Annotated in this window: 59 protein-coding genes and 1 riboswitch (1 of these 60 cut by a window edge); of the genes, 19 read left to right on the forward strand and 40 right to left on the reverse strand. The window is 55.6% G+C overall.

Annotation, left to right across the window (positions count from 1 at the left end):
• Positions 1-205: 205 nt before the first annotated feature.
• From R0J87_RS02315 to R0J87_RS02355, 9 genes are all read right to left on the reverse strand, one after another.
• Positions 206-1327 (reverse strand): hypothetical protein, encoded by a 1122-nt coding sequence (locus tag R0J87_RS02315; RefSeq protein ID WP_498884118.1) that lies wholly within the window; start codon positions 1325-1327, stop codon positions 206-208.
• Positions 1328-1449: 122 nt separating this feature from the next.
• On the reverse strand, positions 1450-1818 hold the full coding sequence (locus R0J87_RS02320; RefSeq protein ID WP_498884120.1) for a DUF2513 domain-containing protein: 369 nt from the start codon (positions 1816-1818) through the stop codon (positions 1450-1452).
• A gap of 116 nt (positions 1819-1934) precedes the next feature.
• The gene (locus R0J87_RS02325) at positions 1935-2609 is read right to left on the reverse strand and encodes a Cthe_2314 family HEPN domain-containing protein (protein WP_498884122.1); all 675 of its coding nucleotides are present in this window, start codon (positions 2607-2609) and stop codon (positions 1935-1937) included.
• 198 nt (positions 2610-2807) lie between these two features.
• Positions 2808-3128, reverse strand: a complete 321-nt coding sequence (locus R0J87_RS02330; RefSeq protein ID WP_498884123.1) for a DUF427 domain-containing protein — start codon at positions 3126-3128, stop codon at positions 2808-2810.
• A 102-nt stretch (positions 3129-3230) separates the two neighbouring features.
• Positions 3231-4007: a carbon-nitrogen hydrolase family protein gene (locus R0J87_RS02335; RefSeq protein ID WP_498884124.1), complete on the reverse strand. Its 777-nt coding sequence runs from the start codon at positions 4005-4007 to the stop codon at positions 3231-3233.
• A 93-nt stretch (positions 4008-4100) separates the two neighbouring features.
• Positions 4101-4367 carry a Txe/YoeB family addiction module toxin gene (locus R0J87_RS02340; protein ID WP_498884125.1) on the reverse strand — a complete coding sequence of 89 codons (267 nt, stop codon included), beginning with the start codon at positions 4365-4367 and terminating at the stop codon, positions 4101-4103.
• Entirely contained in the window at positions 4360-4614 is a 255-nt protein-coding gene (locus R0J87_RS02345) for a type II toxin-antitoxin system Phd/YefM family antitoxin (protein ID WP_498884126.1), read from the reverse strand. Before R0J87_RS02345 ends, R0J87_RS02340 begins: the two co-directional genes overlap by 8 nt.
• A gap of 82 nt (positions 4615-4696) precedes the next feature.
• Positions 4697-5032: a zinc ribbon domain-containing protein YjdM gene (locus R0J87_RS02350; protein ID WP_009100498.1), complete on the reverse strand. Its 336-nt coding sequence runs from the start codon at positions 5030-5032 to the stop codon at positions 4697-4699.
• 98 nt (positions 5033-5130) lie between these two features.
• Complete coding sequence (locus R0J87_RS02355; RefSeq protein ID WP_498884127.1) at positions 5131-5697, reverse strand: pyridoxamine 5'-phosphate oxidase family protein; 567 nt, start codon at positions 5695-5697, stop codon at positions 5131-5133.
• 174 nt (positions 5698-5871) lie between these two features.
• Between R0J87_RS02355 and R0J87_RS02360 the strand changes: the two genes are divergently transcribed.
• On the forward strand, positions 5872-6840 hold the full coding sequence (locus R0J87_RS02360; RefSeq protein WP_404463496.1) for a zinc-binding metallopeptidase family protein: 969 nt from the start codon (positions 5872-5874) through the stop codon (positions 6838-6840).
• 25 nt (positions 6841-6865) lie between these two features.
• Here the strand turns inward: R0J87_RS02360 and R0J87_RS02365 are convergent, their stop codons facing one another.
• Both R0J87_RS02365 and R0J87_RS02370 read right to left on the reverse strand, forming a co-directional pair.
• Entirely contained in the window at positions 6866-7759 is an 894-nt protein-coding gene (locus R0J87_RS02365; protein ID WP_498884130.1) for a dihydrodipicolinate synthase family protein, read from the reverse strand.
• Between the two features lie 46 nt (positions 7760-7805).
• Complete coding sequence (locus R0J87_RS02370; RefSeq protein WP_404342786.1) at positions 7806-8126, reverse strand: hypothetical protein; 321 nt, start codon at positions 8124-8126, stop codon at positions 7806-7808.
• A gap of 192 nt (positions 8127-8318) precedes the next feature.
• Here R0J87_RS02370 and R0J87_RS02375 point away from each other — a divergent pair, with 192 nt between their 5' ends.
• A complete protein-coding gene (locus tag R0J87_RS02375; protein ID WP_404463500.1) occupies positions 8319-8663 on the forward strand; it encodes a type II toxin-antitoxin system RelE/ParE family toxin in 345 nt (114 codons plus the stop codon).
• A gap of 10 nt (positions 8664-8673) precedes the next feature.
• Entirely contained in the window at positions 8674-8976 is a 303-nt protein-coding gene (locus tag R0J87_RS02380) for a helix-turn-helix domain-containing protein (protein ID WP_188639313.1), read from the forward strand.
• 78 nt (positions 8977-9054) lie between these two features.
• Here R0J87_RS02380 and trpA read toward each other — a convergent pair whose 3' ends face one another.
• Complete coding sequence (gene trpA / locus R0J87_RS02385) at positions 9055-9903, reverse strand: tryptophan synthase subunit alpha (RefSeq protein WP_498884133.1); 849 nt, start codon at positions 9901-9903, stop codon at positions 9055-9057.
• A 20-nt stretch (positions 9904-9923) separates the two neighbouring features.
• Positions 9924-11141 carry a tryptophan synthase subunit beta gene (gene trpB / locus R0J87_RS02390; RefSeq protein WP_498884135.1) on the reverse strand — a complete coding sequence of 406 codons (1218 nt, stop codon included), beginning with the start codon at positions 11139-11141 and terminating at the stop codon, positions 9924-9926.
• A gap of 123 nt (positions 11142-11264) precedes the next feature.
• Here trpB and R0J87_RS02395 point away from each other — a divergent pair, with 123 nt between their 5' ends.
• Complete coding sequence (locus R0J87_RS02395) at positions 11265-12155, forward strand: LysR family transcriptional regulator (RefSeq protein ID WP_498884136.1); 891 nt, start codon at positions 11265-11267, stop codon at positions 12153-12155.
• On the opposite strand, the gene R0J87_RS02400 is transcribed toward R0J87_RS02395, so the two are convergent.
• Genes R0J87_RS02400 through R0J87_RS02410 form a run of 3 tightly spaced genes read right to left on the reverse strand, consistent with a single transcriptional unit; the run spans position 12152 to position 14905 of the window.
• Positions 12152-12550, reverse strand: coding sequence for a VOC family protein (locus R0J87_RS02400; protein ID WP_498884138.1), 399 nt, complete (start codon positions 12548-12550; stop codon positions 12152-12154). The two genes, R0J87_RS02395 and R0J87_RS02400, sit on opposite strands and share 4 nt — an antisense overlap.
• A gap of 35 nt (positions 12551-12585) precedes the next feature.
• Positions 12586-13275: a VIT1/CCC1 transporter family protein gene (locus tag R0J87_RS02405; RefSeq protein WP_404342800.1), complete on the reverse strand. Its 690-nt coding sequence runs from the start codon at positions 13273-13275 to the stop codon at positions 12586-12588.
• Positions 13276-13324: 49 nt separating this feature from the next.
• Positions 13325-14905, reverse strand: a complete 1581-nt coding sequence (locus tag R0J87_RS02410; RefSeq protein ID WP_498884140.1) for a PQQ-dependent sugar dehydrogenase — start codon at positions 14903-14905, stop codon at positions 13325-13327.
• Positions 14906-15150: 245 nt separating this feature from the next.
• On the opposite strand from R0J87_RS02410, the gene R0J87_RS02415 reads away from it, so the two are divergent.
• From R0J87_RS02415 to R0J87_RS02435, 5 genes are all read left to right on the forward strand, one after another.
• The gene (locus R0J87_RS02415; RefSeq protein WP_498884141.1) at positions 15151-16107 is read left to right on the forward strand and encodes a glycerophosphodiester phosphodiesterase family protein; all 957 of its coding nucleotides are present in this window, start codon (positions 15151-15153) and stop codon (positions 16105-16107) included.
• 319 nt (positions 16108-16426) lie between these two features.
• Positions 16427-16840, forward strand: a complete 414-nt coding sequence (locus tag R0J87_RS02420; RefSeq protein WP_404463511.1) for a hypothetical protein — start codon at positions 16427-16429, stop codon at positions 16838-16840.
• Positions 16809-18017 (forward strand): putative porin, encoded by a 1209-nt coding sequence (locus tag R0J87_RS02425; RefSeq protein ID WP_498884144.1) that lies wholly within the window; start codon positions 16809-16811, stop codon positions 18015-18017. Before R0J87_RS02420 ends, R0J87_RS02425 begins: the two co-directional genes overlap by 32 nt.
• Before the next feature lie 27 nt (positions 18018-18044).
• Positions 18045-20909 (forward strand): bifunctional diguanylate cyclase/phosphodiesterase, encoded by a 2865-nt coding sequence (locus tag R0J87_RS02430; RefSeq protein WP_498884146.1) that lies wholly within the window; start codon positions 18045-18047, stop codon positions 20907-20909.
• A 3-nt stretch (positions 20910-20912) separates the two neighbouring features.
• Complete coding sequence (locus R0J87_RS02435) at positions 20913-21767, forward strand: PEP-CTERM/exosortase system-associated acyltransferase (protein WP_498884148.1); 855 nt, start codon at positions 20913-20915, stop codon at positions 21765-21767.
• Positions 21768-21770: 3 nt separating this feature from the next.
• On the opposite strand, the gene R0J87_RS02440 is transcribed toward R0J87_RS02435, so the two are convergent.
• Genes R0J87_RS02440 through R0J87_RS02450 form a run of 3 tightly spaced genes read right to left on the reverse strand, consistent with a single transcriptional unit; the run spans position 21771 to position 24122 of the window.
• Complete coding sequence (locus tag R0J87_RS02440) at positions 21771-22412, reverse strand: hypothetical protein (protein ID WP_404463519.1); 642 nt, start codon at positions 22410-22412, stop codon at positions 21771-21773.
• Positions 22413-22422: 10 nt separating this feature from the next.
• Positions 22423-23154, reverse strand: a complete 732-nt coding sequence (gene nfsA, locus R0J87_RS02445) for an oxygen-insensitive NADPH nitroreductase (protein ID WP_498884150.1) — start codon at positions 23152-23154, stop codon at positions 22423-22425.
• A 38-nt stretch (positions 23155-23192) separates the two neighbouring features.
• Entirely contained in the window at positions 23193-24122 is a 930-nt protein-coding gene (locus R0J87_RS02450; protein ID WP_498884152.1) for a formate/nitrite transporter family protein, read from the reverse strand.
• A 179-nt stretch (positions 24123-24301) separates the two neighbouring features.
• Between R0J87_RS02450 and R0J87_RS02455 the strand changes: the two genes are divergently transcribed.
• Positions 24302-25069 (forward strand): class I SAM-dependent methyltransferase, encoded by a 768-nt coding sequence (locus R0J87_RS02455; protein WP_404342820.1) that lies wholly within the window; start codon positions 24302-24304, stop codon positions 25067-25069.
• A 97-nt stretch (positions 25070-25166) separates the two neighbouring features.
• Here R0J87_RS02455 and R0J87_RS02460 read toward each other — a convergent pair whose 3' ends face one another.
• Both R0J87_RS02460 and R0J87_RS02465 read right to left on the reverse strand, forming a co-directional pair.
• The gene (locus R0J87_RS02460) at positions 25167-26825 is read right to left on the reverse strand and encodes a methyl-accepting chemotaxis protein (protein ID WP_498884154.1); all 1659 of its coding nucleotides are present in this window, start codon (positions 26823-26825) and stop codon (positions 25167-25169) included.
• Between the two features lie 171 nt (positions 26826-26996).
• Positions 26997-28058, reverse strand: a complete 1062-nt coding sequence (locus R0J87_RS02465; RefSeq protein WP_498884156.1) for an NAD(P)-dependent alcohol dehydrogenase — start codon at positions 28056-28058, stop codon at positions 26997-26999.
• 197 nt (positions 28059-28255) lie between these two features.
• On the opposite strand from R0J87_RS02465, the gene R0J87_RS02470 reads away from it, so the two are divergent.
• The gene (locus R0J87_RS02470) at positions 28256-29149 is read left to right on the forward strand and encodes an AraC family transcriptional regulator (protein ID WP_498884158.1); all 894 of its coding nucleotides are present in this window, start codon (positions 28256-28258) and stop codon (positions 29147-29149) included.
• A 20-nt stretch (positions 29150-29169) separates the two neighbouring features.
• On the opposite strand, the gene R0J87_RS02475 is transcribed toward R0J87_RS02470, so the two are convergent.
• A complete protein-coding gene (locus R0J87_RS02475; RefSeq protein WP_062360191.1) occupies positions 29170-29595 on the reverse strand; it encodes a VOC family protein in 426 nt (141 codons plus the stop codon).
• Positions 29596-29794: 199 nt separating this feature from the next.
• On the opposite strand from R0J87_RS02475, the gene R0J87_RS02480 reads away from it, so the two are divergent.
• Positions 29795-30673, forward strand: coding sequence for a LysR family transcriptional regulator (locus R0J87_RS02480; protein ID WP_498884160.1), 879 nt, complete (start codon positions 29795-29797; stop codon positions 30671-30673).
• A 47-nt stretch (positions 30674-30720) separates the two neighbouring features.
• Here R0J87_RS02480 and mqo read toward each other — a convergent pair whose 3' ends face one another.
• Positions 30721-32409: a malate dehydrogenase (quinone) gene (gene mqo, locus R0J87_RS02485; protein WP_498884161.1), complete on the reverse strand. Its 1689-nt coding sequence runs from the start codon at positions 32407-32409 to the stop codon at positions 30721-30723.
• 147 nt (positions 32410-32556) lie between these two features.
• Here mqo and R0J87_RS02490 point away from each other — a divergent pair, with 147 nt between their 5' ends.
• Complete coding sequence (locus tag R0J87_RS02490) at positions 32557-32769, forward strand: DUF3820 family protein (protein ID WP_404342832.1); 213 nt, start codon at positions 32557-32559, stop codon at positions 32767-32769.
• A gap of 21 nt (positions 32770-32790) precedes the next feature.
• Here R0J87_RS02490 and R0J87_RS02495 read toward each other — a convergent pair whose 3' ends face one another.
• Positions 32791-33141 carry a hypothetical protein gene (locus R0J87_RS02495; protein WP_498884164.1) on the reverse strand — a complete coding sequence of 117 codons (351 nt, stop codon included), beginning with the start codon at positions 33139-33141 and terminating at the stop codon, positions 32791-32793.
• Between the two features lie 124 nt (positions 33142-33265).
• Between R0J87_RS02495 and R0J87_RS02500 the strand changes: the two genes are divergently transcribed.
• Complete coding sequence (locus R0J87_RS02500; RefSeq protein ID WP_498884165.1) at positions 33266-34030, forward strand: DUF1499 domain-containing protein; 765 nt, start codon at positions 33266-33268, stop codon at positions 34028-34030.
• A gap of 13 nt (positions 34031-34043) precedes the next feature.
• Here R0J87_RS02500 and R0J87_RS02505 read toward each other — a convergent pair whose 3' ends face one another.
• The 6 genes from R0J87_RS02505 to R0J87_RS02530 form a co-directional block, all read right to left on the reverse strand.
• Positions 34044-34451: a ribbon-helix-helix domain-containing protein gene (locus tag R0J87_RS02505; RefSeq protein ID WP_498884361.1), complete on the reverse strand. Its 408-nt coding sequence runs from the start codon at positions 34449-34451 to the stop codon at positions 34044-34046.
• Positions 34452-34542: 91 nt separating this feature from the next.
• A complete protein-coding gene (locus R0J87_RS02510) occupies positions 34543-35112 on the reverse strand; it encodes a DJ-1/PfpI family protein (RefSeq protein WP_498884167.1) in 570 nt (189 codons plus the stop codon).
• 169 nt (positions 35113-35281) lie between these two features.
• Positions 35282-35908, reverse strand: coding sequence for an SDR family oxidoreductase (locus R0J87_RS02515; RefSeq protein ID WP_498884169.1), 627 nt, complete (start codon positions 35906-35908; stop codon positions 35282-35284).
• 126 nt (positions 35909-36034) lie between these two features.
• Entirely contained in the window at positions 36035-38146 is a 2112-nt protein-coding gene (locus tag R0J87_RS02520) for a methyl-accepting chemotaxis protein (protein ID WP_404342842.1), read from the reverse strand.
• A gap of 51 nt (positions 38147-38197) precedes the next feature.
• Entirely contained in the window at positions 38198-39355 is a 1158-nt protein-coding gene (locus tag R0J87_RS02525; protein WP_498884171.1) for an ABC transporter substrate-binding protein, read from the reverse strand.
• A gap of 103 nt (positions 39356-39458) precedes the next feature.
• Positions 39459-40070 (reverse strand): flavin reductase family protein, encoded by a 612-nt coding sequence (locus R0J87_RS02530; protein WP_498884173.1) that lies wholly within the window; start codon positions 40068-40070, stop codon positions 39459-39461.
• Positions 40071-40178: 108 nt separating this feature from the next.
• Here R0J87_RS02530 and arfB point away from each other — a divergent pair, with 108 nt between their 5' ends.
• Complete coding sequence (gene arfB / locus R0J87_RS02535; RefSeq protein WP_404463543.1) at positions 40179-40595, forward strand: alternative ribosome rescue aminoacyl-tRNA hydrolase ArfB; 417 nt, start codon at positions 40179-40181, stop codon at positions 40593-40595.
• A 48-nt stretch (positions 40596-40643) separates the two neighbouring features.
• Positions 40644-40841, forward strand: coding sequence for a DUF1289 domain-containing protein (locus R0J87_RS02540; RefSeq protein WP_498884174.1), 198 nt, complete (start codon positions 40644-40646; stop codon positions 40839-40841).
• An 11-nt stretch (positions 40842-40852) separates the two neighbouring features.
• On the opposite strand, the gene R0J87_RS02545 is transcribed toward R0J87_RS02540, so the two are convergent.
• The 3 genes from R0J87_RS02545 to R0J87_RS02555 form a co-directional block, all read right to left on the reverse strand.
• A complete protein-coding gene (locus R0J87_RS02545; RefSeq protein ID WP_498884175.1) occupies positions 40853-41896 on the reverse strand; it encodes a proline racemase family protein in 1044 nt (347 codons plus the stop codon).
• Positions 41897-41907: 11 nt separating this feature from the next.
• Positions 41908-43104 (reverse strand): alcohol dehydrogenase catalytic domain-containing protein, encoded by a 1197-nt coding sequence (locus tag R0J87_RS02550; protein ID WP_498884177.1) that lies wholly within the window; start codon positions 43102-43104, stop codon positions 41908-41910.
• A gap of 63 nt (positions 43105-43167) precedes the next feature.
• The gene (locus R0J87_RS02555; RefSeq protein ID WP_498884363.1) at positions 43168-43746 is read right to left on the reverse strand and encodes an NnrU family protein; all 579 of its coding nucleotides are present in this window, start codon (positions 43744-43746) and stop codon (positions 43168-43170) included.
• A 228-nt stretch (positions 43747-43974) separates the two neighbouring features.
• On the opposite strand from R0J87_RS02555, the gene R0J87_RS02560 reads away from it, so the two are divergent.
• Entirely contained in the window at positions 43975-45144 is a 1170-nt protein-coding gene (locus tag R0J87_RS02560) for an MFS transporter (RefSeq protein WP_498884179.1), read from the forward strand.
• A gap of 8 nt (positions 45145-45152) precedes the next feature.
• On the opposite strand, the gene corA is transcribed toward R0J87_RS02560, so the two are convergent.
• From corA to R0J87_RS02580, 4 genes are all read right to left on the reverse strand, one after another.
• Positions 45153-46121 (reverse strand): magnesium/cobalt transporter CorA, encoded by a 969-nt coding sequence (gene corA / locus R0J87_RS02565; RefSeq protein WP_404342860.1) that lies wholly within the window; start codon positions 46119-46121, stop codon positions 45153-45155.
• 17 nt (positions 46122-46138) lie between these two features.
• Positions 46139-47569 (reverse strand): sensor domain-containing diguanylate cyclase, encoded by a 1431-nt coding sequence (locus tag R0J87_RS02570; RefSeq protein WP_498884181.1) that lies wholly within the window; start codon positions 47567-47569, stop codon positions 46139-46141.
• Positions 47570-47632: 63 nt separating this feature from the next.
• Positions 47633-49024, reverse strand: a complete 1392-nt coding sequence (locus tag R0J87_RS02575; protein WP_498884182.1) for an SLC5/6 family protein — start codon at positions 49022-49024, stop codon at positions 47633-47635.
• A riboswitch (TPP riboswitch) is annotated at positions 49014-49117 on the reverse strand. (Overlaps the previous gene by 11 nt.)
• 44 nt (positions 49118-49161) lie before the next feature.
• Complete coding sequence (locus R0J87_RS02580; RefSeq protein WP_498884184.1) at positions 49162-49773, reverse strand: peroxidase-related enzyme; 612 nt, start codon at positions 49771-49773, stop codon at positions 49162-49164.
• 187 nt (positions 49774-49960) lie between these two features.
• Between R0J87_RS02580 and R0J87_RS02585 the strand changes: the two genes are divergently transcribed.
• Complete coding sequence (locus tag R0J87_RS02585) at positions 49961-50650, forward strand: hypothetical protein (RefSeq protein WP_498884185.1); 690 nt, start codon at positions 49961-49963, stop codon at positions 50648-50650.
• Between the two features lie 55 nt (positions 50651-50705).
• Here R0J87_RS02585 and R0J87_RS02590 read toward each other — a convergent pair whose 3' ends face one another.
• Positions 50706-52202, reverse strand: a complete 1497-nt coding sequence (locus R0J87_RS02590; RefSeq protein ID WP_404342870.1) for a CoA-acylating methylmalonate-semialdehyde dehydrogenase — start codon at positions 52200-52202, stop codon at positions 50706-50708.
• Positions 52203-52443: 241 nt separating this feature from the next.
• Here R0J87_RS02590 and R0J87_RS02595 point away from each other — a divergent pair, with 241 nt between their 5' ends.
• Positions 52444-53505 carry a zinc-binding metallopeptidase family protein gene (locus tag R0J87_RS02595; protein ID WP_498884186.1) on the forward strand — a complete coding sequence of 354 codons (1062 nt, stop codon included), beginning with the start codon at positions 52444-52446 and terminating at the stop codon, positions 53503-53505.
• On the opposite strand, the gene R0J87_RS02600 is transcribed toward R0J87_RS02595, so the two are convergent.
• Positions 53502-54500, reverse strand: coding sequence for an alpha-E domain-containing protein (locus R0J87_RS02600; protein ID WP_188639274.1), 999 nt, complete (start codon positions 54498-54500; stop codon positions 53502-53504). The two genes, R0J87_RS02595 and R0J87_RS02600, sit on opposite strands and share 4 nt — an antisense overlap.
• 4 nt (positions 54501-54504) lie before the next feature.
• A protein-coding gene (locus tag R0J87_RS02605) for a circularly permuted type 2 ATP-grasp protein (RefSeq protein WP_404342874.1) crosses the window boundary here: on the reverse strand, positions 54505-55237 show its 3' end. It continues 752 nt past the right edge of the window; the window shows 733 of its 1485 coding nt (coding positions 753-1485); the start codon falls outside the window, past its right edge; its stop codon occupies positions 54505-54507.

The following is a 55237-nucleotide window of genomic DNA, read 5'->3' on the forward strand; positions in this document are numbered from 1 at the left end:
GTCGAGAGGGTACCGGCGCTGGCCCTCCTTCCTCTACTGTGTGATCCAAAGTGCTGCGGTTATTCTATGAATCCAGGGCCAAAATCAATCTTTAAGGTAATTCTGATTAACGCCTTGCTAAGAGGCGAGTAATTGTTGGCTAAAATGTGAAGCGAAGCGGAACCGAGCCAACTGTTACGAGTACTGCTTGAGCAATTTGTTAGAGCTAAAAATTACCGACCCTCACTTTATTAATAACGTCCTCATTTGATTTTTTATATTTAGATTCGTTGTTGTACACAGTTGAGCCAAAATAAGTGCCACCTGCAAATTTTATTGACCAGCCTTTATATACCTCCTTATTACCTTTTATTTCTAATTCGCCAACTCTAGCGTGGTTGGCTACATGGATCATACCGCGCCATTCAAGTTGATCATTCTCCATTTCATGGCCGTAATTTTTAATTAACATGCATTCTTTCGAGAATGATAAATTTGAAAAGATTAAACTATACTTTAATTTTATCTCTTTGTTATCCAGATGAAATCTAGAGTCGTTGTAACTTATCGCTTGCCATAGTCCACGACTTGTTTTATGAGTAAAGCCATTTTCTTGATTAAAGTATTTTACTTCAACACCAAAATAAGATGGTTCAAAACCCTCTTCTATTAAGTGATCTTTAGGAAATAAGACGTAGTCAATTCTAACATTTACATTTTCAGATAAATGAACACCATTAACTTCTGGGTAAACATAAAAGTCTGTAGCTAACTTTTCATTGAACCAATTTTTTAACTCAGGTTCGCTTGTAAACCTTTCTGTTGCTTCACGTAACTCATTGTATTTTTCTTTTTTTAAAAGAACTGTTTGATTAATCAAAGCTCGAATCGCCATTACTGAACCAAACTCGTCTTTAATATTTTCTATAAGTTGAGCCAATTTATCATTCAACTCTCCAAACTTTTTTTGTTCAGCTAAAAAAGTTGATTGACAATCTGGAAAGCCATTAATAGCGTTAGTGATTCTTAGTTCTTCATCCCATAAAGAAGAAATCTCTTCGTAGGCAATTCTATTTTTGATAGAACGTTCTTCTTCAATATTAGAATCAAATACTTTAGGCTTTTTACCATTAAGCATTTTAATAGCATCAATTTTTTTTAGTGATCCTCCGCGCTGTTCACCACATTTGTTACACTGGTAAACATAATGAGTACCACCACCAAATTCTCTTGTTTTTATTTCTTTGTGCATTTCACAATTGCAAGGCCCTGTAGCTCTCGCATTTTCCAAAGACTCTCTTTTCTTTTTAATTTCTACGAGTTTTTCAATGAGCAAGTTAGCGTCCATATTCATCCTTTAGCTCTAACGCCTTGCACAAGGGCGGTTTATCCGGAGCGAAGCGGCGGGTAAAGCGTCCCAACCCGGCGGCTTTTTGCCAGGCGATTGCTGCAACTTGTTAGATGCCATATTCACAAACCTAGCTGAGAGCGGCCTAACGATAACGCTAGCTCTTTAATCAGCGAAAACGGCACATCGGCAATAGCGCCACCCAACCTTTCTTTAACCTGAGAAGCTACAGTTTTGCTTTTCATTGAATCGTGAAACTCATGCCCAGCCCATGACAAACCGAAAGGAAGGACATTAATCAATCGTGACTCTGTTGTGGATGATACAACGGCTTCAGCATCTAGCAACCCGGCTTCGTACATTCGACGCAAATGATAAGCCACGACGCGGTCATCATAGCCATCTACCTCCATTCGCTGGATAACTGAGATATCTTCTCTTTCAGCGAGTATGTCGAGGATTTTAATGACTAACTCCATATCTCGTTTCACGGTTCAAACCCTCCTTGCATCTAACGCCCGGCTCACCGAGCAAATTTTTGTGGCGGCTTTTGTGCGGCCCTTTGCACAAAAGGTGACAGCGGAAATTTGTCCGGTGCAGCCGTTTGTTATGCTTTCCTGGCATGCGCTTCATATACAGGAAGCGCCAAGTCTAAAAAACTGTTGACGGATTCGAAAATTTTTCTTGTGTTTTCAGAAAAAATATCGAGGTGCTTAACTATTATAATAGCTGTGTTTTGTTCTATTACTTCGTCAGATAGCCCGATACTTTCAATTTCGCCGTTCAATATTAATTTGGCCTTCCGCGCTGTGTCCACCCACTCTAACTGCTGATCGGAATATTTATCATGATGGACTACTCCATTCCTTTCGATCCGATATACTGCACAGGCTTTATTGATTTTCTTCAATGCGTTATTAATGCCGAGCTTCTCAACTTTTCGATTGGTAGTGATCGCTACGTGACTAACAGACTCTTTAGCCATTTGAACATCACATAGATAGTTCGTAAAAATCAATGCGCGATCATAGACTGAACGACTTCTAATCAAATAGTTCTCAATGTGAAACTCTATATACTCTGCTATTTCATGCTCGTTTGGACTAAAACGATAAGATTGCTTTATGCATTCCTCTGCAACTTCTAACTTCTTCAATGCCGTTTTTATTGCCTTGCACGTAGCCCAGCAATCGACGTGATATTGCTCGACTTCCGTCTTTTCAGAGTCATTTCTATGAGTTCCCAGGTCGCTTAAAAAAGACTCAAATATTTGATGTGTCACACAACCCTCATGAAAAAATAACAGTGTATTAGACGGCGCGCTTTAAGAATGAGTGAACATGCTGGCACTTTGTTCCGAAAAATGCAGCCTGCCAGATTCTACCAAGGCTATGACCTTCTTAATTATAACTAGGCCACATATCCAGAACTCACGTGCCTGCTACATTTCCTCGAAATGTCCGCTCAGCGTCGAAAAGCGTCATTCGCTAACTTCCTCATAAAACGCCACCCTACCCGCAATAGCCTCCATCCCCTCAATCGGCTCCTCATAACTCCAAGCAATATCCCGCCGCTCACCCAGCGAAAAATACACTGCATGCCCTTTAAACGGGCAATAAGTGGTCGTTTCCGAAGTGCTAAGTAAGTCCATTCGCACATCTTCACGTGGGAAGTAGTGGCGCGGCGGGTAGCCGTGTTCGCGGAGTTCAAGCGTATTGGTGGCGTCGGCTAACAGAATGCCATCAACCTGCACTTGCATGCGCTGCTTGCTGGGGTGAAGCATTATGCGGGCATTCTGCATCGTGTTGTCCCTACGGCGTTGTTCGCTCTAATGCTTCGAGACTAGCAGTTAATTTAGGTTAAGCCTACCTTGCTGAATTGGTTTTTAGTCGGTAACTGATACTTAGCTATGTAAGTTAGTCATCACTTCCACGCTATCACTTATGTCTCTGTGGTGAATGCGGCACAGCACTAAGCTGGGCTGCGTGCCGTTAGCTGTCACGGTTAGCTCCCCTGCTGCGTTCCAGCCACCGCTATTGCCACAGGTTTGCCAGCCACCCGTGGCGGAAACGTGGTTGGCGAGCAGTACCGGCAGTTGATGGCGCTTTGCGATGGCGGCGAGCAGCTCGGCATCTTTTGTATAGCCGCCTGGGGAGATCAGCGCGCTGGCGAGATATACGTCCGCCTGTTGGGCGGCGGAGGTGGCAGCATGGTTTGGGTGGGTGAAGTCGGCGCAAATGGCCAGGGCGATTCGGGTGCCGTTTACGTTGATGAGGCCGCTTTCATGGCCTGGGGCACAGTAAACCTCCTCCCCTTCGTGAAGGTGCTGCTTTAGGTAGAAGGTATGTTCGCCATTGGGGAAGCAGATCACCGCGGCGATGTAGGGTTTGCCGTGAGGGTTGTGCAGTGGGCAACCTGCTATTACCACCGTGTTATTGGCTACGGCAGCGGCGGTGAGGGCGGCAAAGGTGGCATCGTCGCGGGGCATAGCCAGTTGGCTGAGTAGCGCCAGCTCGTAACCGGTCAGCGAGAGTTCGGGAAAGGCCACCACGTTGGCCCCCAGCGCGGCGGCGCGTTCTATGTAAGCCAAGTGTGTTTCGAGGTTGTCGTCTACCGCTGCTTTGATAACTGGCAGTTGGGCGAGTGCAATGGTGATGGGGGCTGGTGTGGTAGCTGTCATTTTTGTCCACTTAGCTGGCTGGGTGCAGGCACAGTCGCGGGCTAAACCCACCTCCCACTGCTGGCTCAATCTCGGGGCCGATTCAGCTACGGGCTAATAGTGATAGCGGCAAGAAATGACAGTGATCGCGTGGTGATCGACTGCATAAACAAGCCGATGAGTATCGTCTATACGTCGAGACCAAAAGCCCGCTAGGTTTCCTTTTAAGGGCTCTGGCTTGCCGATTCCCTCAAAGGGAGAGCGCTTTACATCGTTTATCAGCTTATTAATGCGCTTAAGGGTTTTCTTATCCTGCGCTTGCCAATAGACGTAGTCGTTCCAAGATTCATCTGTCCAACACAACAGTCGCTGACTACTCATCCATTAACTCACGTGCGCTTGTTTGGCCAGCACGATATTGCGCTATTGAGCGGTTAAGGTGTTCAGCATTATTAGGTGAACTAAGCAGGTGCACTGTTTCCATTAGGCTATTGTAATAATCCAGTGACATCACAACGGCATCTTCCGCATCCCTGCGCGTGATCACGGTGGTATCCGCATCATTAACGACGCCATCCAGCACAGCTTTCAAGCCATTCCTCGCTTCTGTAAAAGACACGATTTTCATACACGCCTCACATGTACTATTTAGGGTACAAGTCTAGCCGTTGCCCGCAAACCTGTACAGCTAATAAGACAGAACGACTGCTTCAAGCCTTTTTCACGAACTGCGCAGTCACCATCATGTCGCCTGCGCCGTCTACTTTGCAGTCTAGCTGGTGGTCTTTGCCCTCTTTTAGCCGTTTGATGACGGCTTTGGTGCCGATCTTGAGCACTTGGGAGCTGCCTTTCACCTTGAGGTCTTTGATCAGCGTGACCTTGTCACCTTCGGCGAGCGGCGTGCCGTTGGCATCCGCCACGTTCACGGCCTCTTCGGCGGCGGCTTCTTCAGGGTTCCATTCGTGGGCGCATTCGGGGCAGATGAACAGGCGTTGATCCTGATAGACGAATTCCGACTGGCAGCGGGGGCATGGCGGGCAAGACATAAGCAGTGGCTTCTGTGGTGAATGAGCGGGTGATGATACTGAGCCAGGGCGGCCTTGGCGACTGGGGCGTGGCGGTGGCCGTTTGCGTTGCTAGTGCGTTAGGGAACCACCCACTGCCCTGCCCAGTCGTCTTCACGCGTAAACAGGGCGCGTCGGTGCTGCGGGCCTAGGTGCAGCGCATCGATGGTGTTGACCTGGAGTAACAGCACGGCGAAGGCCTGCTGATCTGGCGTTTTGGTGTACGCCAGCGCATCGGTAATAGGCTCGCCAGGGGCAGGGCCGCTGCTGTACGCACTTTGCGAGTGTCCAGGCACGCGCTGCCAGTGTTCGCGAGCAGCATTGCCCGTTAACACCGTCACGCTTGCCTCAATACGCGTTTGCAAATGGGCAGTGGCATCCCATACATGCAGCGCGGCAACGGGCGTGGTGTGTAGTGCCCTCACCTTATCTGAATGCACATCCGTATATAGCGTGAGTGTGGCGGCCTGTTTGTCTGCGCCGCGCAGCACCACCGTGCGTGCCTGAGGCATGCCGGCTGGGCTGACGGTTGCCAAGGTAGGATGCCGCGCGGGTGCGTGGCGGTCGTGTACGCCGCGAATCAAGCGTGCCCACAGGTGGTCGTGAAGCTGAGGCAGCGTTTCGGCCCAAGGGTGGCGAGGTTGCATAACATGTCACCTTTAGCTGTGCGTCGTTGTTAGGGAAGATCAATTTACCATTGCCTCACGGCGCGAGTGGCAGCGTGTGGGTTTATCGCAATAGAGCATGCCTGCAATCGCCGTTGGCGTCCCCTGGCTTCGGCTCCTAGACTGAAGCTTCGTTTCTCTTGAGATACCCGACCTATGCGCGTTTTTTCTAATCCGGTCGGTGCCGGTTCACTTTGGTTTGATAATTTGGTCACGGCGGATGGTGTGCCGGTGGCCTACGACCCCCAGGCGCGGGCGTTTATTCCCATGCCGCCCTTCTGTGCCAACCGCGACGTGATTGGCTGTAACTGGATTGCCCCGAAGCAGGGCGAGTTCTGCCGCGCCTGCGCGATGACCGCCCTAGCCCCAGACCCTTCCATTTCCGATGCGATACCTAACTGGGCGCAAACCGAGGCGGCCAAGCGCTGGGTGATTGATAACCTGGGCCGCTGGCACTGGTTTCGCCCGGAAGACCCCGGCGCGCCGCCGGTGTTTCATATGCTGGCGGAAGGCGACACCCCGGTGCCCATGGGGCACGTGGGCGGCGTGGTAACGATTAGCGTGGCGGAAGCCGATGCCGTGCTGCGCACCACCCGCAAAGAGGCGTTAGATGAGCCCTACCGCACCATGATTGGCCATATGCGCCATGAAATTGCTCATATGCTGTGGTGGCGGCTTAGCCTGCGGGAGGATTTTCTGGATGCCTTCCGCGAGATGTTTGGCGATGAGCGGGAAGATTACCCGGCGGCCTTGCAGCGCCACTACCAAAACGGCCCGCCTGCGGATTGGCACACGCGGTTTCTCTCCACCTATGCGTCTTCCCACCCCCACGAGGATTGGGCGGAAACCACCTCGCACCTGTTGCACTTAACCGATATCACCGATAGCTTTGTGTCGTCGGGCATGACCTCGCCCGTGCTACCGGATGACCATAACTGGGATGCCTACGCTGAACCAGATTCAGAGCGGCTGATTCATATTGCGGCATCCTTAGTGGCGGGCGTGAACCATGTAAACCGTTCGATGGGGCTGTCGGATCTTTACCCGTTTGTGCTTTCCGAAGTGGCGCTGCGCAAGCTGGCGTTTGTTCACAACTGGCTGCGGCGCGGTGCGCAAGGGCTGTAGCCACTTGCGCTTTGCTTGATGCGGGTTAGTGAAGGCCCAGCGTTTCAATCACTGTTGCCACCTGTTGGCGAGCTTCCCCTTGCAGGGTGTTCAGCGGTTGGGGCAAGCAGGGGGCGCTAGCGCGACCGGTGAGTTCAGCAATGGTCGCCGCCACCCGCAGGCTGCCGCCGTATTCGTGATACAGCGCCCATAGCGGTGCTAAGGCGTCTGAACGGGTTTGGGCCTGTTCGGCGTCGCCCGCTTGGGCGGCGCGGGTGAGCGCTAGCGCTAATTCTGGGTAGAGCCCGCCAATCACCGAATACCACGCCTCGCAGCCTGCCAGCAGGCCCGTCGCGGCGGCGGGGTCGCCGCTGATGCCGATGGTTACATCATCAGGAATCAGCGCCCGCAGCCGCGCCACGCGGGCTTTGGCGTCTTCTAGGTTATTGGGCACTGGCGGAATTTTAATCGAGCGCACCTGGGGCAACTCGGCAATGCGCCCGTGCAGCTCGTCGCTGAACGTAAAGTGCGTGGTGCCGGGGTTGTCGTACACGCACAGCGGCACGCTGATGGCGCGGCTGACGGTACTGAACAGGTTGAACACATCGTCATCGGTCAGTTTTTGGTACGACACAGGCGCTAACAGCAGCCCACTCGCCCCGGCCTGCTGGGCATGTTCGGCATTGGCCAGCACATCGCGAGTGCGCAGCGCACCAATGCCCACCACCACCGGCACCCCCGCCGCACTCTCCACGCTCAGCTTGGCCATCCACGCCCGCTCTTCCACGCTTAAATAAGCGTAGCTACCGGTAGAACCCAGCACGCCAATGGAATCCACCTGCGCTTGGGCCAAACGGGCCACTAGCTGGGTAAATTCCTTCTCGTTGATGCCCTGCTCATTCATGGGGGTTAGCGGAAACGCACTCAGGCCGGTAAACATGGGGTGTCCTTGTAGGTGGTTGTTTGCACGAGGCGGCTATTCAGCACTACTGCCCAAAGCTAAGGCCCAAGCGCAGCGCTTGCAGGCTATCGAGCTGTACCGTGACCTCATCGGACCACAGCGGGTGGCCTTGCACGCGCACGTTGACCGCTGCCTGGGAGCCACGATACCCCACGGTAACGGCGATATTGGTGCTGTCGCTCACCGGGGCCAGCCAGTCGTACTCGACGTTATCCACGCTTACCGATGAAAGCCCACGGGCTTCTAACTGCTCCTCGACTTCCTTCTCAACCACCACACCGTAGTAGACATAGAGTCCTGCGTAGCCCAGCCCCAGCAGTACCAGCAATGAAAAGAGCTTGCCCATTATTTGCCTCTGTTTGTGTCGTCGTGGCGCGTTGCCGCCACTATTAAACCTGGATGATGCCTGTTTTCTAGAAACAGCGGCAAGTGGAGCGTGGTGGTTTCGTATCCACAAATTCACACAATCTTTTCAGAAACACCACTTGAAAATAGGCGATAGCCTATATAGCTTATAAGCTATACCAGGGAGGGTGTTATGTGGTCGATTGAACAAACGCCAATTTTTGAAGAGTGGTTTTTCTCGCTTGACGATGCTGACCGTGAGAATGTGCTGGCTTCAGTGCTCTTATTACAAGAACGCGGCCCTATGCTATCTCGACCGCATGCCGATACAGTGAAAGGCTCGCAGTTTGCCAACATGAAAGAGTTGCGAATTCAAAGTTTTGGTCGACCGCTTAGAGCTTTTTTTGCGTTTGACCCGACTCGAACAGGCATCATTTTATGCGCTGGCGACAAGGGTGGGAACGACAAACGGTTTTACGATGAGATGATACCGGTAGCGGACCGTGAATACGCGGCGCATCTGGAAACGCTGAAGTGAGGTGAGCATCATGGCAAGAAAATTAGAAGACTTGCTGGCGCAGGAAAAGCCGGAGGTGGTAGCAGCGGCTAAGGCGAAAGCAGGCGATATGCTGCTTGACATTAGACTTGCCGAAATTCGGCTGCTGGCAGAAAAAACCCAAGCTGACATTGCCGATGCCATGGGCGTAAAACAACCAACGATTGCAGGACTTGAGAAGGTAGGCCAGGACATGCGCCTTAGCTCTCTAAAACGCTACGTCGAGGCACTGGGTGGCCGTGTTCGCGTTGATATTGAGCTACCCGACGGTAGCCATCACGGCTTCCCTGTCTGACTTTTGCCTAAATCTTTCATAACCTTATACAAACAGAGCGAGCCATTGCCCGCTCTGTTTTTTTGATACGGCTTCCCATCAGGCTGGCAAACTTGCGTGCTCCTCATGGGCTTCTCGACACCCTCTCACGCTTTCCGCCAGTTCTTTCACCAGCCCATGCACCCGCGTCACGGCGTCATCACCGCTGCTGGCGTGTTCGATGCAATCTACCAGCGCAGAACCTACTACCACGGCGTCGCTGAAGCGGCCAATGGTGGCGGCCTGTTCGGCAGTGCGAATGCCAAAGCCTACGGCGATGGGTAGCGGCGTGTGTTCACGCAGCTGATTAACGGCGCTTTCTAAACGCTCGGGCGTGGGGGCGCTGCCGCCCGTCACCCCCGCCACGGAAACGTAGTAGATAAACCCGGAGGCGTTGGCCAGCACTTTGGGCAGGCGCTTGGCATCGGTGGTGGGCGTGGCTAAGCGGATAAAATCGATGCCGTGCTGAGCGGCGGGCTGGCACAGCTCTTCGTCGTGTTCGGGCGGTAGATCCACCACGATCAGCCCGTCTACCCCGGCCTTGGCGGCATCGGTTAGAAAACGCTCGACGCCGTAGCAGTAAATCGGGTTGTAATAGCCCATCAGCACGATGGGGGTAGTGTTGTTTTGTGCACGGAACTGGCGCACCATTTCCAGCGTTTTGGCTTGGGTCTGGCCGTTTTCCAGCGCGCGCAGGGCGGCTTTTTGAATGGCGGGGCCATCGGCCATGGGGTCGCTGAAGGGCATGCCGAGTTCGATGATGTCCACGCCTGCTTCCGGTAACCCGTGCAGCAGGAGGCGGGAGGTCTCGGCGTCCGGGTCGCCTGCGGTGAGGTAGCTGACCAGCGCCGGGCGGTTTTGCTGTTTGAGCGTGGTAAAGCACGCTTCAAGACGAGAGATATTAGTCATGTCGTTCTCCTGTAGCGCGCTCATACGTTTTTTACTCCGAACTTATCCCCCAGATGATGGGCCACGCTCATCATGTCTTTATCACCACGGCCACTGAGGTTGACCACCATCAGGTGCTCGCGGGGCAGCGTCGGCGCGCGCTTAGCCACTTCAGCCAGGGCGTGGGCAGTTTCTAGTGCGGGGATGATGCCCTCTTGGCGGCAGCAGATTTGGAACGCTTCCAGCGCTTCGTCATCGGTGGCGGAAACGTACTCGACCCGCCCTTGCTCGTGCAGCCAGGCGTGTTCGGGGCCGATGCCGGGGTAGTCCAGCCCTGCGGAAATCGAGTGAGCGTCGATAATCTGACCATCTTCGTTTTGCAGCAGGTAAGTACGGTTGCCGTGCAGCACGCCGGGGGTGCCGCCGTTCAGGCTGGCGGCGTGCAGGCCGCTGTTAACGCCTTTGCCTCCTGCCTCCACGCCCACCATGTGGACACTTTCATCATCAATAAACGGGTAAAACAGGCCCATGGCATTAGAGCCGCCGCCCACGCAGGCAATCAACGAATCCGGCAGGCGGCCCTGCTTTTCAAGCATTTGGGTGCGAGTTTCGTGGCCAATCACCGCTTGGAAATCGCGCACCATGGCTGGGTACGGGTGCGGGCCTGCCACGGTGCCAATGATGTAGAAGGTGTCGTCGACGTTCGTTACCCAGTCGCGCAGCGCTTCGTTCATGGCGTCTTTGAGCGTGCCGGTGCCGGAGGTGACCGGCACGATCTCCGCGCCCAGCAGCTTCATGCGGAAAACGTTGGGCTGCTGGCGTTCGATGTCGGTGGCGCCCATGTAAATCACGCAGGGCAAACCAAAACGCGCAGCCACGGTAGCGGTGGCAACGCCGTGCATGCCTGCGCCGGTTTCCGCGATGATGCGCTTTTTGCCCATCTGCTTAGCCAGCAGCACCTGACCAATGCAGTTGTTAATCTTGTGCGCGCCGGTGTGGTTAAGCTCTTCACGCTTGAGATAAATGCTCGCGCCGCCGAAGTGCTCGGTAAGGCGCTCGGCAAAGTAGAGCGGGCTGGGGCGGCCGACGTAGTCGCCCTGAAAATAGGCGAGCTGGCGCTGAAAATCCGGGTCGTTTTTGGCGGTGGTGTACTCATCCTGCAGCTCAAGAATCAGCGGCATCAGGGTTTCAGCGACAAAGCGGCCACCGAAACTGCCAAACAGCCCGTTGGCATCAGGTAGGCTTAAAGGTTTGTTCATCACGACCTCTGCGTTTTGGGTGCGATTTAGGGTTGTGATGACGTTAGCGCAGGCAGGCGGGAAGAAAAATCGATAAGATGGCAATTACCTGTGAGTTTTACGCAACTATTTGAAGAGGCACCCATGCAACACAGCCTGCCGCCCTTAAGCGCTCTGCGCGCCTTTGAAGCCACCGCCCGGCTAGGCAGTGTGACCGCCGCCGCCGATGAGCTAAGCGTGACCCACGGCGCGGTAAGCCGCCAGTTAAGGACCCTGGATGAGCATTTTGGCGTGGCGCTGTTCACCAAAGCTGGGCGGGGTCTAGTGCTCACTCACCACGGTGAACGGTTGCAAAGCGGCGTGGGGGAAGCCTTCGCTAAACTCAGGGATAGTTGCACCCGGCTCAAGCATGAGGTGGAAGAAGCGCCGTTTACCCTGGCCTGCCCCGGCAGCCTGCTGGCCCGCTGGCTGATTCCCCGTTTAGACCGCTTAAACCAGGCGCTGCCGGAGCTAAAACTTCAGGTAGTAGTGAGCGATTCTGAGCAGCCCGGCCAGCCGGAGACCAGCGCAACACTGGCCTTTTTCGAGCCACCTTGGCCTGACGAGGGCGAGCTAATTGCACTGATGTCTGAGGAAATTTGCGCCGTGGCCAGCCCACATTTGGCGGATGCGTGCCATACCTCTCATCCCGCATCGCTGTTTACCAACAAACTGCTTTATACCGCCTCACGCCCCCAAGCGTGGCCCCAGTGGGCAGACGCCCAAAGGCTCGAAACCGCCGCATTGAAAACAGCCCTCCAACAGGGCCAAGGCTTTGCGCACCTGTACTACCTCATAGAGGCTGCCGTGGCGGGCCTGGGGGTCGCCATCGCCCCGAAGCTACTCGTAGAAGATGATCTCAAAAGCGGACGGCTTGTCGCCCCTTGGGGCAGCATCGAAACCCCGGCCAGGCTCTGCCTGTGGCTGCCCAAACACGCCAATGCCCGCCGCAGCGAAGCGCTAGCTGATTGGTTGCGAAAAGAGCTGGAGGGCTAGAGCCCTACCCGGTGTGGGTACACCACAAACGCCAGCTTGTTGCCATCCGGGTCGCGGACGTAGGCGGCATAAAAGCCTTCCCCGTACTGTGGCCGAAAGCCCGGCGCGCCTTCGTCGCTTCCGCCGCTTTCCAGGGAGAGGTGATGCAGCGTGTCGACTTCTTTGATGTCGGTGAACTGAAAGGCGGTCATGGTGCCGTTGCCCACGGTGGCCTCGTGGCCGTCGAAGGGGTGGCCCACGAAGTATTGGGGTACGTTGACATCGTCCGGGTCACCAAACGAGACGCAGCTGTCATCCTGCCAGCAAATATCCAACCCCATGGCATTGAACAGCGGCGTGTAAAATTGCAGGGCACGCGCGAGATCTTGTGTTCCCACCATTGTATAGGCCAGCATGCGCGCTCTCCTTATAAGCGTTGGACATATAACGGTTATGCCATAACGCCGAACAATCGGCCAATGAGCGATGTCAACGCCATGGCCAGCGCTCCCCAAAACAGTACGCGCAGTGCAGCGGTGCGTACCGGTGCGCCGCCCACTTTGGCGGCCAGCGCGCCTAACAGCGCCAGCAACGCTAGCGAGGCCACGGCGACCAGCGGAATCAGCAATACGGTGGGTGCCCACCACGCCACTAAAAGCGGCAGCAGCGCGCCAATGGTGAACATCGCCGCCGAGGAGAACGCGGCCTGCAGCGGCCGCGCTTGGCTCACCACGGTGATGCCGATTTCATCCCGGGCGTGGGCACCCAGGGCATCTTTTTGCATCAGCTGTTCAGCGACTTGGCTGGCAAGCTCGGGCGTTAACCCTCGCTCGACATAAATCTCAGCCAGCTCCTGTTGCTCCGCTTCAAAGTGGTCGCTGAGAGCATCACGCTCTTTGGCGATATCGGCACGCTCGGTGTCTGACTGTGAACTCACGGAGACATACTCCCCCGCGGCCATCGACATCGCACCCGCCACTAGCCCTGCTACCCCCGCCAGTAAAATATCGCTTTGCACAGTGGACGCCGCGGCCACCCCAAGAATCAGGCTGCTGGTGGAAACAATGCCATCGTTGGCCCCCAACACGGCAGCCCGTAACCAGCCAGAGCGATGAGATCGATGGTGTTCTTGATGGGTCATGGCAGCTCCTGAGCAGCGTTATATTAACGCCTTCTTGACTCAGCTTAGTTCATTGGCGGGGCACCACCTTCAGCAGTTGCCCTTCTGGGCTGTCGGTGAGCAAATAAACGGCTCCTTCAGGGCCTACGCGCACATCACGGATGCGCGCATCCAGCTCACTGAATAGACTCTCTACCTCTTCGGCACGGCCATCGTCATGCAAACGCACCCTGCGCACTTCACGATTCACCAGTGAACCTACCAGTAAATCGCCTTGCCACTCGGGAAACAGCGCGCCTTGATACAGCGCCAAACCGGAAGGCGCGATAGAGGGCGTCCATTCAAGCGCAGGGGGCAGCATGCCGGGATACTCTGTAAACGGCGATACCCGAGCACCGGTGTAATCCAATCCGCCGGTGGCGATGGGCCAGCCGTAATTGCCGCCTGGGGTGATAATGTTCAACTCATCGCCGCCCCGGGGGCCGTGTTCGTGGGCAATTAACCGCTGATTCGCTTTATCGAACACCAGCCCTTGCACATTACGGTGGCCGATGCTGTAAAGCTCCGGCAGTGCGTTAGCTTCTGCTACAAAGGGGTTATCACTCGGGGCGCTGCCATCCGGGTTCAGGCGCACAATACCGCCAATGTGGCTGGTCACCCGCTGGGCTTCCTCACGGTTATCAAAGCCATCGCCTAAGGTCATGATCAAGGTGTTATCCGCAAGCCACGCTAAGCGGCCACCAAAGTGGGCATTACCACTTTTTGCGGGGTGCACGCGAAAAATCTCCTCCACTTGCTCTAAGCGGTTATCCCCCAGCGTCGCCCTGGCTAAACAGGCGTGGTTAGCGCTGGCGGTGCCGCAGGCGTAGCTGAGGAAGAGCTGCTGGTTTTCCTCGAACTGAGGCGATAGCAGCACATCAAATAGCCCTGACTGCCCCGAGGCGAACACGCTAGGCACGCCGCCTAGAGATTCCACCAGGGTCTCGCCTTGCGGGCTTAGCAAACGAAGCCGCCCAGGGCGCTCGGTGACCAGCAGGCGGCCATCGGGCAACAGCGCCAGCGACCACGGATGCTCCAAGCCATCCGCTAAGGTGTCTATTTGGTAAGCACTTTGAGCCTGCTGGGCTTCCACCGATGGCGCAACGGGCAGCAGTAACGCCCCTGCCACCACCGCCATACTCACCGCCCCCCGCGCGTTACTCGCACTACGCGTCAGCACGGCAAACAGCCACCCCGCAAGCCCTGCCGTTGCTAGCATGGCCGCTAGCCCCACCGGGCCGCGAGTAGCTGCAATAAGGGTGGGCATAGGCGCAAAGGTATTCGCAAGCCAAAAGGTGACCCATAGCCCAGCCACTGCCGCTAACGCATGAATCAATGCGCGAGACTGCTTCGCCACTCGGCGCGTCAGCCATGCGGCGGCTGCCTGTGAGATGACCAACCCGGGTACCAAGACGGCTGTATAAATAGGCGCAAAGTGAACGAGATCTTGCGCGGTGGTGGACGCTCTTACGCTGAAAGAAATCGCCACGCCTAGCGCTTGCAGTGCCGCCAAGTTGACCTGTGTCTGCACCACGCTGCCTAGAATAACGCCGACTAGCAAAGCGATCATAAAACGCAGCACTCGCGCTCCAATGCTTAGCGGTTTGGCCATCACGCACCTCTTAATGGTTGTTTTAGATCACACGACCCAGCACCCTAAAACATTCGGCGATGTTTGGTCGCTTTTTCTTTTGATGCAACTTAATTAACGGGCAGGGGTGGGTACTATCTTTAACGGACCGGGGCACTATCGCCGCCACGACTCTTCGTGCGTTTATCATGTATGGCGCGTAAGGTCGATTAATAGCCGTTACTGTTGCTTTTGTCTGTTTTATACACCGCTTTCAAGGAGTGTTTATGTCGCGCTATACATTGCTCACGACCCTGTTCACGCCCCTGTTCATGCCCGCCGTGATGCTGGCGGGCACCTCAACCGCCGCACTGGCGGCGGGCGTTACGCCGTTGGCACAGCAGTTGGAGGATTTAAATAATTTTCAGGTAATTGCCCACCGAGGTGCCAGCGGGCATGCGCCGGAAAGTACCTTGCCCGCCTATGAGCTTGCCCACCAGTGGGGCGTGGATTACCTGGAGTTGGATGCGCAGCTCAGCGCCGATGGCGAAGTGGTACTTTTCCACGACAGTACCATTGAGCGCACTAGCAATGGCGAAGGGCATATTAATGACTACACCCTGGCGGAGTTAAAAGCGCTAGATACCGGCACTTGGTTTCACGAGGCTCATCCAGAGATAGATGAGGCGGATTACTCTGGCACACCGATTTTAACGCTCAATGAGCTGTTTGATCACTTTGGCCACACCACGCGTTATTACATCGAAACAAAATCGCCTGACCTTAATCCTGGCTTAGAAGAGGCCTTGGTGGAGCGCCTGGAAGCCTACGACATGATTGAACAAGGCCGTGTGCTGGTGCAGTCGTTTGATCAGGAAAGCCTACGTAAAGTGCACGCTTTGAACCCTAACGTGCCGCTCATTCAACTGCTGTGGTACTCACCCAGCGAGCAGAACAGCGGTAGCCTAACAGAGTGGAATAACACCACCCCTGGGGCCGATACCCTTCGTGATGAAGATTTCCGCCGTATCGCTGAGTACGCCGCGGGTATTGGCACGAATGCGACCCATCAGGGAACCCCCGTTATCGATGCTGCATTTATTCGTCAGGCACAAGAAAACGGTCTACCGGTACATGTGTACACCATCAACGAGCCCGAAGAGATGGAGCGCTTAATAGCGCTAGGCGTGAACGGCTTGTTCACCGACTACCCTGACCGCCTGCTGGAGCGTGTCAACGAGTAATCCAAAGCAGTTAACCAGAGCGTTGATATGCACCAGCGCAAACGGGCTAAAGGTGCTGTAAGTTGTTCTTAGACATTGCTAAGCCTTTGCCATATTTTTTGTAGTTTGCGTTACTTAGAAAAGCCGATAAGCTCTTTGCTCTTATCCACTTTTTTGATGGCAGCCGTAAGGGAGAAACGTCATTTACTCATTCACAGCTGACGTGTGGGAAACACCTACATGGTGCATGAACCTGACGTTCTGCAAGCCAAGGCACCCCTGAGCGATGGCGCTTAAACGGCCGAGTAGCACGCTCATGAGCGCTTTATGGACAGCGCTCATGATGCTTGCCCTGCTTTTCAACACCGCATCAGCACAGACCACCGAATTAGCTAATACGATTGTTTTGATTGCTCACCCTTCAGTGGGGGCACAAGCGATTAACCGGGACACGGCGCGGGCGATGTTTGCCATGCGCCAACGCACGTGGCCCAACGGCCAAGCAGCGCAGATATTTGTGCTGCCTAACCGCGAACCTGTGCATACCCGCTTTACCAAAGAGCAGTTGGGCGTGTACCCCCATCAGCTGCAGTTGGCATGGGACAGAATGGTGTTTTCCGGCATGGGGCAAGCCCCTAACCGAGTGCGCAATCAAGAGGAGATGCGCGAGCAGGTTGCTGGCACTCCTGGCGCGTTGGGTTACCTTGAAAGGGAGTACCTGGATGAAAGCGTTCGTGTTATTTCAATGGAGTGAAAACCGCGCGCCAACACGGTGGTTAATCGCGGGGCTGCTAGCGCTACTGCCAATGACTACCCATGCGGATAAACCACGAGACACACTGCAAGTGCATGGCTTTCTTAGCCAAGCGCTGGTCATCACTGATCACAATGACTTTTTTGGTGACAGCAGCGAGAACGCGGGCAGCCTGGAGTATACCGAGCTGGGGCTCAACGCCTCGTTTCGCCCTCACCGCAAGGTCTTAGTAGCCGCTCAAGTGCTCAGCCGCCGCGCCGGTGGCACCAACAGCGATGCCGAACCTACCCTGGATTACGGCGTCATCGATTACCAAATGAGCTCCAACCCGTCGCGCACGCTCGGCGTTCAGCTAGGCCGTTTCAAGAACCCGTTTGGCCTTTATAACCAAACCCGCGATGTTGCCTTTACCCGGCCGAGTATTCTGCTTCCGCAATCCATCTATTTTGACCGCACCCGCGCCCTGGGCCTAGCCGCCGATGGCGTCAGCGTTTATTGGGAGGCGTACACTGGCGCAGGCATGCTGCGCTTTCGTAGCGGGCTTGGCCGCCCGCAAACCGGCTCGGAGCTAACGCGGCAGCTCTTCAACGGTGCGGCAAACGACGTCTCAGCAGCAGAGCCCTCCGCGATTGCGCAACTGCTGTTTGAAGACCCCACCGGCCAGTGGGTCGCCGCGCTGAGCACTGCCACGGTCAATCTCGACACGTCGCTCGGCGGCCACGCGGCAGACTTCGACTTCCAGCCCTGGATTGCTTCCCTGCAGTACAACGAAGAGCACTGGAGCCTGACCGCCGAATACGCGCTTAGGCAGCAGTCGCTCCAGGGCGAGAACCTGCCGCGCACCTTCGATATCACCGGCGAGAGCTGGTACGTACAGTACCAGCGCCGCTTCACACCTACCTGGAGCGGGCTCGTACGTTTTGATCGCCTGATCAACAACACCGATGACCGCTCGGGCCAGGGGTATGAGCAAGCGGGCCTTGGCCCGGCCCATTCGCAGTTTGCCGACGACATAACGCTAGGCGTGCAGTGGACCCCGACCCCGCGGCTGATGCTGGCGGGAGAGTATCACATCGTTGACGGCACCGGTTGGCTACCGACACAAGACAACCCGGATGCCGGGGAAACACGCCAACACTGGAACATGCTGCTGTTTCAACTTTCGCTACGCTTTTAACCATTGACCTGATCGGGAACTGCCGTTATGAATCGGTTTTCACCATTGCCAGCACGTCATCGGTTTAGCTTAGCTTGGCGAGTCACTGCACTTAGCAGCCTGCTGCTTTTGATACTCGTCGCGCTGTTTATTTGGTTTGGGCATCACCACCTAACGCAGCAGTTTGAAAATAGCCGCATGGCCCACCACGAGCGCCAGCAGCGTGAAATTCGCCTAGCGATGCAGCGCTCAGCTAATAATTTACGCCAACTGGCAGGGTTGACCGCTTCGGCGCCTCCACTGGGCGATGCGCTGGCCGTGGGCGACACCACCGCGATTGAGAACGCCCTTCGCTCTCAGTGGCCATCTCTGCAGTTAGAAGCTGGAGTGGACGAAGTCTTTGTGTTTAACCCGCTGGGGCGTCTGCTTGGTCATTCAGGTAGCCTTCAAGGTGCCACGGAGCTACCGGTAGAGGGCTGGATCGAAGACGTGCTGGCTCGCGAGGCGCCTATCACCACTCTGCGCTGCGGGTTGAACTGCCAGCAGTACGCGGCAGTGCCCATATTAATGGAGGGCAGCAGCATTGGCATGGTGGTGCTGTCACGCTCGCTGGCGGACGTAACCCGCGAAGCAAGAGAAGTGTCGGGAAGCGAAATTGCGCTGATGGTGACAGGCTACACGGGGGCTGCCCCTCTGGATGTCGCCCGCCGCTTACCGGAGTGGAACGGTCATTTAGTCGCTCTAACCAACCGTGAGGCTACCCTACCCCTGTTAGAGCGCGCCTCCCACATAGCGCCTATTTTTGCACTGGCCGATAGGCCGCTTAGCCTTCCCTACGCGGGGCGGTATTTAGAGCTCAGCGCAGTGTACATGGAAGATGACGCTGACTGGCGCAGCACCGGCTATTTCCTGCTGATCTCTGATGTCACCACACAAACGGTTGCTATACAGCATGCCACTAACACGCTGCTGGTGCTTGGTGTAGTGGGCTGGCTTGCGGCAGAACTGCTGCTGCTCGCCATTCTACTTGGCCCCATGGCACGGCTCCGGCGAGTAGCTTCTATGCTGCCAGCGCTAGCAAGAGGCGACTTTACAGAGGTAAGAGGGAAACTGCCTCAGCACTCCCCACGGCTCTCTAATGAAATTGATGTGCTTGAGAACGCCACGCGCACCTTAGCCAACCAGCTAGAACACCTTGAATCCAGCGTGACCGTGCATAGCAGCCAATTAGCCGAGCGCATTAACGAGCTTGCCCGCGAAAGAGACTTTGTGAATAGCCTGCTAGACACCGCCCAAGTGTTCATCGTGGTGCACAGCAGCGATGGGCGTATTCAGCGGGTCAATGCCTATACGCGCAGCCGTCTTGCGCTTAACGATCAAGAACTTATCGGCCGATTTTTTTACGATATTTTCGATCAAGTGTCCCCTGCAGGGCTGCCCATAGCCAGCCGATTAATCACTAAAGATGCCGTCTTTAATGCGCCACCCCACTCGCCCCAGCAGGAAGAGAAGATGCTGCAAACGGCAGATAAGCGTTGCTGTACCGTGGCGTGGTATCACTCGGCCTTACCCGCCAGGTCCCGCGAACAGGCGCTGCGCATCTCTGTTGGCTTGGATATTACCGAGCGTAAAGCCGCAGAAGAGCGGCTGACCTGGCTTGCCGAGCGAGACCCGCTCACCGAGCTGTTTAACCGTCGCTACTTCCAAGATGCCCTGCAAAGCGCCCTGCTGCACAACAGCGAAGGCGCTATTGTGCTGCTGGATTTGGATCAGTTTAAAGACATTAACGAACTGAGCGGCCACCACGTAGGCGACCACCTGCTGCGTGAAGTCGCTGAGACGCTGTTTCTGAATCTAGGCCAGCGCAGCATTATTGCGCGATTAGGCGGCGATGAATTCGCTCTGCTGCTTGAAGGAGTTGCCAGCGAACAGGCGATCAGCATTGCCGGCTATATTAGCCAATTGCTCAGTGGTATCGGGTTTCAATCGACAGGTAGAAAGCACCATATCTCTGCCAGCATGGGCATTGCGCTCTTCCCCACCCATGGCCGCACATCAGCCGACCTGCTCGCCAGCGCCGATATGGCCATGTATAAGGCCAAAGAGAGCACTCACCAGCGTTGGTATTTGCTTTCTCAGGCAGAGAACGCAAAAGACGAGTTACAAGACCGCGTTTATTGGGTTGAGCAGCTCCATAACGCGCTGGAAAACGACAGCTTCGAGCTGATGGTACAGCCGATTGTACGTTTGGCAGACCAGGATATTAAACACTACGAAGTGCTGCTGCGCATTCGTCATCCGGATGGCAGCCTCATTGCGCCACAGCAGTTTATTGCTATTGCTGAGCAGAGCGGGCTAGTCGTGCCGCTCGACCGTTGGGTTATCAAACATAGTCTGCAAGCACTCAGAACGCTGCAAGATCGCGGTATTTCATTGGCGGTCAACTTATCAGGGCAATCGCTCCATGATTTGGAGCTAAAACAGTACTTAACCGACGAACTGCAGCGCAGCGGTGCCGACCCGCACCACTTAATTCTCGAAGTGACCGAAACCGCCGCTATTACCGACTTTTCGACCGCACGCAACGTGCTGCAAACGGTGCGCGACTTAGGCTGCCGCACGGCGCTAGATGACTTTGGTATCGGGTTTAGCAGCTTTCACTATTTGGGCCAGCTGCCGGTGGATTACATCAAAATTGATGGCTCGTTTATTCGCAGTTTGCTGATTAACCCTGACAGTCACACCATTGTGAAAGCGATTGCCGATATTGCTAAAGGGTTCGGCAAACAAACCATTGCAGAATTTGTCGACCAGGCAGCGTTAATGCCTCTTCTACAAGAGTACGGCATCACCTACGGCCAAGGATTTTATTTAGGAAAACCACAGCCCCTCGCACAGCTACTGGAAGGATGAACGATGGTGATAACGACAATAACCCCTCCCATTACCACTCCAGAAATACTCGCAGACACCACGTTTAGCCCTACTTTCTTTAACGACCATTTCCGATTAATTCTTGCCCAAACAACCGACGAGCAGCACCGGGCCTTTGCCCTACGCCACGCGGTGTTTATTGAAGAGTTGAATTACGATATAGGCACGTCCAGTGCTCCGAACCTGGAACATGACGAGCACGACCAGCACTCGCTATTGTGCTTGCTCCATCATAAAGCCACCGGCATGGATGTTGGCTGTGTCCGGGTGGTGTTAATTGACGCGTTAGCAAAGCACCAGGAACGCGGCCTGCCGCTAGAAGATTACTATTCGCCTGACTTGTTTATGCCCGAGACGCACCCTCATTACTTTCCTGCCAGCACGGTGTGCGAAGTGTCTCGGTTAGCCGTTCACCCTACCGCCCGCAAAAAACCTAAAGATCATCACCCTGATAGCCAAAGCTCCGATAGTCAAAGCTCCGATAGTCAAAGCTCCGAGATACAAAGCCCCGATATACAAAGCCCGTATGACAGCATCAAAGAGAGCCCCGCACTATTGAGCCTTAGCCTGTTTCTGGCGGCCACGGCCATGGTGGGGCTTAGCCAGCGCTATCACGTGTTTGCGATGTTAGAGCCGCGCTTTAGCCGCTTACTAAAGGCTTCAGGCCTGTATTTTCATCAGGTAGGTGGGGTGATTAACTACTGCGGCAGCCGTGCTCCTTACTATATTGATCAGCGGGTGGCAGAAGAGCGTCTGCCCATCAAAATCAAGCCGCTGTATCAAACCATCAAGCTTCAGTTAGAGGCTCAACTGCCGCTCACACCTCCCTTGCACTAACCGCTAAGCGGCCGACGTTACCGGTCTTGAAGCGATAAAATCCTGTGGGGAAACGCTGGCGAATTTCTCAACAAAAAATACCAGCGTTTCAGGATGCCGAAAGCGACGCTCAAAGGTTTCCTGCTGGCTTTCATAGCGGCGCGTGACGGTTGCCTGATATTCACTGCCCACTTTGACGACGTTGACGCTGTTTTCGTGCCCTGATTCACGGTGTACTGCCGTCACCGTTGACTGTTGCTCCAGTAGCGTAGCCAGCTGCTGTGCCGCTGCACGCTCTTGTTCTGTCGCCCACAGCGGCTGGTCGCGGTTGCCATAATGGTAAAGCAGCACCGCCAGCAGCATGGCAAAGATGCTGCTGGTGAGCATCCAGGTAAGCACCACACCAGACACCGGCATGGTGAGCATCACTACCAGCTGCAGCACACTCCCAATCACAAATACGCCCGCCAGCGGACGCCACATGCGCTGGTTCATCATTCCCCGTTTTAATATGTATCCCCACAGCCCGACCACGCCCAAGACACCAAAAAACAGGTGCGCCATGGCCAGCGGCGTTCCTCCGCCGGAAAACACGGCCACAATACCCATCACAGGTAGCAGGCTATATAGCCCAGCCAGGAGAACGTAGGCACGCTGAAGGGACATAGATGACTCCTTATTTCATGGTAAAGCCGCGTTTCACCAAGAAATCACGCATATGGGGGCGCAGCTTGCTATCAAACAGAGGGGTTAGGTTATGCGACCAATCACTATTTTTATTGCCGCTACTACGAGATTGATAGTACGCCTGCATGGTGTCGTCAAAGGCGGCTACATGGTCGCTATTATCAGTGTAGTAGTCCTCTTTCAGAATCGCTTCAACGGGCAGGCGCGGTTTCACCTCAGGTTGGTGAGCGGGGTACCCAAGGCACATCCCAAAAACGGGGTAAACATGGGCAGGCAACCGCAGTAACTCGCTGACAGCATCTGGGTCGTTACGAATCCCCCCGATATAGCAAATGCCCAAACCTTCTGACTCAGCCGCTACCGCCACGTTTTGCGCCATCAGCGCCGTATCCACCGTGGCCACCAGCAATTGTTCGGTCATGCCGCGCTCAACGTTGGCGCCCGTGCGGGCGGAAGCTTCTGTTGGGCGTTTCATGTCGGCACAGAACACTAGGAACGCCGCGCTGCTAGCAACATAGCCTTGCCCACCAGCCAGCTCGGCAATGGCTTCACGGTTATCTGGATTTTTCACATGAATGACCGTGTACGCCTGCACGTGGCTAGACGTGGCAGCGGCTTGCCCTGCTTGAATCAGCTCCAGCAGCAGGCCGTGAGGGATCTCTTGATCAGTGAATTTACGAATCGAACGGTGGGAATTCAGCAGCTTGATAACATCATTCATAACAATTTCCTCTTCAGTGCTTTTCAATAAGAAGCGGGTTAGCGTTTGCGACGATAAAACAGGCCCTGCTTACACTCTCGCTGCGCCTCAACGTCGCCACGAATCTGCGCATGACTGATCAGCGCAAAAATAAACGTACCGCCAATCACGTTACCGGCCAGCGTAGGCAGCGCAAAACCCACTACCGCGTCGTACCAAGAAATATGACCATCGAACACCAGATACAGCGCTTCACTGGTACCGACGATGATGTGGGTAAACTCACCGATGGCCATGACATAGGTGACAATAATAATGATCCACACTTTGGCCTGATCGGCAGCGGGAATCAGCCACACCAGGGTCGCAATCATCCAGCCAGCGAGAATCCCCTTGGAGAACATTTCCATGGGCGTGTTCGCCATCATGTGCTCACCCAGGGCAATAAATGCCTGATGCGTCGCCTCGTCAAACATCGGCATATGTAAAAAGGTGAAGGAGGAGAGCGCGGCGCCCATCAGGTTACCCACCAACACCACCCCCCATAACCTGCCTAGCGCGCCAAGATTCGGCAGCGTGGGTCGGCTCATCACGGGCAGCACGGCGGTCACCGTGTTTTCGGTAAACAGCTGTTGGCGGGCCAAAATGACGGCAATAAAACCTACTGTATAGCCGAGACACTCGACTAAAAAGCCAATGTCGGTTTGCGGCAAGTGGGCATGCATGACTCCACGCGCCACCATGGAAAAGCTCATGGAGATGCCCGCCGCAATGGCCGACCACAGCAGCGCCATGGAGTCTCGGGAGAGCTCTTTTTGCCCCTCTAGGCGTAAATGCTGATGCACCACAGCAGCTCTGGAGGGCAATTTCGCCTCACGTGATTCCTGCTGAGCACCAGACTCCTGGGAGACGGATTCGCGCTGGTCATGCTCCTCGCTATGCTGATCTCCCCCTTCAAAATTGTCATCCGCTTGGTGCTGTTGATTCATGCTGTCTCTCTCCCTAGTGAGTTTTCAGCGTAACGTTATTGTCTAAGATTGGGTAGCCGCTCACGGCGGTTAACGTACGGTGGTTAAAGAATTTTTACGTGATGTTGCACGCGTAGAAGTGAACGCTCGCTATACTGCAAGTAACCTGATCCGCCTGATAACGATGCTAGGAAGCCGATATGTCAAACGCCCCTCACACCCCGCCAGGCCAAGCATGGAATGCTGGCCGGTACGCGGAAAACGCCAGCTTTGTGCCAGACCTGGGTATGGAGGTGGTGAAGCTGCTTTCTCCCCAGCCGGGGCAACGAATTTTGGACTTAGGCTGCGGCGACGGTGCATTAACTGAGCGCATTATGCAGTTAGGCGCGGACGTGCTGGGGATTGATGCCTCTGCCGATATGGTGGCTGCCGCGCAGCAGCGCGGCGTGACGGCGCGGGTCATTGACGGCCATCAGTTGCCCTTCGATCATGAGTTTGATGCGGTCTTTAGCAACGCGGCGCTACACTGGATGCTAGACCCGCAAGCCGTATTGGCTGGCATCAAGCGCGCCCTAAAACCAGGTGGGCGCTTTGTGGCAGAGTTTGGCGGCCACGGTAATGTGGCGGCTATTTGTACCGCGCTGATTGCCTCGCTGCAGTTTCGCGGCATTAGCTCTAAAGGCCGTCACCCTTGGTATTTTCCCACCCCCCAGGAGTATACCAACCTGCTGCAAACGGTCGGTTTTCGGGTGGATAGCGTTGAACTCATTCCCCGCCCCACCCCGCTACCCAAAGGGATGGCGAGCTGGCTAGACACTTTCGCGAGCCCCTTTTTTCACGGGCTAGACCCTGATTTAAAAGACGCTATTTTTGATAACACGCTCAACCTGTTAGCCCATAGCCTCAACGACGGCCAGGGCAACTGGACAGCGGACTATGTGCGCATTCGCGTGGTGGCTCACGCGTAAGCCGGTCGCCACCGCTACCATAATCTTGTTAAAAACACTCAGGGCGGCTACCTAGCCGCCCTGAGTATTGGTGCGCTCTATCGATGTTTGCTCGGGGCTAAAACTCATCCCAGGCGTCGCTGCTATTCACCGTTTGCGGGGCAGCTGCTTTATTCACCGGGCGACGCTGCTGCGTCTCTAACGCAGGCGGAGCCACGGGGTGCTCGCTGCTGCCCTCCGCCAATCGGAAAGTAGCCATCAGCGTGGCGAGCTGGCTTGCCTGCCCTTCCAACGCACTAGCGGCAGAGCTGGTTTGCTGCACCAGCGCCGCATTCTGCTGGGTCACGGAGTCCATTTCCGTCAGTGCGGCATTAATCTGCTCGATGCCGCTATTCTGCTCACGGGTGGCCGTTGAGATCTCGCCCATCAGGGTGGTGACTTGGCGAATGGCCTCGACGGTTTGGCTCAGCGTCTCGCCACTGCGTTCGGCCTGGGTAGCACCGCTGTTAATTTGCGTGGTGGTTTGTTCAATCAGGCCGCGAATCTCTTTGGCCGACTCCGCACTGCGGGTGGCCAGTGAACGGACTTCACTGGCCACGACCGCAAAGCCGCGCCCTTGCTCGCCTGCCCGGGCTGCTTCCACCGAGGCATTGAGCGCCAAAATATTGGTCTGAAAGGCAATCGAGTCGATAACGCCGATAATATCGTTGACCCGGTCAGCGCTGGCGGCGATCTCGCGCATAAGCTGCACGGTACGCTCGACTTCGTCTCCGCTCGCCTCAGCGGACTGGGAAGCGGCCACCGAGAGTTGGTCAGCCTCCTGGGCTATCTCGGCATTTTTGCCTACCGTGGTGGCCATTTGCTCCATGCTGGAGGCGGTTTGCTGAAGTGCTGAAGCCTGCTGTTCGGTACGCGAAGAGAGGTCTTGGCTACCCGAGGAGATATCGCTCGCGCCGCTGTAAACGTGTTCACTGCTACTGCGCAGCGACAACACCAGCGTCTTCAGCTTCTCTTGCATGGTCGCCAAGCCCATGAAGAGCTGGCCGATTTCGTTACGGCCTCGGTCTTCGATGCGCCCGGTCAAATCACCGTTAGCGATATGGTCAAAATGCCCAACCGCTTGCTGGAGGGGAAGCACCACGCCGCGCATCATCGCAATACGAATCACCACCACTGCCAGCAGCGAAAACAGCAGCAAGCCAATGGCCACGGCGCCGCCGATGCTCGCTAAGCGCTCTACCTGATGCATGACCTGCTGGCCCCGCGCCTCGGTGTAGTCCACAAAAGCCCCCATCGCAGCATCCAGGTTGGCCCCCAGTTCACCCAGCGCCTCTTGTTGGCGCTGAATTTGGAACGGTGCCGCGTCCAGCAGCGGCACAATACCTTCGGTCACGAAGGCGTGATAGGCCGCTACCACGCTGTCACGCCGCTCGGCCAGCTCGCTTTCCGGCGTGACAGGGATCGCTGAGAACTCTTCAAAACGGGTTTGCGCTGCCGTGACCGCTTCGGCCGCCATGGCGAGGCTCTGTTGGCCTTTATCAGGATTGCCTTGGGTACTGAAGCTGGCCGAACGGTCGAGGAAGGTTTGCGCCCTGAGCGCATTCACTTGGGTACGGTTAGCTAAATTAGCCAGCCGCACGTTGATGTTATTAATTTCGTTGAGTGCTCGGTCGCTGGAGGTGTTGGTATAAAACCCTAGCGCACTGATCAAGCCAATCATCACCACGAGTAGTGCTAAGGCAGCCGTCAGGCTCCATTTTATGGAGAGTTGTTTCATCGCCGTGTTCCCTTCTTCTTTATTAGTTGTTACCCCACCTCCCAGGAGGGTAAAGCAAGATGAAGAGAAATATGGCGCTACTGCGACCTTTGTATAACAACCAATTTTACATAACGAAGAAACAAAAAAGCCCACCGCCGTAAAGCGGTGGGCTTGCTGGGGCGCAACGACTTAGGCAGCGGTGCCTTTCAGTGTTGCCATGTCGATCACGAAACGATAGCGCACGTCACCTTTCTCCATGCGCTCGAAGCCTTCATTGATCTTGTTGATATCGAGCATTTCGATATCGCAAGTGATGTTCTGCTCGGCGCACAGTTTGAGCAGCTCTTCGGTTTCAGCGATACCGCCGATCAAAGAACCCGCTACCACGCGGCGCTTGAATACCAGGTTGAACGCTTCGATGGCTGGCTCGATGGGCTCTAAGAGGCCGACCAGAATGTGCGTGCCGTCGTACTTCAGCGACGCTAGGTAGGGGTTCAGATCGTGCTGAACCGGAACGGTGTCGAGCATGAAGTCGAAGGTTTCAGCAACGGCATCCATCTGCGCTTGGTCGCTTGATACCACTACATGATCAGCACCGTTACGCTTGGCTTCTTCAACCTTGGCTGCAGAGCGGGTAAACACGGTGACTTCAGCACCCAGCGCTTTGGCCAGTTTGACGCCCATGTGGCCCAGGCCACCCATGCCGATAATGCCCACTTTGTGGCCTTTACCAACGCCATGGTGCTTCAGCGGCGAGTAGGTGGTGATACCGGCGCACAGGATAGGCGCGGCGGAAGCCAGGTCAATGCCATCAGGCATTTGCAGAACGAAGTGCTCGCTGACCACGATGGAATCAGAGTAGCCGCCCTGGGTCAGGGTGCCATCTTGGCGGTCCGGGCTGCCGTAGGTCATGGTGAAGCCTTCCAGGCAGTACTGCTCTACGCCATCTTTACAGGCGGAACAGGTACGGCAGGAGTCGACCATGCAGCCAACACCGACCAAATCACCGGCTTTAAAACGGGTCACATCGCTGCCCACTGCAGTAACACGGCCAACAATTTCGTGGCCCGGTACTACGGGGTATTGGCTCATGCCCCAATCGTTGCGAGCAAAGTGCAGGTCGCTGTGGCACACGCCACAGTAAAGGATTTCAATAGCAACATCGTCAGTACGGGGCTCACGACGATCAAAGGTAAACGGCGCGAGCGGCTTGTCGGCAGAAAACGCGGCGTAAGATTTTGCTTGGCTCATGAAAACTCCTTTTTAATGCATCCCGCAGGTGCGAGAAAGTATTTCTATTATTCGCTTATGGGGGAAAGATAGCGATGAGCGAAGCTACGTTTTTTTTGCTTATTTCTCTATTCAAGTGCAATAAAATAACAAAAAATGTCAGAAAAACGTCATAATTATCGCCGCCGATGATATTCACCCGCGTAAGGAGAGCCCCGGTGGAAAGCACTGCACAAATGGGTAATGCCCTTGCCGACCTGATCACGTCGCTTGTCAAAAGCGATGGCATCAGTGCTTCGCGCTTAGCACGCGTAAACCTACTGTGTCTGGGCAGGCATCAGGTGCGTACCCCATTGATGTATGAACCCAGCCTGATCATCATCGCCCAAGGGCGCAAAGTGGGTTATTTAGGCGACCGTGAGATTCACTACAACCCAGGGCACTACCTGGTGCAAACGCTGCCCTTACCGTTTGAATGCGAAACTTACGGCTCACCCGAGGCACCGCTACTGGGTATTTCAGTCAAGCTAGACCCCGCGCTGCTTAGTGAGATGGTCACTGCCATGGGGGATATGCACCAGACACACACCGCTCCACTGCCGATGGCATCGGTGGCGATGAATGACGGTATGCAAGCAGCTGTACTACGCTTGGCGCGCACGCTGCATGATGCGGTGGAGTGCAGCACGATGGGTGAGGCGAGAATACGCGATGTGGTGTTTGAAGCGCTGAAAGGCGAACAGGGGCCTGCACTGCGGGCGTTGGTACAGGGCCACGGTAACTATTCGCGCATTGTGCAGGTGCTTTCGCAGCTACATACCCGCTTTGCCGAAGACTTTTCAGTAGAGCAGTTGGCACAGCAGGCCAACATGAGCGTCTCTACCTTTCACCAGCACTTTAAACAGATTACCCGCGCATCGCCCGCCCAGTATTTGAAGCGGCTGCGCTTAATTAAAGCGCAGCAGCTGCTGTTACAAGATAGCCATAACGTTAACCAAACCGCCCTGGCGGTTGGCTACCGCAGCGTGCCGCAGTTTAGCCGGGACTATAAGCGCTACTTTGGCGAGTCGCCGCTGCAGCATCGCCGCCAGGAGCAGGCGCTGCGCGCCTGATGGCTCCTGGCGAGCCAAGCTTATTTGGCGAAAATCTGACTCTTATCTTGGAAGGCTTTGAACTCTAGCGCATTGCCGCAGGGGTCAAGCAGGAACATGGTGGCCTGCTCGCCCACTTCACCTTTAAAGCGGATGTAAGGCTCAATGATAAAGTCGGTATCGCGCTCTTTTAGACGCGCGGCCAGGGCTTCCCACTCATCCCACTCTAAAATCACGCCAAAATGCGGCACCGGCACGTTGTGGCCATCCACCGGGTTGGTGTGGGCGCTCTCTTGGCCCGGCGTTTTGGGGTGCTCATGAATCACCAGCTGGTGGCCGAAGAAGTTGAAGTCGACCCAATGGTCGCTGGAGCGGCCCTCTTCCAGACCAAACACGTCATTGTAGAAAGTACGCGCCAAGGCAACGTCGTACACTGGAATCGCTAAGTGGAAAGGGGAAAGGCTCATGGAAGTCTCCTGGTATTGCTGTTGTTGAGGAATGTCGCTGGGAATGTCGTTGGGAATGTACTTGTGAATGTATTTGTGAATGGCTAGCGCGTTGCGCTACCACCGTGTCACTATCCTAAAAGGCGTTATGCAAAAATAAAATCAATTGTTTTTTGATGCATTGACAATTTTTATTGATGAATTTAAAGACCCATCGACCATGATTCGCGAACTCAAAACGCTCATCGCCGTGGCTCAGCACGGCACCTTTGCCGCCGCAGGCCAGCGCATTGGCCTAACACAAGCTGCCGTCAGTGCACAGATGAAGCGTTTGGAAGCGGAGCTGGGTGTGGCCCTGTTTGAGCGTAGCGGCCGTGCAGCAGTACTTACCCAGCGTGGCCAAGAAACGCTGCAGCAGGCCCAAGCACTGCTGGCGTTATACGCAACGCTTGGGGAATCCTCATCAGGGCAAGAAGTCGCGACCCGCGTTACCTTAGGCGCAATTGCCTCTATTCAGCGCTCGCTGCTGCCGGAGGTATTGGCGCGCTTTCACCGCCAGTTTCCCGAGTGCCACTCCCGCGTGGTGCCGGGGCTTTCGCTGGCGCTGATGAATCAGGTGGACGCGGGGGAACTGGATATGGCAGTCATTATTCGTCCGCCCTTTTCGCTACACAGCGACCTGCGCTGGCAGCCTCTTGCCCACGAGCCATTTCGCTTACTGGTGCCACGCCAAATGGCCGGTGACGACTGGCGTGAGTTACTCTCCAGCCAACCCTTTGTGCGCTATGACCGCGCCTCGTTTGGCGGCCGCCAGGTTGATCGCTTTTTAAGAGACAATCACTGCCAAGTGCGCGATGTGTGTGAGGTGGACGAGCTGGAAGCGATTGTGCAGCTGGTCGCCAACGGTGTCGGCGTGGCGCTGGTGCCACAGCCGAATGCCATCAAACGCTGGTCTGCGGGTGTGCGTGCCATCGACTTAGCGGAACACACCTTTCATCGCGATATCGGGATCATTCACCGCGCCAGCGGCCAGCTAAGCGAGCCCGCTAAGGCACTGGCGGCGCTGCTCACGCGGGTGGCGCTCCCCGCCGCACACTAAAACGCCAGCCCGAAGGCTGGCGTTGGAAAGCACATCACACGTATGGCTTATGCCTCGGTGATGCTTTCTTCTTCTGTAGTGCTCGGTTCTGCTTCCGACGGCTCATCGGCCTCTTGGCTCGGCTCGCTAGCGGCGTCTGCCTCGTCTTGAACATCGCTCTGCTCAACGCTCTCGGCGGGCAGGTTCATGGGCTCGTCCAACTGAAGCGTTTGCGCCGTGTAGGCACGCACGTCGCTCAACAGCTCGGGGTTGTCTGCCAGTTTCTGACCGTAGGAAGGAATGATATCGGTCAGCGTTGACTGCCACTCATCACTTGCCACTTCAGTGGGGAACACGCGATCCAGTAGGCTGAGCATAATCGACGGCGCGGTAGAAGCCCCCGGCGATGCACCGAGCAGCGCGGACATCGTGCCATCTTGTGAGGTCACCACTTCGGTACCAAACTGCAGCACGCCACCACGCTCGGGGTCGTTTTTGATGATCTGAACGCGCTGGCCCGCCGTCCACAGCTCCCAGTCGTCGCGGCTGGCGTTGGGGTAGTACTCTTGCAGCGCTTCAAAACGGTCATCGTCAGACATTAACACCTGTCCCACGAGATAGCTGACCAGATTAAAGTTATCCAGACCGACTTCCATCATGGGCCAGGTGTTGTCCAGCGTCATGGAGCCAAACAGATCCGTCCAAGAGCCCTCTTTCAAGAACTTACTGGAGAACGTGGCAAAGGGGCCAAAGAACAGCGCAGGCTCGCCATCCAGATAGCGCAAGTCCAGGTGTGGCACGGACATCGGCGGAGAACCCTCACCGGCTTTGCCGTAGGCTTTCACGTCATGCTGCGAGACCACGTCCGGGTTAGTGGTGAAGAGGAACTGGCCACCTACCGGGAAGCCCGCATAGGCCTCTGCTTCAGGAATGCCCGACGCCTGCAGCAGCGGAAGCGCTGCGCCACCGGCACCGATAAATACATAGCGGGCGTCAACGGTGGTCTCTTCACCGCTTTCTAGGTTAGCAATGGTGACTTGCCAAGTGTCGTCATCGTTGCGTTCCAGGTCGCGGACTTCACTGCTTAACCCAAGCGTGAAGTGTTCGCTGCGCGACAGCGCTTCGACCATTTCGCGGGCCTGGGCACCGTAGTTCACTTCTGTGCCCATCTGCATGCGCGTGGCGGCCACCGGGCGGTCGTCGTTCTCACGGCCCGCCATCACCAGCGGCATCCACTCGGCCAGCTCAGCGCGATCCTCTGAGTACTCCATGCCGGCGTAGAGCGGGTTTTGCGTCATGGCATCATAACGCTCGCGCAGGAAGTTGACGTCGTCATCGCCCCATACCACGGCAATGTGCGGCACACTATTGATAAACGAAGAGGGCTCGCCAAGAATATCGTTGTCTACCTGATGCGCCCAAAACTGACGGGAAACTTCAAACTGCTCGGTAACATTGATGGCACGCTGGATCTCAACACGGCCGCTGACATCTGGCGTGTAGTTCATCTCCATAAACGCAGAGTGACCACTACCTGCGTTGTTCCATGCGTTTGAGCTTTCTTGAGCCACTTGGTCAAGACGCTCGTAAAGATGAATATCCCAATCCGGCTCTAACTCTTGCAGGTACGTACCTAAGGTAGCGCTCATAATGCCGCCACCGATCAGTACTACATCGACCGGCTCATCGGCCGCAACCGGCATGGCGGCGAGTGCTAATAGCGGTGAACAAAGTAACAGACTTAAACGTTTTTGCATGTCATGTCCCTGACGATACAGAAATGACGTGCCGGAACAGCAGGTGCCCAGCGTCGAGGGGGGTAAAATTTCGACGAAAGTCTAACAAAGAACCGTGATCACGGGAACATAAAAGAAAACTTAAATGAGAATGAAAGGAATTAACGAATGAAACCAGAAGACCTGGAGACGTTGGTGACGCGTAAAATGCCCTTTGGCAAATATGAAGGCTGGATCATTGCCGATTTGCCGGGCGCCTACCTGAACTGGTTTGCCCGGGAAGGATTTCCCAACGGGGAAATTGGTCAACTGCTGCAACTGATGCATGAAATTGACCATAACGGCTTAAGCGACTTGTTAACGCCGCTGCGCCAGCGCTAATAAGAGTGAGTCACGTGCCCACTAGCGGGCCTGCAGCGCCTGCTCGCGCTCTTCAGCATAGCGGGCACTATGCTGGGCCGGGTCGTTTGGAAACCGGCCAAGCGAGACGGCTTTTTCAAAAAAGCCACTGGCGGGTAAGTCCTCCCCTCGGCGGCTAATCACCAGCGCGGCGATCATCGGCCGCCCGGCTGCTACATCCTCTTTCATTAACTGCTCAAGCGCCTGGGCCACCCGCGCAATGGTGCGCGGTGGGGTCAGCCCTAGGCTGTTAGCAACCTGCTGGTAGGTCATAGGCAGCGTGCTGGCCGGAGCTTGCATGAGGAGTGTGCGTACGTGGTGGGCGAGCACAGCGTTGGCGTCAGATAGACTCATCAGGTCGTTACTCGTTGGTTCAGGCGTGTGGGAGAAAACGTGTGGGAGAAAAATAGCCACGCTACCACATCGCTGGCTATGCTGTGGCCAGACGGATAGTTCCTATCACAGCGAGGAGAGACATATGGTCGATAGACTCAATCAGCAGCGCCGTAAAAGCCGCTGGCCTAAGGCCCTTGCCTGGCTAAGCGTGCTGGCATTCGTGGCGGCGGCGCTATTAATGGCGGGCGCCGGTCCGGCCTACCGCTGGCAGTGGATCGGGTTAGGAGAGGCGTTTAACCTTCTGCGTAACGGCATCTATGCCGCTACGGCCGCGGTCGCACTTAGCGTATTGGTGCTGCTCATTAGTGCGATCACTCGCCGTGGCGGCACGGCGGTCGTGACTATCGGGGTGCTGGTGGTGACCGCCGCCCTGCTCTACATGCCTTGGCAACAGTGGCAGCGCGCCCAGCAGGCCCCGGTGATTCATGACATCACCACTGATACGCAGAACCCACCGGCGTTTGTTGCGCTACGCGAGGAGCGCGAAGCGGCACCCAACGGTTTAGATTACCCAGGCGATGACACCGCCGAACAGCAACGGGCAGCTTACCCGAACGTTCAACCTTTGGTGGTGAATGCTTCCGCCACCACTGTACTCGCCGCCGCTCAAGCAGAAGTCGAAGCGGCAGGCTGGGAAATTGCTGAGATTACCCAAAACCGTTTGGAAGCCACCGCCGTGACCCGCTGGTTTGGCTTTGAGGATGACGTGGTGATCCGCCTAACCGAACAGGGCGACAGCACCCAGGTAGATATGCGTTCCGCATCACGGCTCGGCGCCAGCGATGTGGGCACCAACGCGCTGCGCATTGAGGCGTTTATAAACGCGCTGCGTGATCGGTTGGAGTAGCGTAATAACGACGCTAGTGAACGTGCTTTTTATACGGCTCGCCTTGATGCAACGTAGTTTCACGCAACGTGCTATCACTCAACGCGCTTTCACGGGCAAGAATCTGCTCGGCGTCCAGCTCACCGATGGGTATCGTCACGCTTAGCGGTATATCGCCGCTGAGCTGTAGGGCTTGGTAGCGCAATGCGCACACGCGCAAAAACGAGGTGAAGTTGCCCAGGTCGTGCCCAGCGTCAATCGACTCATGGTAAAGCCGAGTGATCATTTGCGCAGTGTTCATACCATCGCGCTGGGCAATCTCTTCCAGCAGCTGCCAGAAGTAGTTCTCCATCCGCACGCTGGTCACCATGCCATCGATGCGCAACGAGTGGGTGGCGCTGTGCCACAGCGCTGGGTCCGCATCAATAAACAGTTTGCACATGGTCATGACCTCCTCACACGCCTTCTGCCTTCAGCATAGCGGCTGACGCAGTGCGCGCCCAGTAGGGGCGCGCACCCTAATGGGTATGATGCTACTTATTCAGTAACACCATAAACTGCGCCAGCCAAGCGGGATGGGCAGGCCACGCCGGGGCAGTCACAAGATTGCCATCGGTCACCGCGTCGGTAACGTCTATATCCGCAAACCGCCCACCGGCAAGCTCAACTTCTGGCTGGCAAGCCGGATACGCCGAACACTGCTTGCCTTCCAACACCTTGGCAGCGGCCAGCAGCTGAGCACCATGGCAAATCGCCGCCACCGGTTTTTGAGTATCAAAAAAGTGCTTCACCATGGCGAGCACTTCTTTATTGAGGCGCAGGTACTCAGGCGCACGGCCGCCGGGCACGACCAGGGCATCGTAATCCGCCGGGTTGATGCTGGCGAAATCTGCATTTAGCGCAAACCGATGGCCCGGCTTTTCGGTGTAGGTCTGGTCGCCTTCAAAGTCGTGGATCGCGGTGGCAACCGTATCCCCCGAGGCTTTACCGGGGCATACCGCATCAACGCGATGCCCCACCGCTATCAGCGCTTGAAAGGGCACCATGGTTTCATAATCTTCAGTGAAGTCGCCGGTGATCATCAAAATACGTTTACTGCTCATCTCCGTTCTCCTTGTGATTGTCTTAGATGGAGCACGCTCAACGCGTGTAAAAGCAGACTAGCAAGCCGCCTTATTCGATGGGTAGTAAGCCGTTACTACAGACAAAAAACCTTCCACACAGCAAAAAGCCCGCGACGAATGGGCGAGCTTGATCATTTGATGGCATGGGTTATAGCAAAGCGTCGATGGGGCGTTTGCCGTCTAGGAGGGTAATTTCCTGATTGATAAGGTCAGGCGCTTGCACCACGCGTAGCAGGGCATAGGCCACATTGGCACGCGAAATATGGTTCTCCCCCGCTTCCTCTAAGCTGTTGGCAAACTTATGGGTCGGCTCGTCATCGGTGAGTCGGCCTGGCTTGAGAATCACATGGGAGACATCGCTATGACGAAGATGGGCATCGGCGGCGAATTTTGCGGCCATGTAGGGGCGCATTTTCTCTGGCGCTTCTAAGGGCTTTTCGGCACGGATAGCGCTCACCATGATGTAGCGCGACAGCCCGCGCTGGCTTGCGATATCAGCGGCTCGGATAGCGCCAAACAGATCAATCATCAGTGTTTTATCTGGCCCCGTATGAGGGCCTGAGCCAGCGGTAAAGACGACTTGATCACACCCATCAAAGGCATGTTCAAACTCGCCTTCTAAATCGCCCACTACGGCGTTAATACCCCGCTCCTGGAACCAAGCGGCCTGCTCTTCACTGCGCACCATCGCTTTAATTGGCGTGCCCGCTTGCTTGGCGAGCTCACAAAACTGTTTCCCGATTTGACCATTGGCACCAATCACTAGGGTCGTCATATTGCCTCCTTGTCTATCGTGTCTTCTCTATCAGTGTAGGCAGTACGCCTAAAGTTCAACCGTCAATACAAAAACCGCGGGCACCTTTCGGTGCCCGCGGTAAGAACGCAGGACCCACTTCTTGGGTTACGTTAGGCGCGCGTGCTCTTCTCGAGCAGGCAGCGCAGCCTGTTGTCCGGCGCTGTGGCTAACGTGAAAGCGGCTAACCAGCGTGTGCATGTCGCCCGCGCGCTCATCCAGCGTTTGGCTAGCGCTGGAGGCATCCTGAACCAAGCGCGCATTTTGATGCGTTACTTGATCCAGCTGGGAAATCGCCTGGTTAATTTGGTCGATACCCGCCGACTGCTCTTTAGTGGCATCGGCAATTTCGGTGACGTAGCGGGTCACTTCAGAAAGGCTATCGATAATGTCCTGCAAGTGATGGCTGGAGGCGTTCACGAGCTGCTCGCCCTCGCTGACTTTTTTCACGCTGTCGTCGACTAAGTGGCGAATTTGCGCGGCCTCTTCTGCACTGCGGCCCGCCAGCTTGCGCACTTCCTGGGCCACGACGGCAAAGCCACGGCCCTGCTCTCCCGCCCGTGCCGCTTCCACGGAGGCGTTCAGTGCCAGCAGGTTAGTCTGGAAGGCAATATCGTCGATGGCTTTAATGATCGAGGTGATCTTCTCGCTCGCCTGACGAATATCGCTCATGGCAGCCGTCGTGCGTTTGGCTACATCGCCCGCTGAGCGCGCTCGGTCATCCACACTGCCACTGGCGCCTTTCGCTTGGTCAGCGTAGTCAGCGGTCTGTTTTACCGTGGCGGTGATCTGCTCAAGGCTTGAGGCTGTTTCCGCCAGTGAAGCTGCCTGCTGGTCGGTACGCTGGGAGAGGTTTTCATTACCGGCGGCGATCTGACGGCTGCTTGAGGCGATGGCTTCAGCACTCTCGCGAATTTGCGACACCATGCTCTCAAAGGTGTCCATCATGCGGTTAAAGGCCTGCGCCGCCTGCCCTACTTCGTCGTTACGCTGCAACGCGAGGCGCATGGATAAGTCGGCATTTTCGCCCGCCGCACCGCTAATGCTCTCCATCTGGCGGCGCATGGCGACCAGCGGGCCCAGCACGCGAACCAGGGTTCTCCAACCGAAAATCGCCAGCACCACAATCACACCCGCAGTCACCAAAATCAGCAGAGTACGCCCAGCGTTTGCCAACGTTTCGGCTTCCTCACTGGCGCTGGCAGCCTGGGCAACGGTGTAGGCTTCGATGTCACTTAGCGCAGCACGCATTTGAGTTGTTGCGGCCGCCACGTTGGCCAGTGCGGCCTGCACTTGGGCACTCAGGTCCAACTGCTGCTGGCGCAGAGCGTAGACCGAGTCAGCGTCCTCAACCATTAAGCCGTTTAACTCAACAATCACCGCATCGAGTTCGCTAATCAATACGCGCTGTTCGACGGTGGTGCTAGAGGCATCGGCAATCGCTGCCAGAGACTGGCGGGCCAGAGACACTTGCTGGGAAATCTCGTTGCTGCGCAGGTTGACCAACGCATCAATGCTATCCACCTGCATCATTTGCCGCCCTAAATCGGACAGCGTGGCAACCGCCATGCGGGCATTGCCGCTCAGGCGACTAATATCTACCCGGGCGGTGAACATATTATCTAGAATTTGAGTGGGCAACGTGGTGGAGCCCTCTTCACGCCAGGCCTCCATAAGCTCTCGCTGGCGACGCTCTTCACGCACCTGAGCCAGCGCCGTACGGCCCGCAATATCTTCGGCACTGCGCATCACGTTGGTGATGGCCGCTTCCATTTGGGTAATTTGCTCGGCCATCTGAGCCTGCAGGCTCAACGCATCACGACGAACACTCTCCAGCGCCTCATCGCCTGTTAACAGGGCTTGGTATTCGCTATCTAACGCGGTTAATTGCCCAGCAACATCTGTTTGCTCAATACGTGCAAGCCCTGCGCGTGCTTGGCTGTAGCGCGTATCTAGCTCACTGCGAGGTGTGACCTGCTCCAACTCTTGGGCATTACCTACCGCTAGCAAATCGGCATGCCGCTGGCCGAACGCGCCCATCGTCAGCACCATGCTGCGGCTGGCATCCTGAAGCGGCAGTACCTCATCAGTAATAAAATGCTGCACATTAATGAGCCTCTGGTTGGTCATCCAACCGGTGCCCGCCAGCACAATACTGCCCAGCACCGCAGCAGCAAAGAGGCTAATCAGCATCGCGCGGATGCTTATGGTTTTTTTCATTAGAGGTATTCGCTGTGTCAGAGGTAAAGCAAATGAAACGTTAACAACCCGTTACGGCGCTACGCTAGCCCAATCCACCGGCTCGAACTGGCCGTTTCGGATAATAGTGGGCCATACCGCATCGCTTGCCTGGTGGTCATTCGGCCCTAAGGTGAGCGGTTCACCCACGCCAATATCAATACTGCCAAGGCTTAATAAGCCATCCACCACGGCCTCTCGGTCAGGATTACTGCCTGCGGCTTTAACACCCTCGGCGAAAAGTTTGGCGGCCAGGTAACCTTCTAGGGAGATAAAATCGAGCGTTGCGTTCGGGGTGTGCTCTGCCATCGCTTGGCGATACTCTTCAACGGCAGGCAGATCAGCATCTAACGGTGGCACCACTTGAGTAACGATGACCCCTTCCGCTAGTGGGCCCAGCGTCTCTAGCAGTGCTTGGCTACCCACAAAGGAGACATTGAGGAAAATCGTGTCGGGGAGGTCTTGACGCGCTTCACGAATAAAATCGGCGGCAGGGCCAAAGGTGCCGACAATAATCACCGCGCGAGGGGTTACCGGGGCCTGCAAAATAGTGGCTAAGCCCTGGTGAATATTCCGGGTTCCGCGCGTAAAACGGCCATGCACCAGCTGGGAGGTATCCGAGATGCCTTGAGCATTCAGTGCACGAATCGCGCCGTTATAGCCTGCATCGCCGAAGCTGTCATTTTGGGTGAAAAACGCGATCTCTTCTGGCTGTATACCCGCGTCCAGCAGCCCATCAATCATCGTGGCTGTCTCTTGAACATAGCTGGCCCGGTAGTTAATTACATAGCGGTCGGGCGGGGAGCGGCGCAGGATACCGGCTCCGGTAAATGCGCCAAACAGGAGCGTTTTCTCCTGATTGTAAATCGGAATGGTCACCGCGGCGGTGGGTGTCCCGACATTGCCAATCGCCGCCAATAAGTTGTCGTTACCCACCAGTTCACGACTGTACTTAGCAGCCTGCAACGGCGCATATTGGTCATCAAAGGTGGTTAGGCTCAGCGATTGGCCGTTAACGCCTCCTTCCGCATTGAGCTTGGCAAAGTACGTCTCAACGCCCTGCTGCATGCCAATACCTAACGGCGCAGCCCCGCCGCTGGCAGGGGCGACCATCCCCACTTCAAGGTCTGCGTGCGCCAGTGGCGCAACGATTAGACCGGTGGCCATTAGCCATGTTGTAATTCGCCCCATTGATTTACCCTCAGCAGATGATACGTTTTTCTTTTATCGGCCAAAGAATATACGACTTAAGCTGAGCTAGCTTTAAACAGAATGTAATAAAACGTGTCATTGGTTACGCTGGCCGTTGAATGGCAAAACGGTCGGTAATGCGCACGTAGTCGCTACCAGCGAGTCGGCCGATAGGTTGAAGCGCATCCATATCAACATGGCGGCCATCCCATAGGGCATCATCGATATGTACGGCGACGATTTGCACCAATATTAAGCTGCCTGCCAGTGGCCGATTGCCAAAGCGGACCACATCCACTAGTTTGCAACCGAAGGCGACCGGTGCCGCTTTAATACGCGGCACGCGAACGCCTTGCATCGCGGCCTTCTCAAGCCCCGCCAGCGTGAATTCATCCTCTCCACGGGGGAGGCTGGCACTGGTGGTATTAAGCGCTTCCACTAGTCCTTCAGTGCCCACGTGCACCACGCACTCTTCGACTTCCTCTAAATTCAGCAGCGTGTCTTTGGGCTGAGCGCTGCCATCCAGAAGCGGTGAGAACGCCAGAATAGGCGGATCAATACTGGCCACGTTAAAAAACGAGAATGGGGCTAGGTTGGTGTTTCCGCGTTTGTCCTGGGTAGCGACCCAGGCAATAGGACGAGGACATACGCTGCCCGATAGCAGGCGGTAGAGAGTTCCCGAACTCAGCGGTGATTGTTCTAATAGGGCATCCATGGGCGCTCCTTATCTTGTGGTGGAGAGATGTTCCTTAATAGGCCGCCGCAGCCTGCTCACTGTCAAGTGTGTTAGCCTTATAGACTCATTGGGATACCAGGGAATTGAATGCTCACTATTTCTAATAGCGTTAGCCTTGCCGACTGGGAAATCGATATTAGCCAAATTCGCGCGCAGGGCGCAGGCGGTCAGAACGTGAATAAAGTCGCCTCTGCCGTACATCTGCGTTTTGATATTCAGCGCTCAACGCTGCCGCCTGTTTACAAAGAGCGCTTAATGGCCCTCTCTGACCAGCGCATCAGCAAAGAGGGCGTGGTGATTATTAAAGCTCAGAGCTATCGCACGCTTGAGCTGAACAAAGAGGATGCACTAAAGCGCCTGCAAGTCTTGCTTCAAAGCGTAGCGAAACAGCCCAAAGCGCGCCGCCCTACTAAGCCTACCAAAGGCTCTCAGCGCCGCCGTGTGGATCATAAAACCCGCAAAGGCAAAATTAAGTCGCTGCGTGGTAAAGTACCGGTGGGCTAAGGTTTATCCTGCTCTTAATATTCTTCCATGCCTAACACAGTGACCCAAATGCCAACGTCTCCTCGTCCGCTATCGCCCTGTATTCACGTCTGCCAAATAGAGCCAAGCACTCAGATTTGCCAGGGCTGTGGACGTACGCTGGATGAAATCGCCTGCTGGGGAAACATGACCGAGGCCGAGAAGGCCCCGGTATGGGAACGTATTGAGCAACAAGGCTATGTGGACGCAGGGACCACCACCCGCTAAGCCCAGCGGTGTTACTCGCTATGACGGTCGCTCAGAATGTGATGCAGCTCGCCGCAGGTGACCATTGGGTCGTCGCAGTTAATCACAATCTTCGACTCTGCCAGCACGTAGCTTCGCCCGGTAATGGTGTTTTCCACCACTTGGTAGGCACCTTCCTGATGCGTTCCGGTAAACGTGCCAATAAAACCAGTCTCCCTTAGCGATACCGTTTCCAGTTTGTCGCCTAGGTTTAACCGTCCTTCATAGTTCATCAGCGCCAGCCGCGCCGACGTGCCGGTACCCGTAGTGCTGCGGCAGATAACGCCAGGATGCACATAGGTCGTGGAACGCGAACGGATGTAGCCTTCCGCTACCTGCTCTTCTGGCCCCATAAAGTGCAGAAACGGCAGCGGCCCCACATCGCCCAGGGTGTAGTGGGAGAAGCCACGCTGAGCTTGGATCGCCTCAACGATTTTGTGAGCACAGGCGGCTAGCGCTTGCTCTTCGTCGCGTACCAGCTTAAAGCCCAAAGCCTCGGCATCGACCAAGGCGTAAAAACCACCGCTGTAGGCGACTGAGTAAGTCACCTCGCCAATGCCCGGCACGTGAAGGGTGTCTCGATAGGTATCGATATAGCTGGGCAAGCCTTCGCAGGTGACCGATTCGACCACCCCGTTACGTACGCGGGCTTCGATTTGCACCAGGCCCGCCGGGGCTTCCAGTTTAAAGCGTTGAATACCCTCTTGCTTTGGCACGATGCCCGTTTCCAGCACAGCAGTGGCGGTACACAGCGTGTTAGAACCCGAATAAATCGGGTAGCCCATCACTTCCATAATGATGTAACCGGCCACCGCTTCTGGGTCGGTGGCGGGCACCAGGAGATCCACTGACATCTCTGGAATGCCGTAGGGCTCTTCCAGCAGCAAGCGCCTAAGGCCATCGGCATCGTCACGCAGGTACTCCATCTTCTGTCGCACCGTGGCACCGGGCAGCGCATCGATACCGCCGGTGACGATGCGGCTAACATCGCCGCCCGCATGCGTGTCCAACAATTGAATCGTATGAAGATTTTTCACTCACCCGGCTCCTAGGCAGTGGTAATGGCAAACGGGGCTCCGTGGGTGTCCCACTGAGCATCGGGGACAATAACGATTTTCCCCAGATAGTTACTGCCCCGGTTCACGAAGTAGCGCTCGGCCTGATGCAAGTCAGAGAGTTTGAACGCCCCATGCAGCACCGGCTTCAGCTCACCGCTGCGAATCCAGGCGATCAGTTGCTCTGCCTCTTCGCGGGTACCGTGGGAGACACCGAAGATTTGCACCTGATAGAGGTAAATACGCGTCCACATGATCTCGCTAAGATTGCCGCCGCTAGCACCGGCAATGGAGAGCCGCGGGTAGGTGCTACGCCTGCGCATATCGCCAATCATGGTGTCGATAAACAGGTCGGTCATTTCACCGCCGACGAGATCCATCACAGCACCAATGGCTTGGCCGTTGGTTGCTGCCAACACACGCTCGACAAACGTCGGTAGGTCACCACGGTCGATCACCGCTTCTGCGCCCAGCGCACGCAGCGCTTCGGCTTTATCGAGCTGGCTGACGGCATAGGGAATGGCGCCCACAATGCGGCACAGCTGAATCAGTGCAGTGCCCACCCCACCGCTGGCACCACTGACGAGCACTCGCTCGCCAGCGCACACATTAGCGGCGGTCATCATATGGTAAGCCGTTTGATAAGAGCACATGCCCATGGCGGCAAGCTCCGCATCGTGCAGCTCGGGATTCGCCACGTGGTGGAACTGGTCGGCTGGCACCGCCACGTACTCGGCGTAGCCGCCATCGGCCCCATGGCCGTAGTAGTCCGGCGTCAGGTTAATATCGCGACGCTCATCCGCATACAGATTGAAATCCAACAGGCCGCGCTCGCCTATACGCTGCGCGTCCACACCCTCACCGACGGCGACGATCCTTCCCGCCACATCAGCTCCTTGGATACGGGGAAACGTCAGCGTCGGCGAGCCGCCCATCGCAAACGAGGTCACCTCCTCTTTGCCCTTGGTAGGGTACAGCCCTTCACGCGCTTTACGGTCGGTGTTGTTCTTTGCCGTGGCTGTTACTTGCACTAGCACCTGACCAGGGCCGGGCGTTGGAGTAGGTACATCGTCACGATACTGAAGTGCGTCCACATCACCGTGGCCAGTTAACAGCATGGCCGACATCGTGGTGGGGATGGGCATGGCAGCCGTCGTGGGTGTGTCTGCGCGATTTTCCGTATGGGCCATGGGTTGGCTCCTTATCGGTACATAAGCCGCGACAATAACAAACGCCCGGCGAGGTTCAAGGGACTAGCCAAACACAGGCACACCGATGATGACCTGGTGCAGGTAGAACGCGAACAGCCCATAGGCCACAAGACCGATGGCAACCGTTGCCAATGTGGCTGGCAGCGAGGTGGCTTGAGGCGCAGAGGGTTGCTGGCGGCTACGCTGCTTGGCAGCTTTAAACGCCAAAATGGCCCAGACGAGAAACGCTGCAAAAAAGAGGATATCGCCCAGCCGCCCGTTCACTATCAGGTGGGCAAACGCCCAGACTTTGACGGCCAGCATCATCGGGTGGCCCAGCTTGGCTTTAATCGCGTTACCCGGCACGTAGGCCGCCGCCAGCATAATAAATGCAGGCAGCATCAACAGCGCTACCGCATGGCGCAACCCCATCGGCGGAAACCAGATATTAATAGGGTCTAAGCGTGTTTGCCCGTAGCCGTAAATCGCGATAGCAAGCCCCACTACGGCGACTACGGAGTAAGCTACTTTCCAGGTGCCTTCGCCGCGTGCGGCGATCTGCTGCTGACGCCAGGATTCCGCAAAAATACGTACCGAGTGCCCGCCAAGAAATATCAGCAGGCCTAAGATCATCATGGTCATGGTGTTCACTCTCTGGTGAGTTGCAAGTCGTTGGTCGAGTGCGAGCATGCCACACTCCTCGGCAAACCACATGGCAGAGCGTCAACTTTTCGCCAATGGTGATGCGCTTAAAAAGAAGCCAAGCTAGTCAATGAAGGATGCGTTTCTATGCATGTTGAGCGCTAGGTTTGCATCCTGGGTGATACACACGCTTAACACATCCGCTCTCAGTCCCTGCCAAGGAACGGTATGCTTCACTTCACTTCTGCGTATCATCGCCGCCTGACCTGGTCCTATTTTGGACTTTTTATCGCCATCGGTATGACGGGCGGGCTATTAGGCCCTGCGCTACCGCATTTAGCGCAGGCAAGCGGCTCGTCCATGAGCCAGATTGCGATCCTATTTACTGCCCGAGCGGTGGGTAATATGAGCGGTGCTATCGTGACGGGCCTCTTGATGGACCGCTTTAATGGCCACCGAGTGCTGTTAATGATGGGGGGCCTTGCGGTCGCGGGGCTGGCGGTTGCGCCACTTAGTCCTCTTCTGGTGCTACTCACACTGCTGTTTATGTTATTGGGGTTTGCAGAAGTCTCCTTAAATGCAGGCGGCAATACCCTGCTACTCTGGCTTCACCGCGATGCCGCCGGCCCTAACGTGAGCGCTCTGCACTTCTGTTTTAGCTTTGGCAATATGCTTACACCGCTCATCATGATTGCCGCGCTTTCGCTCACCGGGCAGTTTCAGCTCACCTTTTGGATTGTTGGATTAAGCTTGGTCGCGATGCTGTGGCCGCTTTCACGCTTTGCCAGCCCTACAATGGCTGCCGTAGACACAAGCCAGGACGACACCCTTACACACGTAAAACATCGCGACCCGTGGCTATTGGGCCTTTTTATGCTGCTATTTGCGGTGTATGTCGGTATCGAAATTACCTTTGCAGGCTGGGTAACGGCCTACGGAACGCTCTCAGGACTGACTAATGAGCAGGCGGCACTGTTGGCCACGCTGTTTTGGCTGGCACTGTCCGCGGGCCGATTAATGGCCATTCCGCTGCTACGTATTTGCTCGCCTTGGCAAGTGCTTACCGGTTGTTTAGCCCTAGGATTGAGCGCCTCAGCGGGGCTGCACGCTCATTGGCTGCCGTTAAGCGTGGGGGCGCTGCTATTTGGGCTATCGGCGTCTGCCTTTTTCCCGACCCTTTTCGCTCTGTGCAATCAATCTATTGTGATGCTGGGGCGCACCACCGGCGCGATTTTTACCGCAGCCGGGTGCGGTGCGCTAATTATTCCCTCGTTGACGGGCCCGCTGCTGGATATCGTTGGGGCCCGTGCTTTCCCTATTTTATTAGCCACCCTATGGCTATGCATTGCATTGGGTCTTTGCCTGCTTGCGTTTCGCTTACGCCAGTTGGCGAGCTAACAAGGGCTTTAAAACCAGTCTTTGCGTTTAAACAACCAGATTAAAATAGCGCCAATACCCAGCATGGCACCCCAAACGAAGAAGTAGCCATACTGATAGCTCAGCTCGGGCATGTACTCAAAGTTCATGCCGTAAATACCGGCAATAAACGTCAGCGGGACAAAAATCGCGGTAATCACCGTCAATACGCGCATGGTGATATTTAACTGGTGAGACGAAATAGAGATGTAGCCATCCACCAAGTCACCGCAAATATCGTAGTACATTTGCGTCAATGTATAGAGACGTTCAAAACGCTCTTCTACATCGGTAATTGCATGGAGCGTTTCGCTCTCTCCTCGGGGGAGATGGGCGTAGTCATAAGCCGTTAGCTCTTGCGTAATACCTTTATGGTAGCTAAAGATGCGGCGCATTTTCACCAACCGTGAACGATAAGTGGTGATCTTGCGCATTAACACATCGTTGCCATTTTCAAGCAGCTCGTCTTCGAGATCGCTTAACTCCGTCTCAAACTCCAGCAGGCTATCAATGTAAAAGCCAGCCGAGGTGTACATCACTTTTAGGGCCACTTGCTCGGGCGACTGCGATAACAGGTCTTTGCCATGCTCACTAAACAAGCGCTCAATACTGAGCGCTTCACCCGGGTGTAACGTGACTAAGAATCGCTCGCCAATAAAAAAGCAGATTTGCTGAGGCACAAAGTTGAGCTGGGCATCAAAGGAGGAAATGCCGCGATAAATGATCAGCGTATGATGTTCAAACTCTTCAATTTTAGGCGGGTGACGCTCTTTATGGGCATCTTGAATAGCCATGGGATGGCAATCAAACCGCTCGAGCACCTCGCGCTCGTAGGACTCACTCTCCCCTTTCATATCCACCCACAGGTGGGCAGTCGGCATAGTTTTCCATTCATCGATCAGGCTTACATCGCCCTCACGTACGTCGCCTTCTGGCGTCGTTAATATGCAACGAATCATTATCGTCCTTGGGTTCGTTAAGGGTTAGAAGTGATATCTGCCGGACGCGCTAACTCAATGCGTGCTTTACCCGCCCGCTTGGCAACGTACATAGCCACATCCGCGCGCTTTATGAGTTCATGCGCCGTTTCAGCCGCATCCGGAACAAACAACGCCACCCCAATGCTGGTGCTGACCTGTAATACAGCGCTGCCCACCTGCAGCGGCTGCTCAAGAACATGTATAAGCTTCTGCGCCAGCGGCTCTAGCGCGTCTTCAGTTACCCCTTCTAGCAGCACGACAAATTCATCGCCTGCCCAACGGGCAACAAAATCCGTCTCTCGCACCGCTTGCTGCAAGCGTTTGGCCACATCGCGCAGCAGCTCGTCCCCCATAGCGTGGCCATGCTGATCATTGATACGTTTGAATCCGTCTAAATCCAAAAACAGTACCGCTAGCGGGTTTAACGTTCGCCGTACGCGTGCCATTGCCTCTGGCAGCCGCTCGTCTAGGGCGCGGCGATTCGGCAGCCGCGTCAATACGTCTTCACGGGCCTGCTGGTCGCGCAAGCGCTCTAGCTGCTGGCGCTCGGTAATATCGTGAATAAATAGGCTGCGCCGTACTCGACCATGAAGCTCATAACTTTTCAGGCGTACTTCTACCGGCAAGCGAACGCCGTCGCGACGCGTTGCATCACAGGTAATGAGTGTGGATTTATCTGGATAAGATAACCCTTCGGGAAACATCAGCGCGGTTAGCGGGCGGGTTAGGGCCTCCTGGCGGCGCCAACCAAACATGCTCTCTGCGGCACGATTCCAATCGAGCACCCGCCCTTGAGCATCAATACTCAGGTAAGCATCGTAGGCAGACTCAATCACCAGATTGAGCTCACGCGTTCGCCGTTCTATCTGCTGTTCGAGACTTCGATGAAGTGCCGACAGCGCTTCTTGGGTGGCGGTACTGATTTTTTGCTCTTTGATGAGCCGCTCGCGCAGGTGGATTTCGCCAATCACAATGTCGGCTAAATCCTGCATCGCAGCCTGTTCATACGAGCTTAGCTGGCGCGGCTGACTGTCCATCGCGCATAGCGACCCCAGCACCAAACCTTGAGAATTGCGTAGCGGTATTCCAACGTAAAAACGGATGCCACCCGGTTTCGTCACATACGGATTCGTAGCGAAGCGCTCATCTTGCTTGGCGTCTTCTACCACCAATGGCGCTGCTTCCAACACGGTGTAGGCACAAAACGCTACATCACGTGATGTTTCTGAGATATCAACGCCCACCTGCGACTTAAACCACTGACGGTCGGCATCAATTAGGCTAATGGTAGATTGGGGAACGCCGAGCAGTACCGTTACCAAGCGCGTAATGCGATCGAAAACAGGCTCATTGGGCGTATCTAGCAATGCCAGCTCGTTAAGCGCGGCTAAACGAGCGTTTTCGTCAGGCGGTAACAGGTGGCTCATGGTGATCGCACCCACAATAGTAGTTAACCAGCTGACAGCATAACGCGAAACGAGGCTTCCTGCTTAACGCCTTGATTCTTCGGTAAGTGAACGGCGAGCCACGGCAAACGCCATCAGCACACTCACCACGCTCGATAGCAGTAACGCCCCCACAAAGGGGCCTAAGGTAGGAATACTGCTGGGGAAGCTGGCTGCGGTCATACCGGCTAATAAACTCCCTTGACTCACCCAACCGGGCAGCACCGCCCCTAAAAACCCTGCCAATCCACCGCTGATCGCCGCCAAGGGCGTCATACGCTTCCACAGGCCGAGCAGCACCGGCACCACAATGGCGGCACATAACAAGTCAGCAATTAGAAATAGCCGCAGTACCGATATGCCTTGTAAGGCAATCACGATCACCGGCACCATCAGCGCCACGGTTATCCAGCGAGCTTTATTAAGCGCACGGGTATCGTCACCACTGGCCCACAGCGAGGCGATGCCGTTTTGGAGCGTATCAACACTGGAGGTTACCAGAGTGACAGCCAGCACCAGCGCAGGCAGTGTTATCCAGATAGGCGCATCGCTTAATAGGGCAAAAAATGGCATCGGTGGCTCACCCAGGCTCACGCCACTCATCGCAGCCATGATACCCACGCCACCAATTACCATAATGACAAGCACCGTCATGCCGCCACCCAGCCAGGCACCTTTACCCAGGCTTGCGCTATCTTTGGCTGCCCACACGCGCTGCCAGTAGCCTTGATGAAACAGGTTGGCGGCCGTCACCGCAATCACCAGGGTTAACGCCACGCTGAGCGAACTACCCAATGGTAATGACGGTAGCACCGCATTGTTGGGCATTGTCGGTAGCCGCCACAACGTCACGCTAGCGACTGCCAATAACAAGGCTAATAGTAACCAGGCCTGCCAACGGTCGGTGGCCAAGCTAGCGCGCAGCCCGCCCAGCACGGTGTACAGCAATGTAGTCATCGCAACGCTGATGATCACCAGCGCAGGCGGCACATCGGATAGCAGCGCTGTAATGGCACCAATGGCCGTTAGCTCTGCGGCTAAAAAGCAGCCCATGTAAGCAACGGAGATCAGCGCCACAAAACGGCGCACACCGGTGCCATAACAGGCTTGCGCAAACTCGGCGATGCTTCGCCCTTCAGGCAGCGCTTGGCGTATTTTGGGCCCATAAAGCCCCAGCACAATAAACGGAAGCGCCGAACCAAGGGCATAGCCCAGTAGCGCTACCGGGCCCACAAAGGCACCAATTTCCGGCGGGGCAAAGAGAATCCACGCGCCCATGCCGGACGCTAGAAAGGACAGCCCGAGAGTAGACGCCGTTTGCGAGTTGCGCGCGGTGACGTAGTCATCCAGAGAACCTCCTCCAAACCGTGCCCGGAGGCCTAAAAAAGCGAAGCAGCATAATGCTGCGCCAAGTACCACAGTCGTTAGGTAAGGCATGTCGCACTTCCTCCGCCGGTACAAACCGGATCAGGTTCCAGGGTCTGCGAAATGCGCATTCTCAGCCCGTTTTGGGCTCCCCTGGCGACAGTGAATGAGAGCGCTATCCTCAATCAAAGTAGCGCCTTAGTAAAGCCTTACGATGTTGATTGAGGGGATTCATCCGGCTTTTTGGGCACGCGTCCCATTAAATAAAATTCAGGGTTGGGCGGCGTTCCCGCTAAGGTAACCAAACGGTTCGACATACCAAAAAACGCGGCAATGGCGCCAATGTCCCAACAGTCATCTAGGGTAAATCCCACCTCTTCTAGGCGGCTTTGCCATTGTGGCGAAAACTCCCCCACATCAATCGCACTATGCAGCGCAAAATCGAGCATGCAGCGATGGCGTTCACTGAGTGCTGCTACCCGGTGGTTAATGGCGATATTATCGGCCAGCAGCGGGTCTTTACTGTAAATGCGCACCAGCGCGCCGTGGGCCACCACACAGTACAAACAGCGATTGTGGGCACTGGTAGCTACCACAATCATCTCTTTTTCAGCTTTGGTCAGCGTATCGGACTCACGCTCCATGAGAGCGTCGTGATAAGCAAAGAAGGCGCGAAACTCGTCAGGTCGATGGGCCAACATAAGAAACACATTTGGCACAAACCCAGCTTTTTCTTGAACCGCCAGCATGGCATCACGAATATCGCTGGGAACATCCTCTAACGTTTCAGGCAGTTTAAAACGACTAATCGTGGCAGACATGGGCGCACCTTTTTTGTTGTATGGTTCGTTGTGTGGTTGATGGTAAACGTCTGTTTAAAATGCTGGGTAACAAATTGCTAACCAAAGAGTCTTTCAATACACGTTAACGCTCGCCATACTCTTAATGAATTGACGTCATAAGAGCCGTACGCTATGAGCAAAGCGGTGCATTAACAGGGAAACCACCATGTCATACTCTGAAGCAAAAGAGCACACGCCAGGGCGTTTGCATGAACTCTTCGCGGACCCTTACCGTGCGTTCGAAAACGATACGGATGAGCGCCAGCTGCATATTCGTATCATGCTTCACACGTTGCTTGCCCGCCCTATGCAGCGGGGGCAGGTAACGCTGCGTGTGATTCACGGTTGGGAAAACGGCGGCTTCGAACCGGCTGACCTGCAACATGCCGACTTTCCACTACGCAGCCTTGAAGATTTTGACATCGCCGTTGATCGCTTTGCCAAGGCAGCACAGCAGAATGCCCCACTGCCTGCTGACGACACAGCGATCTTAGCGGCTCCACTGGCGCATGCCATCGCCGACGCCCAGGCTGAGGGCAAATCCCTCACCGATGAAATCCGTGAAATACCGGCACGCTGGCCCGCCTTTGAGGGCGGGTTGGCACTCTACACACTGTTTAAGATGTACCACCGTTTGGTCTACGGTGAAGATGACACCTACCGCTGCTCGCAGTGCGACACGCCTCATGGCCCTCGTGAAATCCATGAATTCCATATGGAAGAGGGTGAGTTCGCCCTGCTCGCCCCAATCAACGAACAGCCTGAAGCCCCTTATTTGGTGGTACTGCACGAAAGTCAGCTCGGCCCTATCAAGCAATTACTCACCAGCAGCTTACCGCTGTTTGAACCCTGCTAATGCCCGCGTCCCCCTTCTCCCCTCGGCAGGGAGAAGGGGTGTGTTGAGCGATTGTTTACAGCGATATCGTGCTGTTAATACCGCTAGAGACATTTTCAGGCTCAAACCAACGGGCAGTGACCGTTTTGGTTTGCGTCCAAAATGCAATGGCCTGCTTACCGTTAGGGCCCAAGTCGCCCAGTTTAGACGCCCGCGAGCCGGTAAAGCTGAAGTACGCAACGGGCACCGGAATCGGCACGTTGATGCCGATTTGGCCCACGTCGATGTCGGTTTCAAAACGCCGCGCCACCCAGCCTGAATTGGTGAAGATAGACGTGCCGTTGCCGTTAGGATTAGCGTTAATGAACGCAATGGCGTCGTCTAACGTTTCCACGTTCACCACGCACAGCACCGGGCCGAAAATCTCTTCGCGATAAATGGTCATGTCTGCCGTGACATCGGCAAACAGGGTTGGCCCGACGAAGTTGCCTTCAGGGTAGCCCTCAACGGTACAGCCGCGGCCATCGACTAGCAGCGTTGCGCCCTCTTTTTCACCCGCTGTAATCAAACGCTCGACCCGCTCCTTGGCCTGCGGAGAGACCAGCGGCCCTAAATCTGCCTCGCGCTGGGTGCCTGGCCCTACAGTCATACCGCGCGCCCCGGCTTCGATATCTTTGATCCACTCGCGAGCTTCACCCACCAGCACCACTACCGAGTTCGCCATGCAGCGCTGCCCGGCGGCACCAAAGGCAGAGCCCAGCAGGCTATCAATGGCTTGGCTGCGGTTGGCATCCGGCATAACAACGCAGTGGTTTTTGGCGCCCATCATCGCCTGCATACGCTTGCCTGCGGCGGCGGCGCGGTTATACAGCAGCGAACCTACGTGTGTGGAGCCAATAAACGACAGCGCTTTGATGTCTTGATGGTCCGCAATTTGATTCGCCACATCGGGGCCACCGTGCACCACGTTCAAAACACCGGCAGGCAGCCCCGCCTCATGGGCTAGCTCCACCAAGCGCATGGTGGAACTTGGATCTTGCTCGGAGGGCTTAAGCACGAAGGTATTACCCGTGGCAATGGCCAGCGGGAACATAAAACAGGGCAGCATAATCGGGAAGTTAAACGCGGTAATACCGGCTCCTACCCCCAGCGGCTGATGCATGGTATATACGTCTACTTCATTCGCCGCGTTTTCCGCCAGCTCGCCTAGCTGCAGCGAGGTAATCGAGCACGCGTGCTCTACCACTTCCAAGCCGCGCCCTACTTCACCTTCCGCATCAGGTAGGGTTTTGCCGTGCTCTTCGGTAATTAACGCCGCCAGCTCCCCCGTGTGCTCACGAATCAGCGCCTGTAGCTTGAGCATGATGCGCATGCGTTTACCCAGCGGTACCTTACGCCACTCTTTAAAGGCTGTTTTAGCACTGGCAATGGCACGCTCAACTTCCTCTGAGGTACAGAAAGGAACGCGAGCCACGACCTCTTGGGTCGCCGGGTTAACCACATCTCGCCACTCCTGGCTTGCTGACATCACCGGCTGGCCATCGATATACATCGGTATTTCGCGAACGGACATGACACTTTTCCTCATGGTTATGTTTGTTATGGAATTTGCTTGTTATGGAATTTATTAGGGAGCCTGTAGGGTATATCAGCAAGTTGACGTAAACGTCAATTAGCCTCTGGATAAAGATAAATCCGGCGACCGAATAAGATTTGCCTTTCACTCTCGGCGGCGGCCTCGCTATGCTGAGACAGTTGCGTATCAGCACTCACCCTCGTGAGATGCGCTGTGGTGATCACACAAGGAGGCATCCATGCAGACGTTTAGCTGCCGCTGCGGTAATCCGCTGTTTTTTGAAAACACTCACTGCTTGGCCTGCGAGTCTGAGGTTGGCTGGTGCCCTGCCTGTAGCAACATTGTCGCGCTGGAGCCGCTAGATAACGGTGGCTACCAATGCAGCCACGAAAGCTGCGGTACCGCGCTGATGAAATGCCACAACTACGCCGTCGAGAATGTGTGTAATCGGATGGTGGTGATGGCAGAGGGCCACGCGGACACGCTGTGCGACTGCTGCCGCTACAACGATGTGATCCCCGACCTGGATATTGAGGGTAACCGTGAGCGCTGGGCAGCGCTGGAAGGGGCCAAACGGCGTCTGTTTCACACCCTGGATCTGCTTAAACTCCCCCACGGCATTAAAGGTGAGTCTATCCGCGTGCCGCTCAGCTTCTCCTTTATGGCCGATGCACTCCCCGACCAGGGGCTGTGGCGCTCCACAGCAAGCCAAGAGAAGGTATACACCGGCCATGCCAATGGGCATATCACCATCAATGTCAAAGAGGCCGATGACGTTGAGCGTGAACGCCTACGGGTCGATATGAACGAGTCCCATCGTACGCTGATAGGCCATTTTCGCCACGAGGTGGGCCACTACTACTGGGATCTTCTCGTTAAAGATCAGGATGAAGCCGCTAGCGGCCGTGTCTTTGGCGATCACAACAACCCCACCTACAGCGATGCGCTAGAGCAGTATTATCAACAAGGAGCGCCAGCCGATTGGCCGACACGCTTTATTTCTGCCTACGCCTCCATGCATCCGTGGGAAGACTTCGCAGAGACGTTTGCGTTCTATCTCGACATGGTGGCCGTGTTAGATACGGCGCTGCATATGGGGTTATCCCGCGCAGAATATGATGGCACGCTGGATAGCATGCTGCGGGCTTTTCATCAGGTAGGCATGGCGGTAAACGAGCTAAATCGAGATATGGGACTACTGGATTTAGCCCCAGGCGTGATTGCTCCGGAGGTAAGAGAGAAGCTGGCGTATCTGCATCAATTGATCCAAAACGCCAGCGCCAGCTCCCAGCTTAATTAGTCGTTATCTTGATCTCCTGAGTGGCTTTGGCTTTGCCGCTGGGTCACTCGGGGTACATTGTCGGCATTCACAAAATAGGTGGCGCTCAGCGTGTCGTGAATCGCCGCAAAACCAATTTGCAGCTCATCCACAAACGCATGCAGCTTGCTTGGTGAATGCGCCAACGCCTGAATGTCTGCATCTACAACGTCAGCTCGCACCAGAGACACCGTTGCCGCCACGCGGTCTTGGCGGGGCAATAGCTGTAGTTCATGCCCAAGGGTTTCTAAGCTACAGGCAATCGAACGTGGCAAATGCGGGTCTTGGAGCAAAAAGCGCAATACATCCGGGCCACGTACTCGCAAACGTACCTGCTGACGATACATCTGATACGCCGTGAGCGATTTAAGCACGCTCATCCACTGCAAGTTTTCAAACGGCAACAGCTCTTCAGGGTTTTGCGGCAATAGGCTGGCCGAGCGAACATCGACAATCCGCGTGGTCATATCGGCGCGCTCCAGCTGGCGGCCCAGCTTGATAAACGTGCGCGCCGGGCCATGGCTCAGCGTGCCTTCGATCAAGCCCGTCAGCGTCTGGCAGCCACGAATAACGTTCTTCAAAAACGCATCTCGACGCCGTGGACTGACCCCATTTTCCGCATGATCCGCCACGCTAAGATAGAGCTGGTTCACCTCTTCCCAAATTTCTCGGGGCACCACGTCCCGCGTGGTACGTAGATTTTCCCGCGCACTGGCAAGCGCCGAAAGAATGGAGCTGCCATTTTGCGCGTCGGCACATAAAAAATGCACAACGCTGCGCTCATCAAAGCTGGTGTGGCTGGCATTAAACGCTTCCAGCGTGCCGGTCATTTCAATGAGCGGTGCCCAGCCGAGCGGCAAATGGCGGGGCAAATCAAGCATCAAATGGCTATTAACGCTTAACAGCCGCGCGGTGTCTTCGGCACGCTCAATATAGCGTGCCATCCAGTAGAGATTTTCTGCTACGCGTGACAGCATGGCGCTAGGCTCCTTTCTGCTCAGCGGCACCCGCCGCGTTCTCATCGGTTTCGACGATCCACGTATCTTTGCTGCCGCCCCCCTGGGAAGAGTTCACGACCAGCGAGCCCTCCACGAGGGCAACGCGAGTGAGCCCACCGGTGGTGACATGGGTTTCCGGGCCAGACAAAATAAACGGACGAAGGTCAACGTGACGTGGCTGCGGCAAGCCGTTGGCAAGCGTTGGCGTAGTAGAAAGTGCCAGCGTAGGTTGAGCCATATAGTTACGTGGATTCGCTTTAATTAAACGGGCAAACTCATCACGCGTCTCTTTGGTAGAGCGCGGGCCAATCAACATGCCATAGCCGCCAGACTCATTGGCGGGCTTTACAACCAGCTCGTCTAAGTGATCCAGCACATACTTACGGTCATCTTCAAACATACACAGGTAGCTGGGTACGTTAGGCAGCAGCGGTTCCTGGTCGAGATAGTAGCGGATGATGTCAGGTACAAACGCGTACACCACTTTGTCATCGGCAACGCCTGCCCCAGGCGCATTCGCCAGCGCGACCTTGCCCGCTCGCCAAGAGCGCATCAAACCTGGCACCCCCAACATCGAGTGCGGGTTAAACGCCTCAGGGTCTAAAAACTCATCATCGACCCGGCGATAAATCACGTCGACGCGGCGCAAGCCTTCTACGGTTCGCATATAAACAACGTCATCGTCATCGACCAGTAGGTCGCTGCCTTGCACCAGC

Origin of the sequence: Halomonas sp. SIMBA_159, from assembly GCF_046536035.1 — a bacterium.
GTDB lineage: Bacteria > Pseudomonadota > Gammaproteobacteria > Pseudomonadales > Halomonadaceae > Vreelandella > Vreelandella venusta_A.

Excerpts from the sequence above, each read along its gene's own strand:
- R0J87_RS02315 (WP_498884118.1), bottom strand. The coding sequence starts at position 1,327 with ATGGACGCTAACTTGCTCATTGAAAAACTCGTAGAAATTAAAAAGAAA.
- R0J87_RS02330 (WP_498884123.1), bottom strand. The coding sequence starts at position 3,128 with ATGCAGAATGCCCGCATAATGCTTCACCCCAGCAAGCAGCGCATGCAA.
- R0J87_RS02335 (WP_498884124.1), bottom strand. The coding sequence starts at position 4,007 with ATGACAGCTACCACACCAGCCCCCATCACCATTGCACTCGCCCAACTG.
- R0J87_RS02340 (WP_498884125.1), bottom strand. The coding sequence starts at position 4,367 with ATGAGTAGTCAGCGACTGTTGTGTTGGACAGATGAATCTTGGAACGAC.
- R0J87_RS02345 (WP_498884126.1), bottom strand. The coding sequence starts at position 4,614 with ATGAAAATCGTGTCTTTTACAGAAGCGAGGAATGGCTTGAAAGCTGTG.
- R0J87_RS02350 (WP_009100498.1), bottom strand. The coding sequence starts at position 5,032 with ATGTCTTGCCCGCCATGCCCCCGCTGCCAGTCGGAATTCGTCTATCAG.
- R0J87_RS02355 (WP_498884127.1), bottom strand. The coding sequence starts at position 5,697 with ATGCAACCTCGCCACCCTTGGGCCGAAACGCTGCCTCAGCTTCACGAC.
- R0J87_RS02360 (WP_404463496.1), top strand. The coding sequence starts at position 5,872 with ATGCGCGTTTTTTCTAATCCGGTCGGTGCCGGTTCACTTTGGTTTGAT.
- R0J87_RS02365 (WP_498884130.1), bottom strand. The coding sequence starts at position 7,759 with ATGTTTACCGGCCTGAGTGCGTTTCCGCTAACCCCCATGAATGAGCAG.
- R0J87_RS02370 (WP_404342786.1), bottom strand. The coding sequence starts at position 8,126 with ATGGGCAAGCTCTTTTCATTGCTGGTACTGCTGGGGCTGGGCTACGCA.
- R0J87_RS02375 (WP_404463500.1), top strand. The coding sequence starts at position 8,319 with ATGTGGTCGATTGAACAAACGCCAATTTTTGAAGAGTGGTTTTTCTCG.
- R0J87_RS02380 (WP_188639313.1), top strand. The coding sequence starts at position 8,674 with ATGGCAAGAAAATTAGAAGACTTGCTGGCGCAGGAAAAGCCGGAGGTG.
- trpA (WP_498884133.1), bottom strand. The coding sequence starts at position 9,903 with ATGACTAATATCTCTCGTCTTGAAGCGTGCTTTACCACGCTCAAACAG.
- trpB (WP_498884135.1), bottom strand. The coding sequence starts at position 11,141 with ATGAACAAACCTTTAAGCCTACCTGATGCCAACGGGCTGTTTGGCAGT.
- R0J87_RS02395 (WP_498884136.1), top strand. The coding sequence starts at position 11,265 with ATGCAACACAGCCTGCCGCCCTTAAGCGCTCTGCGCGCCTTTGAAGCC.
- R0J87_RS02400 (WP_498884138.1), bottom strand. The coding sequence starts at position 12,550 with ATGCTGGCCTATACAATGGTGGGAACACAAGATCTCGCGCGTGCCCTG.
- R0J87_RS02405 (WP_404342800.1), bottom strand. The coding sequence starts at position 13,275 with ATGACCCATCAAGAACACCATCGATCTCATCGCTCTGGCTGGTTACGG.
- R0J87_RS02410 (WP_498884140.1), bottom strand. The coding sequence starts at position 14,905 with ATGGCCAAACCGCTAAGCATTGGAGCGCGAGTGCTGCGTTTTATGATC.
- R0J87_RS02415 (WP_498884141.1), top strand. The coding sequence starts at position 15,151 with ATGTCGCGCTATACATTGCTCACGACCCTGTTCACGCCCCTGTTCATG.
- R0J87_RS02420 (WP_404463511.1), top strand. The coding sequence starts at position 16,427 with ATGATGCTTGCCCTGCTTTTCAACACCGCATCAGCACAGACCACCGAA.
- R0J87_RS02425 (WP_498884144.1), top strand. The coding sequence starts at position 16,809 with ATGAAAGCGTTCGTGTTATTTCAATGGAGTGAAAACCGCGCGCCAACA.
- R0J87_RS02430 (WP_498884146.1), top strand. The coding sequence starts at position 18,045 with ATGAATCGGTTTTCACCATTGCCAGCACGTCATCGGTTTAGCTTAGCT.
- R0J87_RS02435 (WP_498884148.1), top strand. The coding sequence starts at position 20,913 with ATGGTGATAACGACAATAACCCCTCCCATTACCACTCCAGAAATACTC.
- R0J87_RS02440 (WP_404463519.1), bottom strand. The coding sequence starts at position 22,412 with ATGTCCCTTCAGCGTGCCTACGTTCTCCTGGCTGGGCTATATAGCCTG.
- nfsA (WP_498884150.1), bottom strand. The coding sequence starts at position 23,154 with ATGAATGATGTTATCAAGCTGCTGAATTCCCACCGTTCGATTCGTAAA.
- R0J87_RS02450 (WP_498884152.1), bottom strand. The coding sequence starts at position 24,122 with ATGAATCAACAGCACCAAGCGGATGACAATTTTGAAGGGGGAGATCAG.
- R0J87_RS02455 (WP_404342820.1), top strand. The coding sequence starts at position 24,302 with ATGTCAAACGCCCCTCACACCCCGCCAGGCCAAGCATGGAATGCTGGC.
- R0J87_RS02460 (WP_498884154.1), bottom strand. The coding sequence starts at position 26,825 with ATGAAACAACTCTCCATAAAATGGAGCCTGACGGCTGCCTTAGCACTA.
- R0J87_RS02465 (WP_498884156.1), bottom strand. The coding sequence starts at position 28,058 with ATGAGCCAAGCAAAATCTTACGCCGCGTTTTCTGCCGACAAGCCGCTC.
- R0J87_RS02475 (WP_062360191.1), bottom strand. The coding sequence starts at position 29,595 with ATGAGCCTTTCCCCTTTCCACTTAGCGATTCCAGTGTACGACGTTGCC.
- R0J87_RS02480 (WP_498884160.1), top strand. The coding sequence starts at position 29,795 with ATGATTCGCGAACTCAAAACGCTCATCGCCGTGGCTCAGCACGGCACC.
- mqo (WP_498884161.1), bottom strand. The coding sequence starts at position 32,409 with ATGCAAAAACGTTTAAGTCTGTTACTTTGTTCACCGCTATTAGCACTC.
- R0J87_RS02490 (WP_404342832.1), top strand. The coding sequence starts at position 32,557 with ATGAAACCAGAAGACCTGGAGACGTTGGTGACGCGTAAAATGCCCTTT.
- R0J87_RS02495 (WP_498884164.1), bottom strand. The coding sequence starts at position 33,141 with ATGAGTCTATCTGACGCCAACGCTGTGCTCGCCCACCACGTACGCACA.
- R0J87_RS02500 (WP_498884165.1), top strand. The coding sequence starts at position 33,266 with ATGGTCGATAGACTCAATCAGCAGCGCCGTAAAAGCCGCTGGCCTAAG.
- R0J87_RS02505 (WP_498884361.1), bottom strand. The coding sequence starts at position 34,451 with ATGTGCAAACTGTTTATTGATGCGGACCCAGCGCTGTGGCACAGCGCC.
- R0J87_RS02510 (WP_498884167.1), bottom strand. The coding sequence starts at position 35,112 with ATGAGCAGTAAACGTATTTTGATGATCACCGGCGACTTCACTGAAGAT.
- R0J87_RS02515 (WP_498884169.1), bottom strand. The coding sequence starts at position 35,908 with ATGACGACCCTAGTGATTGGTGCCAATGGTCAAATCGGGAAACAGTTT.
- R0J87_RS02520 (WP_404342842.1), bottom strand. The coding sequence starts at position 38,146 with ATGAAAAAAACCATAAGCATCCGCGCGATGCTGATTAGCCTCTTTGCT.
- R0J87_RS02525 (WP_498884171.1), bottom strand. The coding sequence starts at position 39,355 with ATGGGGCGAATTACAACATGGCTAATGGCCACCGGTCTAATCGTTGCG.
- R0J87_RS02530 (WP_498884173.1), bottom strand. The coding sequence starts at position 40,070 with ATGGATGCCCTATTAGAACAATCACCGCTGAGTTCGGGAACTCTCTAC.
- arfB (WP_404463543.1), top strand. The coding sequence starts at position 40,179 with ATGCTCACTATTTCTAATAGCGTTAGCCTTGCCGACTGGGAAATCGAT.
- R0J87_RS02540 (WP_498884174.1), top strand. The coding sequence starts at position 40,644 with ATGCCAACGTCTCCTCGTCCGCTATCGCCCTGTATTCACGTCTGCCAA.
- R0J87_RS02550 (WP_498884177.1), bottom strand. The coding sequence starts at position 43,104 with ATGGCCCATACGGAAAATCGCGCAGACACACCCACGACGGCTGCCATG.
- R0J87_RS02555 (WP_498884363.1), bottom strand. The coding sequence starts at position 43,746 with ATGACCATGATGATCTTAGGCCTGCTGATATTTCTTGGCGGGCACTCG.
- R0J87_RS02560 (WP_498884179.1), top strand. The coding sequence starts at position 43,975 with ATGCTTCACTTCACTTCTGCGTATCATCGCCGCCTGACCTGGTCCTAT.
- corA (WP_404342860.1), bottom strand. The coding sequence starts at position 46,121 with ATGATTCGTTGCATATTAACGACGCCAGAAGGCGACGTACGTGAGGGC.
- R0J87_RS02570 (WP_498884181.1), bottom strand. The coding sequence starts at position 47,569 with ATGAGCCACCTGTTACCGCCTGACGAAAACGCTCGTTTAGCCGCGCTT.
- R0J87_RS02575 (WP_498884182.1), bottom strand. The coding sequence starts at position 49,024 with ATGCCTTACCTAACGACTGTGGTACTTGGCGCAGCATTATGCTGCTTC.
- R0J87_RS02580 (WP_498884184.1), bottom strand. The coding sequence starts at position 49,773 with ATGTCTGCCACGATTAGTCGTTTTAAACTGCCTGAAACGTTAGAGGAT.
- R0J87_RS02585 (WP_498884185.1), top strand. The coding sequence starts at position 49,961 with ATGTCATACTCTGAAGCAAAAGAGCACACGCCAGGGCGTTTGCATGAA.
- R0J87_RS02590 (WP_404342870.1), bottom strand. The coding sequence starts at position 52,202 with ATGTCCGTTCGCGAAATACCGATGTATATCGATGGCCAGCCGGTGATG.
- R0J87_RS02595 (WP_498884186.1), top strand. The coding sequence starts at position 52,444 with ATGCAGACGTTTAGCTGCCGCTGCGGTAATCCGCTGTTTTTTGAAAAC.
- R0J87_RS02600 (WP_188639274.1), bottom strand. The coding sequence starts at position 54,500 with ATGCTGTCACGCGTAGCAGAAAATCTCTACTGGATGGCACGCTATATT.